The organism is Pseudoduganella sp. GW821-FHT05F09 (genome assembly GCF_059419605.1).
The window spans coordinates 392,598-447,728 of record NZ_JBWKSD010000002.1; the positions used below are offsets into that span (position 1 = coordinate 392,598).

Annotated in this window: 63 protein-coding genes (1 of these 63 cut by a window edge); 34 read left to right on the top strand and 29 right to left on the bottom strand. The window is 59.4% G+C overall.

Annotated elements, in window-relative coordinates; genetic code table 11:
- Positions 1-25 precede the first annotated feature (25 nt).
- The 9 genes from AC07S4_RS07005 to AC07S4_RS07045 form a co-directional block, all read right to left on the bottom strand.
- Positions 26-559 carry a hypothetical protein gene (locus AC07S4_RS07005; RefSeq protein ID WP_494985949.1) on the bottom strand — a complete coding sequence of 178 codons (534 nt, stop codon included), beginning with the start codon at positions 557-559 and terminating at the stop codon, positions 26-28.
- A gap of 72 nt (positions 560-631) precedes the next feature.
- Positions 632-814 (bottom strand): hypothetical protein, encoded by a 183-nt coding sequence (locus tag AC07S4_RS07010; protein ID WP_494985950.1) that lies wholly within the window; start codon positions 812-814, stop codon positions 632-634.
- On the bottom strand, positions 811-1,083 hold the full coding sequence (locus AC07S4_RS07015) for a RusA family crossover junction endodeoxyribonuclease (RefSeq protein ID WP_494985951.1): 273 nt from the start codon (positions 1,081-1,083) through the stop codon (positions 811-813). The genes AC07S4_RS07010 and AC07S4_RS07015 overlap by 4 nt, the downstream gene beginning before the upstream one ends.
- A gap of 144 nt (positions 1,084-1,227) precedes the next feature.
- Positions 1,228-3,750 carry a M4 family metallopeptidase gene (locus AC07S4_RS07020; protein WP_494985952.1) on the bottom strand — a complete coding sequence of 841 codons (2,523 nt, stop codon included), beginning with the start codon at positions 3,748-3,750 and terminating at the stop codon, positions 1,228-1,230.
- 230 nt (positions 3,751-3,980) lie between these two features.
- The gene (locus tag AC07S4_RS07025) at positions 3,981-4,328 is read right to left on the bottom strand and encodes a PDDEXK family nuclease (RefSeq protein WP_494985953.1); all 348 of its coding nucleotides are present in this window, start codon (positions 4,326-4,328) and stop codon (positions 3,981-3,983) included.
- A gap of 39 nt (positions 4,329-4,367) precedes the next feature.
- Positions 4,368-4,640 carry a hypothetical protein gene (locus AC07S4_RS07030; RefSeq protein ID WP_494985954.1) on the bottom strand — a complete coding sequence of 91 codons (273 nt, stop codon included), beginning with the start codon at positions 4,638-4,640 and terminating at the stop codon, positions 4,368-4,370.
- Positions 4,637-5,086 carry a hypothetical protein gene (locus tag AC07S4_RS07035; RefSeq protein ID WP_494985955.1) on the bottom strand — a complete coding sequence of 150 codons (450 nt, stop codon included), beginning with the start codon at positions 5,084-5,086 and terminating at the stop codon, positions 4,637-4,639. The genes AC07S4_RS07030 and AC07S4_RS07035 overlap by 4 nt, the downstream gene beginning before the upstream one ends.
- 23 nt (positions 5,087-5,109) lie before the next feature.
- Positions 5,110-5,262 carry a hypothetical protein gene (locus tag AC07S4_RS07040; protein WP_494985956.1) on the bottom strand — a complete coding sequence of 51 codons (153 nt, stop codon included), beginning with the start codon at positions 5,260-5,262 and terminating at the stop codon, positions 5,110-5,112.
- Positions 5,253-5,480 (bottom strand): hypothetical protein, encoded by a 228-nt coding sequence (locus tag AC07S4_RS07045; RefSeq protein WP_494985957.1) that lies wholly within the window; start codon positions 5,478-5,480, stop codon positions 5,253-5,255. The genes AC07S4_RS07040 and AC07S4_RS07045 overlap by 10 nt, the downstream gene beginning before the upstream one ends.
- Before the next feature lie 53 nt (positions 5,481-5,533).
- Here AC07S4_RS07045 and AC07S4_RS07050 point away from each other — a divergent pair, with 53 nt between their 5' ends.
- Both AC07S4_RS07050 and AC07S4_RS07055 read left to right on the top strand, forming a co-directional pair.
- Entirely contained in the window at positions 5,534-5,878 is a 345-nt protein-coding gene (locus tag AC07S4_RS07050) for a hypothetical protein (protein WP_494985958.1), read from the top strand.
- A 218-nt stretch (positions 5,879-6,096) separates the two neighbouring features.
- Positions 6,097-6,699, top strand: a complete 603-nt coding sequence (locus AC07S4_RS07055) for a DUF6680 family protein (RefSeq protein ID WP_494985959.1) — start codon at positions 6,097-6,099, stop codon at positions 6,697-6,699.
- Here the strand turns inward: AC07S4_RS07055 and AC07S4_RS07060 are convergent.
- On the bottom strand, positions 6,696-7,040 hold the full coding sequence (locus AC07S4_RS07060) for a hypothetical protein (protein ID WP_494985960.1): 345 nt from the start codon (positions 7,038-7,040) through the stop codon (positions 6,696-6,698). The two genes, AC07S4_RS07055 and AC07S4_RS07060, sit on opposite strands and share 4 nt — an antisense overlap.
- A 221-nt stretch (positions 7,041-7,261) precedes the next feature.
- Here AC07S4_RS07060 and AC07S4_RS07065 point away from each other — a divergent pair, with 221 nt between their 5' ends.
- The 3 genes from AC07S4_RS07065 (at position 7,262) to AC07S4_RS07075 (ending at position 8,985) form a co-directional block, all read left to right on the top strand.
- Positions 7,262-7,792 (top strand): SOS response-associated peptidase, encoded by a 531-nt coding sequence (locus AC07S4_RS07065; protein WP_494985961.1) that lies wholly within the window; start codon positions 7,262-7,264, stop codon positions 7,790-7,792.
- A gap of 278 nt (positions 7,793-8,070) precedes the next feature.
- Complete coding sequence (locus AC07S4_RS07070) at positions 8,071-8,709, top strand: hypothetical protein (RefSeq protein ID WP_494985962.1); 639 nt, start codon at positions 8,071-8,073, stop codon at positions 8,707-8,709.
- Positions 8,710-8,712: 3 nt separating this feature from the next.
- Entirely contained in the window at positions 8,713-8,985 is a 273-nt protein-coding gene (locus tag AC07S4_RS07075; RefSeq protein ID WP_494985963.1) for a hypothetical protein, read from the top strand.
- A gap of 161 nt (positions 8,986-9,146) precedes the next feature.
- Here AC07S4_RS07075 and AC07S4_RS07080 read toward each other — a convergent pair whose 3' ends face one another.
- The 7 genes from AC07S4_RS07080 to AC07S4_RS07110 all read right to left on the bottom strand — a co-directional run bounded on the left by AC07S4_RS07080 (position 9,147) and on the right by AC07S4_RS07110 (position 13,707).
- A complete protein-coding gene (locus AC07S4_RS07080) occupies positions 9,147-9,272 on the bottom strand; it encodes a hypothetical protein (RefSeq protein WP_494985964.1) in 126 nt (41 codons plus the stop codon).
- A gap of 471 nt (positions 9,273-9,743) precedes the next feature.
- Positions 9,744-9,977, bottom strand: a complete 234-nt coding sequence (locus AC07S4_RS07085) for a DUF2158 domain-containing protein (protein ID WP_494985965.1) — start codon at positions 9,975-9,977, stop codon at positions 9,744-9,746.
- Positions 9,978-11,561: 1,584 nt separating this feature from the next.
- Positions 11,562-11,822 (bottom strand): hypothetical protein, encoded by a 261-nt coding sequence (locus AC07S4_RS07090; RefSeq protein ID WP_494985966.1) that lies wholly within the window; start codon positions 11,820-11,822, stop codon positions 11,562-11,564.
- Between the two features lie 214 nt (positions 11,823-12,036).
- Positions 12,037-12,225 carry a hypothetical protein gene (locus tag AC07S4_RS07095; protein ID WP_494985967.1) on the bottom strand — a complete coding sequence of 63 codons (189 nt, stop codon included), beginning with the start codon at positions 12,223-12,225 and terminating at the stop codon, positions 12,037-12,039.
- Positions 12,226-12,836: 611 nt separating this feature from the next.
- Positions 12,837-13,040 (bottom strand): transcriptional regulator, encoded by a 204-nt coding sequence (locus AC07S4_RS07100; protein ID WP_494985968.1) that lies wholly within the window; start codon positions 13,038-13,040, stop codon positions 12,837-12,839.
- Positions 13,037-13,270, bottom strand: coding sequence for a hypothetical protein (locus tag AC07S4_RS07105; RefSeq protein ID WP_494985969.1), 234 nt, complete (start codon positions 13,268-13,270; stop codon positions 13,037-13,039). Before AC07S4_RS07105 ends, AC07S4_RS07100 begins: the two co-directional genes overlap by 4 nt.
- Positions 13,246-13,707, bottom strand: a complete 462-nt coding sequence (locus AC07S4_RS07110; RefSeq protein WP_494985970.1) for a hypothetical protein — start codon at positions 13,705-13,707, stop codon at positions 13,246-13,248. The genes AC07S4_RS07105 and AC07S4_RS07110 overlap by 25 nt, the downstream gene beginning before the upstream one ends.
- A gap of 225 nt (positions 13,708-13,932) precedes the next feature.
- On the opposite strand from AC07S4_RS07110, the gene AC07S4_RS07115 reads away from it, so the two are divergent.
- On the top strand, positions 13,933-14,181 hold the full coding sequence (locus AC07S4_RS07115; RefSeq protein ID WP_494985971.1) for a hypothetical protein: 249 nt from the start codon (positions 13,933-13,935) through the stop codon (positions 14,179-14,181).
- Positions 14,182-14,201: 20 nt separating this feature from the next.
- Here AC07S4_RS07115 and AC07S4_RS07120 read toward each other — a convergent pair whose 3' ends face one another.
- The gene (locus AC07S4_RS07120; RefSeq protein ID WP_494985972.1) at positions 14,202-14,798 is read right to left on the bottom strand and encodes a hypothetical protein; all 597 of its coding nucleotides are present in this window, start codon (positions 14,796-14,798) and stop codon (positions 14,202-14,204) included.
- Positions 14,799-15,015: 217 nt separating this feature from the next.
- Here AC07S4_RS07120 and AC07S4_RS07125 point away from each other — a divergent pair, with 217 nt between their 5' ends.
- Entirely contained in the window at positions 15,016-15,687 is a 672-nt protein-coding gene (locus AC07S4_RS07125; protein ID WP_494985973.1) for an SOS response-associated peptidase, read from the top strand.
- Between the two features lie 82 nt (positions 15,688-15,769).
- On the opposite strand, the gene AC07S4_RS07130 is transcribed toward AC07S4_RS07125, so the two are convergent.
- Positions 15,770-16,891 carry a PDDEXK nuclease domain-containing protein gene (locus AC07S4_RS07130; RefSeq protein ID WP_494985974.1) on the bottom strand — a complete coding sequence of 374 codons (1,122 nt, stop codon included), beginning with the start codon at positions 16,889-16,891 and terminating at the stop codon, positions 15,770-15,772.
- Positions 16,892-17,007: 116 nt separating this feature from the next.
- Positions 17,008-17,844: a helix-turn-helix domain-containing protein gene (locus AC07S4_RS07135; protein WP_494985975.1), complete on the bottom strand. Its 837-nt coding sequence runs from the start codon at positions 17,842-17,844 to the stop codon at positions 17,008-17,010.
- 294 nt (positions 17,845-18,138) lie between these two features.
- Here AC07S4_RS07135 and AC07S4_RS07140 point away from each other — a divergent pair, with 294 nt between their 5' ends.
- The 22 genes from AC07S4_RS07140 (at position 18,139) to AC07S4_RS07245 (ending at position 38,625) form a co-directional block, all read left to right on the top strand.
- Positions 18,139-19,386: a DUF1173 domain-containing protein gene (locus tag AC07S4_RS07140; RefSeq protein ID WP_494985976.1), complete on the top strand. Its 1,248-nt coding sequence runs from the start codon at positions 18,139-18,141 to the stop codon at positions 19,384-19,386.
- Between the two features lie 247 nt (positions 19,387-19,633).
- Positions 19,634-20,125: a lytic transglycosylase domain-containing protein gene (locus AC07S4_RS07145; RefSeq protein WP_494985977.1), complete on the top strand. Its 492-nt coding sequence runs from the start codon at positions 19,634-19,636 to the stop codon at positions 20,123-20,125.
- A gap of 251 nt (positions 20,126-20,376) precedes the next feature.
- Complete coding sequence (locus tag AC07S4_RS07150) at positions 20,377-20,682, top strand: hypothetical protein (RefSeq protein ID WP_494985978.1); 306 nt, start codon at positions 20,377-20,379, stop codon at positions 20,680-20,682.
- Positions 20,683-20,704: 22 nt separating this feature from the next.
- Positions 20,705-21,028 carry a TraA family conjugative transfer protein gene (gene traA / locus AC07S4_RS07155; protein WP_494985979.1) on the top strand — a complete coding sequence of 108 codons (324 nt, stop codon included), beginning with the start codon at positions 20,705-20,707 and terminating at the stop codon, positions 21,026-21,028.
- An 8-nt stretch (positions 21,029-21,036) separates the two neighbouring features.
- Positions 21,037-21,321: a type IV conjugative transfer system protein TraL gene (traL, locus tag AC07S4_RS07160; protein ID WP_494985980.1), complete on the top strand. Its 285-nt coding sequence runs from the start codon at positions 21,037-21,039 to the stop codon at positions 21,319-21,321.
- 2 nt (positions 21,322-21,323) lie between these two features.
- Positions 21,324-21,902 carry a TraE/TraK family type IV conjugative transfer system protein gene (locus AC07S4_RS07165; protein ID WP_494985981.1) on the top strand — a complete coding sequence of 193 codons (579 nt, stop codon included), beginning with the start codon at positions 21,324-21,326 and terminating at the stop codon, positions 21,900-21,902.
- Entirely contained in the window at positions 21,877-22,602 is a 726-nt protein-coding gene (locus AC07S4_RS07170; RefSeq protein ID WP_494985982.1) for a type-F conjugative transfer system secretin TraK, read from the top strand. The genes AC07S4_RS07165 and AC07S4_RS07170 overlap by 26 nt, the downstream gene beginning before the upstream one ends.
- Positions 22,595-23,875 carry a TraB/TrbI/VirB10 family type IV secretion system protein gene (locus AC07S4_RS07175; protein WP_494985983.1) on the top strand — a complete coding sequence of 427 codons (1,281 nt, stop codon included), beginning with the start codon at positions 22,595-22,597 and terminating at the stop codon, positions 23,873-23,875. Before AC07S4_RS07170 ends, AC07S4_RS07175 begins: the two co-directional genes overlap by 8 nt.
- Positions 23,853-24,635 carry a DsbC family protein gene (locus AC07S4_RS07180; protein WP_494985984.1) on the top strand — a complete coding sequence of 261 codons (783 nt, stop codon included), beginning with the start codon at positions 23,853-23,855 and terminating at the stop codon, positions 24,633-24,635. The genes AC07S4_RS07175 and AC07S4_RS07180 overlap by 23 nt, the downstream gene beginning before the upstream one ends.
- 14 nt (positions 24,636-24,649) lie before the next feature.
- On the top strand, positions 24,650-25,213 hold the full coding sequence (locus AC07S4_RS07185; RefSeq protein WP_494985985.1) for a TraV family lipoprotein: 564 nt from the start codon (positions 24,650-24,652) through the stop codon (positions 25,211-25,213).
- The gene (traC, locus tag AC07S4_RS07190; RefSeq protein WP_494985986.1) at positions 25,210-27,810 is read left to right on the top strand and encodes a type IV secretion system protein TraC; all 2,601 of its coding nucleotides are present in this window, start codon (positions 25,210-25,212) and stop codon (positions 27,808-27,810) included. Before AC07S4_RS07185 ends, traC begins: the two co-directional genes overlap by 4 nt.
- A complete protein-coding gene (locus AC07S4_RS07195; RefSeq protein ID WP_494985987.1) occupies positions 27,807-28,205 on the top strand; it encodes a hypothetical protein in 399 nt (132 codons plus the stop codon). The genes traC and AC07S4_RS07195 overlap by 4 nt, the downstream gene beginning before the upstream one ends.
- Positions 28,206-28,213: 8 nt before the next feature.
- Complete coding sequence (locus AC07S4_RS07200) at positions 28,214-28,735, top strand: S26 family signal peptidase (RefSeq protein WP_494985988.1); 522 nt, start codon at positions 28,214-28,216, stop codon at positions 28,733-28,735.
- The gene (traW, locus tag AC07S4_RS07205; RefSeq protein ID WP_494985989.1) at positions 28,722-29,351 is read left to right on the top strand and encodes a type-F conjugative transfer system protein TraW; all 630 of its coding nucleotides are present in this window, start codon (positions 28,722-28,724) and stop codon (positions 29,349-29,351) included. Before AC07S4_RS07200 ends, traW begins: the two co-directional genes overlap by 14 nt.
- Positions 29,335-30,369, top strand: coding sequence for a conjugal transfer pilus assembly protein TraU (traU, locus tag AC07S4_RS07210; RefSeq protein WP_494985990.1), 1,035 nt, complete (start codon positions 29,335-29,337; stop codon positions 30,367-30,369). Before traW ends, traU begins: the two co-directional genes overlap by 17 nt.
- Entirely contained in the window at positions 30,366-31,094 is a 729-nt protein-coding gene (trbC, locus tag AC07S4_RS07215; RefSeq protein WP_494985991.1) for a type-F conjugative transfer system pilin assembly protein TrbC, read from the top strand. The genes traU and trbC overlap by 4 nt, the downstream gene beginning before the upstream one ends.
- Positions 31,091-32,098 (top strand): hypothetical protein, encoded by a 1,008-nt coding sequence (locus tag AC07S4_RS07220; protein ID WP_494985992.1) that lies wholly within the window; start codon positions 31,091-31,093, stop codon positions 32,096-32,098. Before trbC ends, AC07S4_RS07220 begins: the two co-directional genes overlap by 4 nt.
- 9 nt (positions 32,099-32,107) lie before the next feature.
- Positions 32,108-33,187, top strand: coding sequence for a conjugal transfer protein TraN (locus tag AC07S4_RS07225; RefSeq protein ID WP_494985993.1), 1,080 nt, complete (start codon positions 32,108-32,110; stop codon positions 33,185-33,187).
- Between the two features lie 13 nt (positions 33,188-33,200).
- A complete protein-coding gene (locus AC07S4_RS07230; RefSeq protein WP_494985994.1) occupies positions 33,201-33,572 on the top strand; it encodes a hypothetical protein in 372 nt (123 codons plus the stop codon).
- Entirely contained in the window at positions 33,569-34,363 is a 795-nt protein-coding gene (gene traF / locus AC07S4_RS07235) for a conjugal transfer protein TraF (protein WP_494985995.1), read from the top strand. The genes AC07S4_RS07230 and traF overlap by 4 nt, the downstream gene beginning before the upstream one ends.
- A 2-nt stretch (positions 34,364-34,365) precedes the next feature.
- Positions 34,366-35,763 (top strand): conjugal transfer protein TraH, encoded by a 1,398-nt coding sequence (locus tag AC07S4_RS07240; protein ID WP_494985996.1) that lies wholly within the window; start codon positions 34,366-34,368, stop codon positions 35,761-35,763.
- A 15-nt stretch (positions 35,764-35,778) separates the two neighbouring features.
- Positions 35,779-38,625 carry a conjugal transfer protein TraG N-terminal domain-containing protein gene (locus AC07S4_RS07245; protein WP_494985997.1) on the top strand — a complete coding sequence of 949 codons (2,847 nt, stop codon included), beginning with the start codon at positions 35,779-35,781 and terminating at the stop codon, positions 38,623-38,625.
- Between the two features lie 711 nt (positions 38,626-39,336).
- On the opposite strand, the gene mobF is transcribed toward AC07S4_RS07245, so the two are convergent.
- Genes mobF through AC07S4_RS07260 form a run of 3 tightly spaced genes read right to left on the bottom strand, consistent with a single transcriptional unit; the run spans position 39,337 to position 44,312 of the window.
- Complete coding sequence (gene mobF / locus AC07S4_RS07250) at positions 39,337-42,243, bottom strand: MobF family relaxase (RefSeq protein ID WP_494985998.1); 2,907 nt, start codon at positions 42,241-42,243, stop codon at positions 39,337-39,339.
- Positions 42,227-43,975, bottom strand: coding sequence for a type IV secretion system DNA-binding domain-containing protein (locus tag AC07S4_RS07255; RefSeq protein ID WP_494985999.1), 1,749 nt, complete (start codon positions 43,973-43,975; stop codon positions 42,227-42,229). Before AC07S4_RS07255 ends, mobF begins: the two co-directional genes overlap by 17 nt.
- Positions 43,956-44,312 carry a hypothetical protein gene (locus tag AC07S4_RS07260; RefSeq protein WP_494986000.1) on the bottom strand — a complete coding sequence of 119 codons (357 nt, stop codon included), beginning with the start codon at positions 44,310-44,312 and terminating at the stop codon, positions 43,956-43,958. Before AC07S4_RS07260 ends, AC07S4_RS07255 begins: the two co-directional genes overlap by 20 nt.
- Before the next feature lie 468 nt (positions 44,313-44,780).
- Here AC07S4_RS07260 and AC07S4_RS07265 point away from each other — a divergent pair, with 468 nt between their 5' ends.
- From AC07S4_RS07265 to AC07S4_RS07275, 3 genes are read left to right on the top strand one after another with little or no spacing between them, the layout of a single operon-like run.
- Positions 44,781-45,158, top strand: a complete 378-nt coding sequence (locus tag AC07S4_RS07265) for a hypothetical protein (protein ID WP_494986001.1) — start codon at positions 44,781-44,783, stop codon at positions 45,156-45,158.
- A gap of 10 nt (positions 45,159-45,168) precedes the next feature.
- The gene (locus AC07S4_RS07270) at positions 45,169-45,891 is read left to right on the top strand and encodes a nucleotide-binding protein (RefSeq protein ID WP_494986002.1); all 723 of its coding nucleotides are present in this window, start codon (positions 45,169-45,171) and stop codon (positions 45,889-45,891) included.
- A gap of 1 nt (position 45,892) precedes the next feature.
- A complete protein-coding gene (locus AC07S4_RS07275) occupies positions 45,893-46,705 on the top strand; it encodes a hypothetical protein (RefSeq protein WP_494986003.1) in 813 nt (270 codons plus the stop codon).
- Here the strand turns inward: AC07S4_RS07275 and AC07S4_RS07280 are convergent.
- Positions 46,702-48,642, bottom strand: a complete 1,941-nt coding sequence (locus AC07S4_RS07280) for a ParB/RepB/Spo0J family partition protein (protein ID WP_494986004.1) — start codon at positions 48,640-48,642, stop codon at positions 46,702-46,704. The two genes, AC07S4_RS07275 and AC07S4_RS07280, sit on opposite strands and share 4 nt — an antisense overlap.
- Positions 48,643-48,763: 121 nt before the next feature.
- Positions 48,764-49,210, bottom strand: a complete 447-nt coding sequence (locus AC07S4_RS07285) for an antirestriction protein (protein WP_494986005.1) — start codon at positions 49,208-49,210, stop codon at positions 48,764-48,766.
- A 1,125-nt stretch (positions 49,211-50,335) separates the two neighbouring features.
- On the opposite strand from AC07S4_RS07285, the gene AC07S4_RS07290 reads away from it, so the two are divergent.
- On the top strand, positions 50,336-51,277 hold the full coding sequence (locus tag AC07S4_RS07290) for a hypothetical protein (RefSeq protein ID WP_494986006.1): 942 nt from the start codon (positions 50,336-50,338) through the stop codon (positions 51,275-51,277).
- Positions 51,278-51,472: 195 nt separating this feature from the next.
- Entirely contained in the window at positions 51,473-53,368 is a 1,896-nt protein-coding gene (locus tag AC07S4_RS07295; protein ID WP_494986007.1) for a DUF4209 domain-containing protein, read from the top strand.
- A gap of 375 nt (positions 53,369-53,743) precedes the next feature.
- On the opposite strand, the gene AC07S4_RS07300 is transcribed toward AC07S4_RS07295, so the two are convergent.
- The 4 genes from AC07S4_RS07300 to AC07S4_RS07315 all read right to left on the bottom strand — a co-directional run.
- Complete coding sequence (locus AC07S4_RS07300) at positions 53,744-54,127, bottom strand: hypothetical protein (RefSeq protein ID WP_494986008.1); 384 nt, start codon at positions 54,125-54,127, stop codon at positions 53,744-53,746.
- 312 nt (positions 54,128-54,439) lie between these two features.
- A complete protein-coding gene (locus AC07S4_RS07305; protein ID WP_494986009.1) occupies positions 54,440-54,682 on the bottom strand; it encodes a hypothetical protein in 243 nt (80 codons plus the stop codon).
- Positions 54,683-54,688: 6 nt separating this feature from the next.
- Positions 54,689-54,952, bottom strand: coding sequence for a hypothetical protein (locus tag AC07S4_RS07310; protein WP_494986010.1), 264 nt, complete (start codon positions 54,950-54,952; stop codon positions 54,689-54,691).
- A gap of 32 nt (positions 54,953-54,984) precedes the next feature.
- Positions 54,985-55,131, bottom strand: the end of a protein-coding gene (locus AC07S4_RS07315) for a hypothetical protein (protein WP_494986011.1). It continues 618 nt past the right edge of the window; 147 of the gene's 765 nt are visible here — the last part of the coding sequence; its start codon lies beyond the right edge, outside the window — the gene reads right to left on this strand; it ends in the stop codon at positions 54,985-54,987.

A 55,131-nucleotide genomic window follows, 5' to 3' on the forward strand; every position in this document is an offset into this window, starting at 1 on the left:
TCCATGTTATTGACGTGGCGCAATTTTAACGCATGCGCGTAGCCGCCTTGGAATTGTGCACCTGCATCAATGCCTCCAACTGGCTCACCATGTCCAGCGTGCGCTCGCGCTCGAAGCCGCCGCCGTCCAGGGCGGCCTGGCCGGTGCCGCCGCAGCCGGTGCACAGCCGGCGTGCCGCAGTCTGGCCAGCGCCGCCGCACGGCTCGCACTTCCCGTCCAACCAGTGCGCCAGCGAGGCATGGGCAACGCGCCGGTACAGCGCCTGCGCCGCTTGAGCATCCCAGGCCGTGCCCTCCTTCACCCACTTCCGCGCGCGCCCCTTCTCGATCACGGCCGCCGTCCAGATGCGCAGCAGCTGCGCTAGGTTGGCGGTGCCGCTTTCGAACATCTTGCTCACGCTGCCATCGGCATATTTCACGCGCGATAGCAGCGAGCCGAGTCCGGCGCCAGTGCTGTCGGCCAGCGCCGCAGCGCACAGCGCATCCGTCAGGTGGTGGCGCTCGTCGTCCTGCAAATTGCTGGCGTTGACGGCGCTGGTATATCGTTCTGCAAATGCCATGGGTGCCCTCCTATTTCCTGTCGAACAGAATAGCAGAGCAGCCCGCCCGGACAGGGCAAACCGTTACTCTGCCTACCACCGCACCAGCTGCATCGCCTCCACCTCGGTGAAGCCCTCCTTCAGCAGCGCCAAGTACTTCACGCGCGCCACCCGCGCCATGGTCCGATGGAATTCGGCGTGCGCTGGCCAGTTATCGTTTATCTCGCGCACCAGCTGCGCGAGGGCGACCTGGCGCTTGTCGTCGTCGGCGCTCACGTCGAACCTCCGATCTCTATCCGCACCGCGCCCGGCTTGCCGCCGAACTCGCGGCGCAGCACCGCCGGATCGAACTGCGCATCGTTCACGCCCAGGGCGTCAGCCAGGCCGTCCAGCGATGGCTTCAGCGCCGCCAGTAGGTTGTCGCGGTCCCGCGCGCGGCGGTCGGGCTGCACGAAGGTGATGGTCAGTGCGATAGGCCCGGCCGCGCTACACGGCCGGCAGGCAGCCACGGCGGTGCATGCTGAAACAGATCCATGAAGATCCAAAGAACTTCGGGTTCGAGAGGTATTACGACAGACCCGCGGCATTCGCGAGAACCTAGAGGGAGGGTCAGACTGTGAGAGGCAATCCAGCCAGCAGACGGACACGGCAGGGGATAAGCCTGCCGGCCTTGAAACGTTAACAGAGTATTACGGGATATTCACAGGCTCGCATGTACCTGTGCACACGCGGAAAGCTACTGAATAAAGTCGAGCCAGATTCCTATCTTCCGAGGTGGAAGAGTTCAGATTTTGCTGAACCCGCACGTACACTGAAACCGTAGCTGCGCTAGAATTCTGATAAACAGCGGTCTTCCGGGGATTGTATGGATCTGTTTTGACAGTATGGAGCACGCCACCGACGCTATCGAGTATAGAAGTTTCCCAGTAGTCACCCCATACGCTATAGCCTTGATACCAGTTCCTCAAGGGCTTTCCAACAAAGTCGGCATTCAGCACTTTCCCGGGTGGGATATCCATCTTGTAGTAATGACTTTCCTGATCTTTTAGCGTCGATCTTACTCCGGGAACGGAAGGTGCTATAGTCTGCGCCGTCTCAATCGAAGTGTTCGTTCCACTCCCGGTCGTTGCTTGCGCCGTCAAAGGTAGCGGTACGCGCGACCAAATTGGCAACCCCGTGACGGTATAAATAATCAGGTTCGAATCATTTGCGATGCGCAAATAGGAATTCGGGTAATCCCATGTTCCTGTGCTCCACAATACCGCAGAAGGTGCAGCGAGCTCATACTTATAGAGAACCAGATTTCCGTCATTTTGCATTACCGCATAAGATTTAGGATTTACGCCGGTTCCCGACGTCCAAATAGGAACACTTGGATTCTGAAGGGCAATCTCTTCTAAAATCCCATCAGCACGCATTCGCAAATGATAGCCATTGTTACAAGATGGGATGCTCGTGGGAGAGATCATTTGGCGCCCAGGCTCAAGCAGACCACAAGTCGCGGGATTCGTCCATGGCTGGCCCACATTCACAGCTGCGAACGCGTTCCAAACTGCCTGCTCTTGCTGCGAGTAATTGCCCGAAATGTCTCGCGCCGCAGTTATCATCGCTTGACGCGCACCAACGTAATCCGTGTTAGCTGTGAAGTAATAATTCCAAGCACGGTAAAAGATACGGAATGCCATATCATTCCCTTGTGCTTGCACACCCGATCCGCCATGGGCCAAGAGATAGAACATGTGTCCCAGTACCTGGCCACCATCATGCGCAGTTTTGTATAATTGGCCAGGAGTCCAAGTCACGGGGTCAATCAAACTACGAGGCTTACCAACTTCATCACCCAGCACCCAGTTCGCGCCTGCGGCTGTGGCTGGAATCACGGACGCCCCACTTGCCAAGCCTCCACCCCGAACATAAAATTCAACCATAGTGCCCAAAATGTCTGAGGCACCCTCGTTGAGTTGCGCGGATTCGTAGCTCAGACAATTGTCGCACGTTGGCTTTGCCGTTGAGAGCATACTTCCAGCAAACGTTACCCCGTGTCCCATCTCATGCGCAACGAGATCAAGCGAGTTCATATTTTTTATACCGGCACTAGAATCCCCTATTCCAAACCTGGCATGCTTTGAATTTGGCCACCACTCCGCATTCGCACCAAATGAATCATGCACACCTGCGGTGATGGCTGTTCCATTTCCGTCAACACCGTTCCGATTTACTACATTTTTCAGAAAATCCCATGTGGCTGCCATGCCGAACGCAACATCTACTGCTGCCGTCTGTCGCGTATCATCTGTAGAACCCGGCACAAAATTCATGCCATCGCCCCAAGTATTTGTTGCATCTATCGGGATATTGGCAATTGTTTCGTTTCCATCCAAGGAGTACAGAACCACATTATTTCCGAATCTGCCTCCTAGCCCCCGCTGCATGTCTCGCAATTCATAACCTGTACCAGTTGTCGTACTGTTTGTATTAATGCTGACAGTTCCATTATACTGTGATCGCGCGCCTGTTGCCACAGCATGCGAATGTGAAATGCTGGACCACTTGCTAAGAATATCCCCAGTGGTGGCGTCAATAATGTAATTCATTGACAGCGGCTCTGAGATATTGTCCGCCGTCCCCAATTTAACATGATAAGCAATAATATTGGCTACCAGCCGCTCCTCCATCATGTCGGCGTTGACTTTTTTTTCAAATTTAAATCTATCCGCGACGCCACGTTCAGTGATGGGAAAAATAACGAGCTCCGCACTAGTTTGCAGATCAGCGTAGTTTCCTCCTAAATTATGCTCAGCGAGCAAAATAGCATTGGGAGGCGAGATGCGCGCTTCCATTTCTACGTGAGGAGATGGATTGAGCTTACGAGTATGGGGACGAAAAACTTTATCGGCATCCATGTGGGTAATCATCTGCCCACCCCATACCTTGATATTTTTATATCGTTGCTGGAAGCGAACATGGGTGGCGCCAAAATCATCTACATCACTGCTAATTTCCTCGAAGTCGCTATCGTCGTCGAGATCGAAATCCTTACGCGCGGCGCGTAGCGTGTCACGAGCACGTGAAACGTGCTGGGACTTTTCAGTCTTAATCAGTCTAATCTCGCTTTCAGCTTTACGTGCATACTGCGCCTGAACACTGGCCGATATCAAAAGCAGAGGAGAACACAACAACGCCATGGTCATATTCTTTTCCAGAAAACCCATCAACACCTCCTAAAATTTGCACGCCGCAGATTGGCGCGATCGAGCGCAAAAAAATGCGCCAGAGCAGCTTATCAAGAAATTTTTACCGAAATCTATCCAAATGTCTCATAGCAGAATACTTTTGGATTGGTATGGAACCAAAAGTCCTGAATCGCACGGTCGAGCTGACAGACTTGCAAATAACAATGGAGCGTTGTAAGGCAACGTATATGTTCTGAATATTTGTGAAATTAACGAAATATCCTCACCTTCCAGCCGCCAACGGCCTTCTTCGGCAGCACCTGGACGGCCACGAACCGCAACGGGTACAGGTCGGCAGCGATCTTGAATTTGGCCCGCGCATCGTTCGCCCAGTGCCCCTTCACCTCGAGCGCCTCCAACGCGCCATCGACCAGCTTCACCTTGAAGTCGGGCGTGTAGAACGTGTTGTCGGCCAAGCGGAACTTGAGGCCTTCGAATTTGAACCAAGCCACCTCGCCAGCGGCCCGGCGCTCCTCGAGCGTGGCGGCGTAGGCTGCCTCGGTCATATTCATCGCCCCGACCGTCAGGCGGCCGAGCGCTTGCAGTGCAGATTTCATAGATCGATTCCAGTTCAATTATTTTCGATACGGATGAGGCTAGGTAGCGGCCCGTTCGTCCGCGCGCCGTGGCGGCACCGCAGAATCGATCAGTGCCACATCGCCGCCCGCGCCCTTCCCTGCAATTCGCGCCGCTACCCATGCTTCGCGCGGCGCCAGCGGCTTCGCCACCCGGTACATCCCGCAGCGCGGCCGATCCCACTCCACCAGGTGCGGCAGCGACTCCAGGTACCCGATGCAGTTGCCCTCGCCGTCCACCGCGCGCGGCGGCAGATCCTTGAGGGTGAAGAAGCGGCAGGTGGCGCAGGTCATGCGGCCAACTGCTCGAAGTGCAGCCAGACCTTGAGGCGGATCTCATGACGCTGCCGGCGATCGGCCTGCTGGCGGCGCTCCACCTCCGCCAGGCGGCGCTCTTCCTTCGCCGCCATGCCGTCAGCGATCAGCTTCTTGACCTTTGCAAGCTGCTCGCGGGCTCGCTCATCCGGGGTTTCTGCACCGCCGGGGCCGCCCAGCAACGCTACCGGCGAGGGCGCGGCTAGCAAGCCAGCTGCCACCGCGCGGCGCTCAGCGGCGATCCGGCGCGAGCCATCCCACCCTACAGACAGGGACCACGCCGCCGGCCGCCGCATGGCGCGCGCTGCGGCGACGATGCGGATGTACGACTCATTGAAGGCCGTGCGCGCGCCCACCTCGTCGCCTAGGTTCAGGATTGGCTTGGCAAGCTGGAAGGCCTCCGCGCACTCGGCAGTCCAGACCACGCTGGCCGCCTCCTCGTGGCTGGTCAGCGCGATGGCCCAGGCTTCCTCAGCGCTGTGCCGTCCATGTTCCGGCACAGCGCGGTAATGCCGGCCGGCACCGGCGCGCGTCCATCCAGCACGTCATGGCAAGCGCTGCAGCCAAACGCGGCGGCCGTATCCGGCGTCTTCAGGCCCATGCCGCGCCCGTCGGCCAGATATGGCGAATTGCACAGCACCGCGGTGGCCGGGTCGGCGTCATGCGCGGATCTTTCGACTTCATCGCCGCCTTGCGCGCCGGCGCCGCGCGCTGGTGGGCCTGCACGGACAGCATGCCGGTGGTGGACATCGGGGTGCGGCGCTTGAATGCCGTGCGCGCCAGCGGCTTGGTGCCGGGCTTGAGGGGTGAGCGCTTCATGCTAAGATTTCCATTTAGCAAGGAGTTGCTGTATGTCCGGATACCCATACGGGATGACCGAAGCCGAAGTCAGACGAGCTGAGATCCGCAAAGAATGCGACAAAAAAGGAATGGCTTGGGCGAAAGCGCACCTCACACTAAATGCGTTAGGAATGCGTCGTGAATATGTTTCAGAATGGGTCAACGAACTGGAATTGGCTGCCGCAAAGGAATTGGAAGCGAAGCAACTAAAACTGGCGGAAGAGTCCATCGCCGCAGCAAAGGCCTCTGCCGACGCCGCCCTTGAATCTGCAAAGCAGGCGAAAGAATCCGTGAAAGCAACGCGAGTCGCCGGTGTCTTTGCGCTCATCGCTGCAATTGCAGCAATCGGCCAGGCGGTAGCGGCATTCAAAGGCTGAGCGTTCACGCCGCCCTCCGTACACACTTCACGCATACGGTGCTGCCGCCCGCGAACTGGCCAACCGAGCACTGACGGCCGGCACGCACCGGTGCAGGTGCGCATGGCGAAGTGCATCGGCGGCTTGTTGTCGGCCTGGATGGCGCGGTGCTGGCGCTCCGCGCGGGCGAGGTCGTAGAACATGGTAATATTTCCTTTTGATAACTTCAGGAGCATTTCATGGCTGCAGATGCCGTAGAACCTGCGGTAAGACTGGGAGAATGGTTTGTCGTCGTGGCAACCATCCTGGGGCCGGTGCTGGCTGTCCAGGCTCAAAAGTGGCTTGAGCGCCGCTCCGCGAAGAATGCTCTGAAGGAACAAATTTTTCGGACGCTGATGGCAACTCGCGCAGCAAAGTTGTCCCACGATCATGTTCAAGCCCTCAACATGATCGACATCGCCTACTATGGAAGCCGGTATTTCGGTTTCCGGCATCAGTCGAAGTCCGAGAAGGCAGTTAGCCGAGCCTGGCACGAGTACTTTGACGTTTTGGATAAGCCAAATCCTCCTGCTGGCGCGCCCGAGCAAGGAGCAATGCTTTTCCAGAGCCGAATTGACAAATTCAATAGCCTGCTTGCGCAAGTCGCAATTGCTCAGGGGTACGATTTTGAGTCCATTGACCTCCAAAATCGGCGATATAGCCCGGAGGCGCACAGCACAGCCGATACGGAGTGGGGCAACATTCGGACGGGGCTGGCTGGTGTCCTGAATGGAACGAAGCCAATACCGATGCACTTGGTTACTCCCGTGCCAGCGCCGGCTGAAGATGCAGGAACGCATTAATTCATCCTCTCAATCTCACACCCGCTCGCGGATATTGCCGCCGCGTGGCGGGCGCGCACCTCGGCGGCTAGCTGCTCGCAGCCCGTCGCCAACCTACCCTCATCGACCAGCCGCTGCAGCTCGTTGTTGCCGTGGTATTTGCCCAGTTCCGACAGCGGCACGTTGACGGCCAGCTCACGGTGTAGCGGATAGCCCTCCATCCACGGGCCGTATTCCGGCGCCGCGTAGATGCGCACGCTGACCAGGTCGCCGGTGATCGCCTCGATCACGCCGGGTAGCATCTGGGTGTAGCGGCGGCCGACGCCCTCGATCTCGCAGAACAGCGGCAGGCTCGTGACCATGCCAACCTTCCAGTGGGCGCGGGCTTCCTCCTTCTCCACCAGCGCCCTCGCCGCCCAGTAGGGGCATGGATCGTCTGCACAGCTTCGCAGTTTGGTGCCTGCCACAGCAGGGCCGCGCCGTCACATCGTTAGGCGCGTTGAAGTCGAAGCAGAATTGACGTGCGGACGATTCGACCAGAATGCCCTCGCGCTAAGCAATTTCGGGGGGGGGCAATGGGCTCATGAACCGCAGCCAGGCAGAGCCGTGCTGGAACGTGGCGCCGACGATGCGCCGGCCGGTGATGCATGTCGAGGGCGCGGCGCTGGTGCTGGACGACGTGCACTGGGGCTATCAGGCAGCTTGGGCGCGGGAGAAGGTGCCTGTGGCGGTGGACGCGCGGCTGGAGAAGATCACGAACCGCTACTGGGGCTCGCTGTTGAAGCGCGGCCGCTGCATCGTGCCGGCGGACGGCTGGTATGAGTGGACTGGCGAGAAGGGGCAGAAACAGCCGTGGCACATCCACCGCGCCGACCGCGCGCCGCTGTACATGGCCGCCCTTGCCTGCTTTGGCGAGCCGACCGAGCATGCGGCCGGGACCGGCTTTGCGCTGGTGACAGCAGACGCCCAAGGCGGCATGGTCGACATCCACGACCGGCGCCCGGTAGTCTTCACGCCCGCCGACGCGGCCACTTGGCTCGACCCGGAGATCTCGGGCGAGCAGACCGCCGAGTTGGCGCGGACAATGGCACTGGGGCCGGACAGCTTCGCCTAGTTCATAGTGGACCGCGCCATCGGCAACGTGCGGAATCAGGGTGCGCAACTAATAGCAGAACAGAGTCTCTCGGGTTGATACTGTGCGACGTCAAATTTCGACAAGATTAATAATTAACAAATATATTTGTGTCGAAAAAATTTACACTATGCAATATGATAGTCGAACACCCTGACCGCTAACATATTGATACTTAAGAAAATTGTGTTTTTGGCATGATTCGTGCTTGAGTTGGAGTCAAGCGAGATCCGCTCAATTGTTTGTTCACAGGGGGTGTTATGGGAAGATCTTCTACTTGGGACTCAAAGACACTCGATGCATATGCTGCGATAAGGGAGTATCGAAAAGCTGCCTCGTTGTTTTTGAGGGGCCACCCGTCGCCGGAATCAAGTAGAGAGCGTTTCGATACTGCCAAAGATGAACTGGTGAGAGCTTTGCTGACTCCAGGCGTAGCTGATCGTATTTCTAGTGTCATTGCTGCTGGCTCAACGCTTGGCGAGCCGTCAGCGTGTTTGCAGATTAATGAAATTGCAATTCGATTAGAGTTTAGTTTGGCTTCTGAATATGGGTTGCGAGAAAGTTCTGTTGCATTGGCTGTTGACACAAATTTAATACTTGAGGACGGAGTTGAGGTAATAGAATCGCCAAACAATATGATTTCCCAGTTAACCGAGTTACATAACAAGGCAATTATCGAGGTTACAGAGCAGCGCCAAAACCCTGATCGAATTGAAAAGAAGAAAAGAAAACGGAATATCGGTCAAGCTGTGACTTCCGCACTTTTTGGAACAGGGTGTTTTATAGGTAATTCGTATGCACTTCCTGGGTATCCTCATGCCGCAATTAGCTATGCAGTAGGGGCTGCAGCACTTCATCAGTCTGCTCGCGACGTAATTGGCGAAGCTCCTAAGGAGTAAAGCATGAAAAAATCAATACGCAAGATTATTCAGGAGACGGAGGCAATTCTCACCAGAGCTTGGGATTGGCCATTCGTATCTGGCTTCATTTTTGACGATGCTGACCGTGACCGTTTTAAGGGGATGAGTCAGTATTTTGCTTTTATGTTTGCTATTGCAGCAAGTGGATTATCCATTGTAGCCAGCCTGCCTATTTGGCTTAATATCACTCTATCAGTACTAGGTGTCATAATTGGACATTATTCAGCAGGAGCGCTTTTGAAATTGAAGAAGTAAGTATTTTCTGTCGTTCCTTATTCTTCTCTCGCTCACACGCACCCCACCAGCGCCGTCTCAAGCTTCAGTTCGTATGCTCGCGCCCACGCCCAGTCGCGTGCAAGCGCCACGATCTCCCCCCCCCCCCCGTCGCTGGCGTCCGCTGGCAGTTTGTCGAACTCTTAAACCGGCTGCTGCGGCCGCTTCACAACGCAGGGCACGTAGACGCCCACCTTGGCGATCTGTGTGGCAGGCGGCGGCGCGCTGGCGCAGCCGGCCAGCAGCACGGCAATCACAAGAAATTTCATCGCACATCCTCCAGCAGCTTGTTCACGAAACCGCTGCGGCAGCTTTTGCATTAGCCGCGTAACTTGAGCAGATTTTGCTGGGTCATTACACTAGCGTAGTGACGCAGCCAGCGGCGAAGGCCGGCGCTTGATAGCGACGGAGGAGACTCTCTCTGGTGCAGGGCACAGCGTCCCGGCTAGTTATTTCGCCCCGAAGCAGGTCAGACAAACGAGTGGGAACGCGGCCTACTGCAGCGCGTTATCCCCCATTCAACCACTGACACAGAGCATCGCGTTTGGCGCGGTCTCGTAGACCGTCATTTCCGGACCGCCGGAGCTCCGCATGATCTTATTGCCGAGCATGACAGAATGCAAATTGGCGCATAGACCTGTATCCGGTCGCCTACGCTGAATGTACCGAATTGCATGGTGTTTGGCCTCAAAATGAAAAACCGCCCGTAGGCGGCTTGGCGGAGAGGTGGGCGTGCGAGACTATGAGCGCACTATTTTCCCAGACGTACTTGGCGGGATATGTGGTCTCAAAACAGCTATATCGAATACGTCCTCACAGCGGTTCGACTTAACATCCATCCAAACACATTTGGCACCGTCGGTTGGCCCAACTGGCCCATAGTCCCCGAGGTCAGTTACCGACATCGGCGGCCCGCCGCTGATCAACTCGACGACCATCCCTTTCTCAATCTTCGCCATTTCGCATCTCCGCATTTACTATCGAAAATGCATTATATCCTTGCTATGATGCAAGTTACTACTTTGCTGCTCTACGTTCTCCTCGGATTGCCGCAGCGCGCCGGGTACCGCACATACAGTGAACTGGATGCCGGGTTACAGCGTCCTGGCGGCCGGTTTGGCACAAGGACAGAAGGCGGCACCCGGCTGATATTCTTGCTTCGGTTGATCGTTTGCAGCTACTTCATGCCCAAGCCCTACTTCCAGCGGCGCGGCGCCTGAGCTCGCCAGCGCGCTGCCTCACCGCTCATTCCCTTTCGGTCTGGTCCAGCCGCTTGTTCTCATCGGCCAAGATTTTGATAATTTTCATAGCGCAGCCTATTCCCGGATGAAAACTAAGTGTACGGCGCGCATTACCATTTGTCCATCACACATGAGTCGCACAGGAATACGGAGATCTGCCCCGTAAAACCGGATACATCCTATGGCTTAATTGTGTAACGATCCACTGAATTCCTGCTCCCCGTCAGAATTGAGGAAATTAACAGTGAGTACGAAGATGGCGACTTCGGCCACTCTGGGGAATGCTTGGTGTGGGGCTTCGGTTAGCCAAAGGCTTGAAATGAGGATACGAGCGCGCGCCCTCGGCGCGCGGCGCTTCCCGCGCAGCGGGAAGCAAATGGGCGATTCGGTCGCGTCCCGCGACCGCGCGGCGCCCTGCAGGGCGACCGCTTTCGAATCCCCCGCGCAAGCCGCGCAGGCGGCTTGCTTCTCTTCGCCAGAATAAAAAAAGGCCGTCCTCGCGGACGGCCTTCTTTTTTATTCTGGCGGAGAGAGGGGGATTCGAACCCCCGATAGGCTATGAACCTATCAATGGGGGGCATTCAGGGTGTACAGAGGGGCTCGCCTCCCTATGACACGTCCCCCACTCGCCCCCTCCAAATCCCCGCAAAAATACCAGCAATGATCCCAAAAATCCCAACCGGCCGGGACTATACCATGCTCTTCGCGCTAGCTGCGCACGCCGCAGCCGAAACCCGCAATCCGTTTTCCGAGCGCTTATCCAACCTCCTCGCCTACAGGAAAACTGTGGACGCGATAGCGCGATGTGCCTTAGGATTTACGTTTTCCCGACGGACGACAGACCAGCTCCGCACATCGGTTAGAGGCGGCCCCGTCAGGCTTAGGCAGTACTCGGTGCCATTGACGGACACGTCCATCTCAAGCAGGGAGCTCTTCGGTGTACAAGGCCCCAATACAGCCTCAAGTATAGTTGCTCCCGCATCAAGTAGCGAACCAGTGTCATCCAGACACACTGGATCCCCGACTCGTTTGTGGGCGAAGGTCGTGCCATTCGGATTTCCGTGCAGTGAGTCCAATCCGTCCGAAAACATTCGATTCAGCGGGCTAGCAAGAAAGGCTTGGCGCACGGCCTGGTCAAGTTGTTCGTTATTGCTCACGAGAATTCCATATGTTTTCCTTGCGGCAATATATCATTCTTTCTGGCGACTTACCAGCGATTGGCAGCTGATCTTGACCAAGCTAGAGCACAAAACTGAGCAAGGCTACGCGCATCGCTGGATCGACACGCCGCTAACGTCTTCCGTCGGATTTTCCCGACTATTTGGCTTCATTGTCTGAGGCTTTGTTCGCAAAGCTCTGCTCGCCAATTTGATTGGCCTTTGAGCGTCTAGTGGTCAGAAACAGGAGGGGTATGACTATGCACAAGCTGACCACGAAGATCTGGACATCGCTAGCAGTCATAGGACGCATTTCAGCGGTTACCAGCATCAACATCTGGTCGCCGATGCGCTTGCCTAAAATGGCTGCCACTGCGATGGCAACAGCGACGAGGACTGCTTTGGTAAAGTTGTTCATCATGGCTCCTTCTCACTTCCGTCTTGGCCCGACAAAGCGCCCGGCACTTTCAGTGTTGCTGCCCGGTCAAGCCGGGCGCGGGTACTGGTAGGGGCGAATTTTCTCACTTCGCGAATGCCGACTGGATCGCCGCGTATCCCTTATCAGCGCCAAAGCCGCCTCGTGGGCGGCCAGGGTGAAGCTGGTGTGGGTTAGCCACTTCTGCGTACTCCTCGGGTCAGATGTTCCACTTGCCGCGCAGCTGCTCGATGCGCTGGCCCTTGCGTGCACGCTCAGCAACAGCATCCGCGCCGGCAGGGATAGGCGAGCCGGCCAGCGCAGCGGTCGTCATGGTCGCGTCGTAGTTTTCGACCGCGCGCACCAAGCAAATCAATTCGCGCAGGTCTGGTTGCAGTTCATTCAGCATGCTCTGCTTCCTTATAAACCGTTTATACGGTATTTTCCGAGGTGGGAAATCGATTACGCGTCGTCCAGCATCCAGAATGCCAATCCGGCCAACCCCACTCCGATGATTGCACCTATCCAGACAACGGCTAGCGTGGGCGAAACTAGACGGTTGAGCGTCCCTGGCGAAAAAGTCGCGACGACCAAACCAGGCATGCATAGAAGCCACGTCAAAAGGAAGCACAATTTACTACGGGCCATGATGACCTCCTCTGGGTAGGCACCAATAGTGCGACAGAAATTGCAAAAAACGAGTTGAAATAATTCATAGCATATTTCTCCCTAATGCGATTCTTTAAATATAGTTTCCGTAGGCTATTTCGGTGTGCTCATCGGCACTGCCTACTTAGACACTCCGATTTCGTTCGAGTTCGCTGAGCACCTTCGACAAATCAGAACATATCTTTCCGATTCGATTTAGGGCACGATGCGCATCATCGCCAACAGGCTGCCCATTCACTAAGCAGCGGATGCAACGACGCTACTTTGTTCCACACGTTCTCGGCCCGCTTTGTAGTTAGAAGTGCGCTTCCCTATCCATCAGCATATACCCTCACTGAGGGTATTCAAGAACTATTTCGCCTCTCGCTCCAATATCTCTCCGATAAATTTCCAAGCCATGTCGGACATACCCCGCGATGATTCACTTGGCGGCAAAAGCCAGTTGTCGAGGGTTTTACGAGGCACTGCAATACGGGCTGCAAACTGGTCTCTCGTCATGCCGAGACGTTGCATGGCGTCGCGTAAAAAGTCTTGCTGGCTTGGTTTCTTCGTCATGAAAGTATTGCCGCCGCGAGTTTGCCAAACCGCACCAGGTCGGCATCCATAAGCGCCGTCGTTGCCCGCAGCACTTTCATGTCAAGCAGCACTTTCATGTCAAGCAACACTTTCATGTCAAGCAACACTTTCATGTAGTTAAGCTCCACCAGCCGCCTCTCTGTAGCTGGGCGCACAGCCAACGCGCGGGGGGCCGCCATGGCACTCACATCCTCGATGCCTGCTTGCATGTACAGTTTGCGGAATAGCTGACTAGGCTAGCCCAGGAGTAGCTTAGAACCCCTGTACCTGGGAGCCGTCGCATCAACTTGTACGGTTCACTCTCGTCGGTCAGAAACAGCAGCGCGTCAGAATCAAGCCCACGATACGCGACACTCTTGATCTTGATGCGATGGAGGCGCACCATTCGGTAAGCAAGATATTTATCGATGATGTCAATCACCTTCTCGTTTGCCCAATATATTCGGTGCTCATCGCCGGTATAGGCAATGTCCGGCGTCACTTCCGATTCGTCGCGCACAGAATCATTAGGATTGAGGTATGCATTCAACGGAAAAGGTGCCAGCTCGGTCAGCAGCATGCCAGCGCCGAAGACGCATGCCACGAGAGCGCAGCCCTCACGCGGATTCGCGCCTGACTGCAGCGCTTGCAGCAGATGATTAATCAATAGTATTCAACTCAAACTAGCATACTCTGAAATTATCACACCGAACAAGGTAGCGCCTTACTCCTCGGAAACGGACGCCCAAGCTGTCACGTCGTCCGCACATCAGTCCAAGGTCGTATTTTTACGCATAGCACAGACTGTCTATATGACTGATATCAATGCGGGGCTATATTTCGTCGCTGATTACCGCCAAAGTGCTATGTTGAGGAGGTAAGGGAGACCACTATGCCGTACCACGACCGCCGATCCAATACCGCGTGCGCCGCACTGATCACCCAAGCGCTGCACTTCCAGCGAGCATTCAGCCGCAACGCCGCAATCCTGTTCTTGTTGCGGCATGGCGTGGTCGTCAAGCTCGCCAGTGATGCCTTAACATCCCGCTACGACCGCCGCACACGTGTCCGCCGCAACGGCGCGCGCAACGCGGACGTTGGCGTGTTATCGCCATCACCCAACCTACCCGCAAATTCTTGATCACTCTCATACGCAATGATTCAATGCTGGGGAAAAGTCCTTCGCCCGGCTCTTGCATCGTCACCTTGCAACGCCTGCTCCAAATCAAATTTGCATAGCCAGCCTTGTCGTAGCAGCTCGCTGGGCGCAGATTCATTCCTGCGTTTCGATTCGAATCCTGACAGGCAGAACCTGTCCTCAGCCATCCAGTCGAGGTTGCATTCCACAAGCTGTGCCTGGCAATGGGGAGCATCCTTCTCTCCTATGTTGGCGCGGGTCGCGTAGCGCCCAAACTCGCGTTCAAATGCACTATTCATCATCAGGCGCCCCGCCGTCCCGTGCGCGAACCTGTCCGCCAACATGCGCCGCTCAAGCGCCACGCCGGCCTGGAACATGTACACGGCCTTCAGCCTATTTACGCCAAACGGCACAGCCAGTCGGCAAATCCACGACTGCGCGACACCCCTCTGCCCCGCCTCGCCCACCAAGTACTCCACGCCGCTCAGGACGAACTGCCAGTCATTGAACCAGACCATCTTGGGCGCCACCAGTTCCACGCTGGCCCTGCGTACGCCGGTCGGATACAGCCTGGCCACCTTGCCTGGCCTGCGCTGTCCCTGATCTGTGACGTCGAGCACCAGCAGCTCATGCGGCTCGGGCGTCCCCCAAAGCGGCACCGCCTGCCCTATCAGCGCGCCCCCTTCGCGGCGCCTCGCGACCCAAACCCTCATCCTGCCCTCGCAAATAACTGTATTTATATACAGTGTATCAGATGCGACAAAGGGGTTATCATCTAGCCATCAACCTACACTACCGGCCATCATGTGCGTCAATTTCCAGCCCCCCACTCCAGAAATGCTGAACGCCGTCATGGGCACGCTGATCGACCTGCATGAAGTCGAGCGCTGGAAGCCGGAAACCTGGAAAGACTATGGCGCGCCCATCATTCGCCGCGGCGCACAAAGCGAAAAACAGGGATTGCTGGCCACCTACGGCATGGTTCCAAGAAAACGCATCCCTGCCGGCGTGCGCCCCTTCGACACCATGAACGCGCGCTCCGAGACGGTGGGCCAGCTGCGCTCCTTCTCCGGCGCCTGGAAGCGCAACCAGCTTTGCCTGGTACCGATGACCGCCTTCTATGAACCGTGCTACGAGAGCGGAAAAGCGGTGCGCTGGGGCATAGGCATGGCCGACAAATCCATGTTCGCGGTCGCCGGCTTATGGCGGGAGTGGGAAGGCGAAGGAGGTTCCGAATACTCGTTCACGCAGCTGACCATCAACGCGGACGAACACGAACTAATGCGGCGCTTCCACAAGCCAGGCGACGAGAAACGCGCCTTGGTGATCGTGCCGCAAAGCGAATGGGACGACTGGCTGAACTGCGCCGACCCTGAGTATGCGCGCAGCTTCCTGCGCCATTTCCCCTCGGCGCACATGACATCGTGGGAATGCGCTGTCCCTCCGCGCGCCAAGAAAATCGACGCGTCGGCTGCGACAGACGGGAACAACCTGTCGCTCGAGTTTTAGAGCGTAACCCCGCCTGATAATGCAATTAACCTGAATCCGGATACGCCAACGATTGGCCCGACGCTGACGTCGGCAAGGCGGACTACTGGCTGCCGCCGAGGTCGCTGCGCATTTCCAGCTCCGCACGCGAGCGTGCCAGTTCCGCAGCCAACAGCGCCTCGTCGGGCAGCACCATCTGGAACTCTGCCGCAAGCACCGTGCTGGGTAACTTATCCAACGCATAGTGGGCTTCCGCAGCGCCCTTGGCGGTGCAGAGTATCAGTCCAATCGGCGGGTTTTCGCCAGGCTTCATCCAATGTTCGCTCGCGTAGTTGAGGTAAAGATGCATCTGGCCCGCGTCGGCGTAGCCGAATTTTCCGGTCTTGAGTTCGATCACGACCAAGCACTTCAGCCGCCGATGGAAGAACAGCAGATCCACCCGGAACCAGGTATCGTCTAGCCGGAGCCGGCGCTGCCGCCCCACGAATGCAAAGTCATCCCCCAGTTCGAGCAGGAAATCCGCCAGATGCTGGATTAAGGCCTCTTCCAGCTCGGACTCTGAGTATTCGTCCTTCAAATCGAGAAACTCAAGGACGAAAGGATCCTTGATGGCCTCTTCCGGCGACATCTCGCCAGAGTCGGCATGTTGCGGCCCCTCTGCCAGCATTTTCGCCTTGTTCCTCGACATGGCCACGCGCTCGTAAAACATGCTGTCGATTTGACGGCCAAGCTGGCGCACCGACCATCCACAGCGCATCGCCTCGGCCTCGTAAAACCGCCGCGCATGCTCGCTTTTCACAGTCAGCAAACGGACATAGGCCGACCAGGGCAGCAGAAAATGGGGAGTGGACCGCAAGCTATCCCCGCTGCCGGGGGCGGTGGTCACAGACACGCTTCCGGGCGCATCCTGGCCGGCCAATCGCGCAGACGCTGTCTGCGCAATTGGCCATGCCAGGTAGAAGCGCCGCATCTGCTCGATGTTGCGCATCGAGTATCCCCGTCCGAACCGGGCGGTCAGGTCCGCTGCAAGCCGGCGTATCAACGCCTCGCCATATCCCGCGCGCGCGACGCCCTGCTGTTCGAACTCGACAATGTTCTGTCCGATTGTCCAATAGGTCGCCGTCATCAGGGCATTGACATTACGCGCCGCTGCCCGCCGCGATGCCTCGACGAGCGCGACGATACGAAGATGTATCGCTGTGTAATCGGTCAAACCCATATCCATCGCGCCCTCCAATGTGGTGCTGGCTTCCTGACCGGAATGGTGACCGCCTGTCCGTGTACGGCGCCGCTTCGCCGCCAAGGCTGCCGAAGGAAGGCTGCAGATCAGTTGGGTGTGCGCTACAACCCAACCGCCCGAAGCAATTCGGCCGCCAGAGCGGCCAGCCTGATCGGCTGTTCCCGCCAGCGAATATCCAACTGCTGAACCAGTCGCAGCAGAACCGCTTCGTCCGCCGATTCCCCGTCAACCGGTTCCGATATCACGAAGATAGGCACCAGAGGATCGACCAGCAGACGCAGACGCCGGATCATTGCCTCGGCAGCATGACCACCGCGCGTCCACTGGACGACGTAACAGTTAAATGGCGTCGCAACCAGTTCTCGCTCCCGCACAGGCGACAGGGAAAAGGTTTTAACTGCGACACCGCTACCGTCCAACGCACGACAGAAGCCATCGTTCAAGTCAGATCCAGCACCGACAATGGCAACTGACGTTTGGACCGCAGGCGCGACCAGGAGTTCCAGCCTGCTGACGCTATGGCGCACGGCATCCTGCGGGCAGCGGTGCGCTTCCACTACCCGCCATCCGGCAGCCACCTCGATAGCCACTAAGCCGTCCGCGCCGCCCGCGAGAACCCGCCGCCCCACCCATACCCGGCAACGGTACCCCCCCGCCCCGCGACCAGGGACAAACAGTCCCTCATGCCCCCCTCCAAGGGATTGGCTATTGGCATGCCGGTCCCTGCCGCCCAACGTGATAGAGGTGAGCGTCTCACCGAAATGCTCAGCAACTAATGCGAGCTGACCCACCGTCCATTCCACATCGCCATTCAGCTTCCGGTGCGCTTGCGAATAGCACAAACCCAAAATCTGCGCCACCACCCTGCTCTGCTGCCGAGGGGCGACACCGTTCGAGCGCAGCAGTTCTCTCACGGCAGCGCTGATGGAACGAAACACGCTCGGTTGTCCGTTTGCTCGCATAATGCGTCGACGATATTCAGGAAGTAGGTGGGCAAACGCAGCAACTGGCTGCAAGGAATCGGAACTGATCCCGCATCGCGGCTGCCGTAACGGCATTTTCCCGCATCATCGCCACGCACTTCACACCAATGCCGGACAAAGTGCGCATCGTTTGACATATCTCCATCCCGCCGCACGCAGAAATAGCAAAATAGATAGGGACAATGTCAACACATCATGCTCGCCCGCCGCGAGCTGCCATAACAACGAACGACGCGCATGAGGCTGAGCATGTCGACCTACCTTTTCGGCGAAGAAGTCGTCCACAAAACCGACCCGACATTCAACGAAAGGCTTGCCGCTGCCTATCGCAGCAAAGCAAGGCCTGCCTGCTGCTGCCGGCATGGCAGCGGACGTCAGGCAGCGCCGGAACGGATGAAGCTGGAAATGTATATCGTCCGTTTCGACGACAGGTACTACCTGAAACGCATGCCGGACACGGGGCCCAATCACGATCCATCCTGTCTCTCATATGAGCCGCCGCCCGAGCTGTCTGGCCTGGGCCAGGTTGCGGGCGCCGCCATCATCGAAAGCGCGGCCGAAGGACGCACGACACTCAAGCTGGATTTTGCCCTCTCAAAGGCTGCGCCGCGCTCAGCGCCAGCCCCCGGCGCAGCGAACCCTAACAGCGCGCAAACCGATGGCACCAAGCTGACGCTGCGCGCCTTGCTGCATTACCTTTGGGACCAGGCGGGCTTTTCAAAATGGTCGCCCATGATGAGCGGCAGACGGAACTGGGGCGTCATGCGGAAGTACCTGCTGCGTGCAGCGGAAAGCAAGCAGGCAAAAGGAAAGGCGCTCGCCGAACTCCTCTACATTCCGGAACCGTATACGCAGGATCAGCGGGACGGGATCGCGCAGCGAAGAGTGGCGCGGCTGTCGTCCATTGCGGAAACCAGCGGCCGCACGGGCGCGCGGCAGCTCATGCTGATGCTGGCGGAGGTCAAGGCGATCTCGCCAGCGCGCAACGGCTACAAGCTCCTGGTCAAGCATGTGCCGGACTACTTCTTCGTTATGGACCAGGAGCTGCACCAGCGGCTGCAGCAGCGCTTCGAACTGGAATTGAGCTTGTGGGATGCCTTCCCCGGCACGCACCTGCTGCTGGCGGCCACCTTCGGCGTCAACCGGGCTGGCGTTGCATCGATCCACGAAATCGCACTGATGGCGGCGACGGAGAACTGGATCCCGTTTGAGAGCGGAAAGGAGAAGGTCCTGCTCGACGCGTTGACGAAGGAGGAGCGGCGCTTTGTCAAAAGCATGCGCTACAACCTGCCGCTCTCCGTGCCGCTGGCCACCGCCGTGCTGACCGACACACAGGCTCCGACAGCGCTCTACCTCAACCCGGCATGCGCCGATGAAGACTATTCGCGCATGCTCGACGAGCTGATACACGACAGCCGCTTGGCATCGTGGGTGTGGAGCCCGGACAGAACCCCTATACCAGCCTTCCCCTGCATGCATAAGCCTGTGCAGCACTAATCCCCGCAGCAACTCAAGCTTACCACCCGGCCAGGCCGGCCACACGCATCGCCCCCCATTTGCGCCAGCTCGCCGCACGGCGCATCGCGTCCCTCTGCACCCGACAAATCAAATTTCCATCACGCGCAAGTTTGCGGATTGATCCAGATCAAACCGAAGCCGCAACTTCCTTGTGACGCTCGTTAGCTGGGCTATAAATAATATAAACGCAAGATTAATAAAAAAACATTCAAATCAGCAAAAGGTGATGGTCGTGAATTCGGACACCGAACACATAGCAGGCCGATTTCAGTGGCGCAGAGCGTTTGTCGCGCTCATCTCCACCTGCGGCGTCGTGCACGCGCCGGCGTGGTCCGCCGGGCTGACGAAAGAATGCCTGGATGCCGCCAGCGCCCGCTTCGGGCACTCCAACCCTAAGATTCTCCAAGCGCTCGCGGCACAGGAATCGAGCGGCAAGTGCACGCTGCGCCACCCGACGAATGCGGACGGAAGCCATGACATCGGTTGTTTGGGCATCAACAGTAGCCAGTTGCCCGCACTGAAAAGAAAATTCGGCATCACAGAACAGGACCTGCAAGACCCGTGCATCAACGCCCATGTGGGTGCATGGATTTACGCAAAAAAGGTGCGCCAATTCGGCGACACCTGGCGCGCCGTCGGTGCCTACAACGCCGCGAGCGAACACAAACGGATAGCCTACGCATGGAAAATCTATACACGCATCGACGCGCAGCGCTAGCGGGATGCGCAGCAGCATTGCTGTGCGCCTGCGCTGCTGCACCGGCACCGGAGGTAGCGCCTTTGCCAGCGCGGCCGGTCTATCTCGGCGTCACCCAGGTCGGAATCGGCCAGGCTATCCGCTACATTTACTGCGAGGTGCCTGCCTGTCCCCTTCCCACTGCAAAGACGCATGTACCGCCCACCGCCCCTCCACAGTTGGCGGCACTGGCCCGCTCTCCGTCTCCGGCACCCAGCGGTGCGGCGGCCGAGTTGGAAGTGCGGTTCGGGTTCAACTCGGCGCGTGTCAGCCAGGACGACCAGCGCCAGCTTGCGCAAGCAGTCTCCGCGCATCCGGAAGCGCACATTGAAATTATCGCTCGGTCCGACTATGTCGGGGCGAGCAAGGGCAAAGCCAGGATGGCCGCCGCCCGCGCCAAAGCGATGCGCAGCATCGTTGCGGAACAGTCTCCAGGCGCGCGGGTCACCGAACGCCGAGAGCTCGCCGCCCCCACCCGCGTCGCCGAAGCGGAGCAAGCAAGGCAGCGGAACGGGACGGTTCGATTCACCTCCCCGTAACGCCACCAATGAGGACCCAGCTATGAATACGACATTCCAACATCCTGTGCCGCAAATTTCAAGAAAGTGGGTGATCGCAGCGATTCTCCTGCTCGCGGCAATCGTCCTGATGACATCGGCAAGTGCCGGTGTGACAGGCGAGGAGTTCAAAGACACATACGACACCATCGTGAAGTGGATTTCAGGCTATCTGGGCAAAGTGCTGGCAGTTGTCTCCTTCGTGATCGGCTGTGCCATTGCTTCCGCACGCCAGAATCTGATGCCAGCGGTGTTCGGCATGGGCCTCGCGCTCCTCATCAGCTTTGGCCCCGGCCTGATCAATTCGGTCTTGACTGCGACCGTCTAGGAAATGCCATGGAATTCGCCATCCCCTCTAAGCACGATGAACCACTGAAGTTTCTCTGGTGGGACTTCGATCAGTCCATGCTTTTCATGACCGGCATGGTCTTCGGCATTTTGTCGGGATATCTGATCCTGGGGTTGGCGCTCGGCGTGTGGGGCGTGCGCTGGTTCGGCAGGAAGAAGGCCGGCAAACACCGGCTGTACGTCGTCCACGTCGCATATTGGTTTCTACCGAGCGAGCTGGTGTTTCCCTTCCCCACGCTTCCACCTTCCTCCGCACGCGAGTTCATCGGCTAATCATGGATACAGATAAATATTTTGGCGAGCTGGACATGGAAAAGCGCAGGAGCCGCAAGCTACTGTGGCTGCTGGCCGCGTGCATCGCGATCATCCTTATCCAGGCCAGCTCGATACGCGCCCAAACCGGCGAGACCAAGACGGCCTTTCTGCCGCCCGAAATCAACAGGCCTTTCTGGATCAGCAGCGAGGACGCTTCCCCAGAGTATTTCGAAGAGCTGGGCATGTTCATCAACAACCTCCCCCTGAACGTGACCCCGGAAACGGTAAAGCAGGCGTGCAGGCAGTACCTGAACTACGTGCTGCCCAAGGACCGCGACAAATACAAGAAACGATGCGACGAGGACGAGGCGCGCGTCAAGCGCGACGGCGCCAGTCAGATGTTTGCGACCCGCGAAGTGCAGACCGATCCCCGAAACCGCCGTGTCGCGTTCACCGGCGTCTTGACCACCATCGTCGGCGGCAAGCCGTTCCCCAGCAGCGCAACCTACGTGATGGAATTCGTCCATTCCGGCGGGCGCTTCTACATTGCAAACCATGAAAAGGCGGCCTCCAATGATCCACTTGCACAAAAAAGGTAAGGCTGGCGTCGCCCTTGCGTTCGCGCTGGCGGTATTCGCGCAACATACAGCCGCGGTGCAAATTATCGAAGCCGGCGACGGTACCACTGTCTATGCCAAGCTGAGCAAGAAGGAAATGACCAGGCTGGCGGTGGACCAGGGTCGCGTTGCATCGCTGCGCGTCAAGGAAGGGGAGCTGGGCATCGATCCCGACGACGAAACAGGCCAACTATTCCTGTCAGTTCCATCCGGCGCCGAGAAGCCCATCAACGGATTCTTGACCACGGACGCAGGGAACACCTACACCCTGGTCCTCCAGATCGTCGACACGCCCGCCGACTCGATCATCATCAAACAGCTGAAGGCGAAAGCGCCTGCTGGCCGCAATGAGCTCAAGAGTACCAGCTACGACAAGGCGGTCAAGCGGATCGTCACGGCCATGGCCAACGACGAACTCCCCGACGATATGCAAGTCAAGCATATCGGCAGCCGACTCGATCTGTGGAAAGAGACTGCAATGACCTTCGAAGTCCAGTACACGGCAGGCGACATCGTCGGCGAGCGCTATCTGGTTGCGAACGTTTCCAGCGAGCCGATGGTGCTCGACGAGCGCGAATTCTACCGCAAAGGCGCTGCCGCAATCGCCCTCGACCAGCTGAATCTGGCACCAGGCGCTGCAACCCGTCTGTATGTAATCCGGGAGAAAAAATCAAATGAATAGCATCCCCCCCACACAGCGCGCAAAGCGCCGCCAGATCGCCCTGGTCATCGCCATACTGTGCGGTATCTTCGCGGCGGCCGCCATCGGCGTGTTCTTCGCCACTGACGCCGAACCGCCAGCAGGTGTCACCCGCAAAGCCGACATACACACCAAGTCCTACATCGCGCCCGGCGAGAAGGTCGATCCGCAAGACGCCTGGAGAGGGGTATCCGACACCCGGCTCAATACCATGGAAGCAAAGCTGAGCGGACTGGAGGCGGAAAACCGCTTGCTGAAGGCACGCCTGGGGGACAAGGACGCCGGCACCAAGACCGCAAAGTCGGCCGAGCAGCTGAGCGACACCGAGCTGGACAAGCGACTTGCCGAGTACGAGAAAAGCGTGGAGCGTCCCCAACAGGGTTATCCCGCAGGCGCGCCATCGGCACCGGTCGCCGGCCAAGCGGCCCCGAGTACAACGCAGCCGGACGCGCCGTCAGCGCCAGGAACAAAGCGCAATCTGCCGCCGTCCACAAAGAGCGCAGGCATGCCACCAGCAGGCGGCATTCTCACGGTCAGGTTGAATCGGGCAGCAGACGCACCCGTTTCGGCTCAAGGCCCGCGCGCGTCCAGCGACGGACTAAGCAAAGGGAAAAAAAACACCCAGAACTACCTGCCATCCGGCATGTTCGGCCGTGCTGTCCTGTTGGCGGGACTGGATGCCCCGACCGGCGGCCAGGCCCAGTCCAATCCGCATCCGGTGCTGCTGCAGCTGGTTGATTTGGCCGTCCTGCCGAACCGCTACCGCTACGACTGGGACCGCTGCCTGATTACAGCGGCCGGATACGGGGAGCTGAGCAGCGAGCGCGGCATGATCCGCACCGAATACCTGTCCTGCGTCGCCAAGGACGGCACCGTACTGGATATACCGATCAAGGGTTACATCGTCGGCGAAGACGGCAAGGCCGGCATGCGCGGCAGGCTGGTCAGCAAGCAAGGACAGGTGCTGGGCAACGCGTTGTTGGCCGGCGTCGTGTCCGGGATAGGAACAGGGCTCGAACGGTCCTCGCAGATTCAGTCCGTGTCGGCGCTAGGTTCGACCACCACCATCAAGCCGGGCCAGGAGTTCCAGTCCGGAATCGGGTCCGGCGTAGGCCGCGCGCTTGACCGCTTGTCGAACTACTACATCTCGCTGGCCGAAAAAATGTTCCCTGTAATCGAGATCGATGCCCAGCGCGTGGTCGATGTCGTCCTCACCCAAGGAGTAACCTACGATGCTGAACTCAAGAATGAATAGCCGATATGCGCGCCAGGCGGTCGTCGTAGCAGCGCTCACCATCAGCACCCTCGCCACCGGCGCCGATGGCGGCCAAGCGCCCGCAAGCGACCCGGCAACAGTCGCCATGCGGCAGGCGCTCACCGCCCGCTATCCGAACACCAGGTTCGGCGACATCCAGCGCAGCGCCGTACCGGGGCTGTGGGAAGTATGGATGGGTGCCAACGTTGCCTACGTGACCGACGAAGGCCGGCACTTCATCTTTGGCCACCTGTACGACATGCAAACCCAGACCGACATCACGGCCGGCAAGAAAGAACTGGCCAGCCCGCAAGCCGAGGCGGCGCGCCCAAAGTTGGCCTTCGGCGACCTGCCCCTGCGCGACGCCATCAAGACAGTGCGCGGCAATGGCGAACGAAAGCTGGCTGTGTTTTCCGACCCGCTTTGTCCTTACTGCCGGCACCTGGAAAAAGCACTGGACCAGCTGGACAACGTCACCGTCTACACATTCCTGTTCCCGATTGCGACGCTCCACCCGGAAGCTGCTGACGTCGCGCAGGCTATCTGGTGCGCGAAGAACCGGACCGCCGCGTGGAAGGCGTACATGAGGAATGGAAAAGCGCCGCCGGCGGCCCGTTGCGATACCCCGATTGAGCGCAACGTCGCGTTCGCTGCCAACGCCCGCATCAACGGCACACCATTCATCCTGTTCGCCAACGGCGATCAGGCAACAGGTGCGCTGGACACTGCCAGCCTGGAACGTCGGCTCGCACGCAACTGACTGAGGAGAACAATATGATGCGCTTGCTCGTTTTGTGCGCCGCCGCGGTCATGGTCAGCGCATGCGGCTCGATTACAGGGTTCGCCGATTCGAACTCCAAGTTCGCCTGCAAGGCGCCCGATGGCATCGCGTGCACCTCGGTCAGTGGCGTGTACGCAAACGTCCAGCAAAACAACGTCCCGGGACTTCAGCGGTCGCCGCGTCCGCAGGTCTCGGCGCAACCATCGGCGGCCGGCGCCGCATCCTTTCCCGTCATGGCGGCAGGCATGCCGATCCGCAGCCAGCCCCGCCAGCTGCGCATCTGGCTTGCCCCCTGGCGCGACGAGGACGACACCCTGCACGACCAGAGCTACATGTATGTGATGGTCGATCCAGGCAGATGGCTGGTGGAACGCAGCAGGGAGGCCACGGTCCAAAAAACCATGACCCAGCTCAGGCCAATGGGCAAGACCCAGACGGCCGGGCAAGCGGGTTCCCAGTCGGCGGGTTCGCTAGCCCATGTCCGCGACAACGTCGGCGCCCAGGCCTCAGCGCGCGAGGCCGCGCGTGTACCGGACGACTCCGAGGAGACGAAATGAACCTCGGCGATGCTATCCGCAACCTGCTCAACCCAATTTTTGGTTTCACCGCATCGGCGCGCGAGGACCACTACGAGCCGACTCCGTTGAAGGCAATGCGGGAAATCACCAACACCGAAAGTTTTGGCGCCATCCTGCCGTATTGCGCCTTCAACCGCGCCGAAGAACTATTCGTGCTCGACACCGGGGAGCGCAACCCCAAGGGCAAGAACGAGGCGCTCGGGATGGCCATCGAGATCACCCCGCAAACCGGCGCCACAAAGGAAATGATCAACGTGCTGGCCCCCATTTTCGGCAGCGCCCCCGGGGGCACTTACATCCAGATCAGCCTGTATGGCGGCACACGCATCATCGACAAGCTGAAGCAATCGGCCCTGCTTCGGCATGCAATCGTGCCGGCGCCAGGCGATGCCGGCGACAAGCGCAGCGACAACATCTACCGGGTGATGACGCGGCGCAGGATCAGCCACTACCTCGGCGGCACAATGCAGCGGCTCGTCCCGCATCTGCCGTTCCTGCTGCGCGATCTGCGCGTGGTCATGACCATCGCCCGCCAATGCGACCCGCGCGATGCCAACGTCATCGACGAACTAGTGAGGATGCGCGACGGCCTACATGCCACGCTAAAAGCTGCCAATTTCGACTGCTGGAACTGGAGCCCCACAGAACTGATCAACTGGTGCTACGAACTGACCAACCCGAACAAACTGCAGAGCCGCTCGGCACACTACAGGAAATCCTATGATGCGGGCCGGCTGATCCGGCACCAAATAGTTGACCAGGATACGATCTGCCGCCCGACCGATGACGGCCGCTCTCTGCGCTACGGCCGGCCGGGCGATGCCAGCGAGGTGCATAGCCGTCTGTACAGCGTGAACGGCTACCCCAAGGATTTCCCGCTCTGGGGCATGGGGAACCTGATCGGCGACTTCTACCAGGGCCAGCTCGGCTATCCCTGCCCGTTTGTCATCACCATGGGAGTACACATACTGGATCAGGCAGACCATAAAAACATCGCCCAGATGAAAGGTGCCCGGGCGACGACCAATTCGGTGTCGCCGATGGCGCGCTTCATGCCCGAATTCCAGGACAAAAAGCGCGACTGGGATATCGTAAACCAGTCGTATGCCCTGGGCATGGGCGAGGTCGACATGTATCACCAGGTGCTGCTGATGGCGCCGCCGAAGGAAATCGAGGCGGCTGAAAATGCGGCGCGCTCGATCTGGCGCGCGCGCGGCTTCAACCTGGTGAGCCAGCAGTACATGCAGGTGCCGGGCATCCTGACGTCGCTGCCGCTCGGCTTCACGCCGACCATGCAGAAATTCTACAAGCGCGTCGGCTTGAGCTGCCGCAAGACGACGATGAACGCCGTCAACCTCGCGCCGCTGATCGGTGAGTGGAAGGGCACGCCGACGCCGGTGCTGAACTTCGTCGGGCGGCGTGGACAGCTGATGGGCCTCGACCTGTTCGACAACAAGGGAGGCAACTACAACTTCGCATGCGCGGCCTCCTCTGGTTCTGGCAAGTCGCTGCTGGCGAACGAGATTGCCACGGCCTATCTCGGCGTAGGCGCCAAAGTGATGATTATCGACGTCGGCCGCAGCTACGAGAAGATCTGCCGCCGCTACGACGGGGAGTATATCGAGTTCGTCAAGCGCGACGGCTACCAGATCTGCGTCAACCCTTTCGACACCATTGTGGATATCCACGAGGACATGGAGATGATTAAGCCTGTTGTCGCGCAGATGGCATCCCCATCCGGCACGCTAAGCGACCATGACCGCTCGCTGATCGAGATCGCCATTGCCGAAAAATGGGCCGCCAAACGCAACCGCATGACGGTGAGTGATATTGCAGACTGGCTCAAGGAGCACCACGATCCGGTCGCGCAGCGCCTGGGCGAGCAGCTGTTTCCGTACACTGCCGCCGGGATGTACGGCAAGTACTTCGAAGGCCAGAGCAACGTCAATTTTGACAACGATTTCGTTGTGCTTGAGCTGGAGGAGCTCAATTCCAAGAAAGACCTTCAGAGCGTCATCCTGTTCATCATGATGTTCAAAATCACTCAGGTCATGTACCACGAGCGCCGCGACCGCAAAAAGGTATGCATCATCGACGAAGCCTGGGACATGATGGACGGCGCGAACTCGGGCAAGTTCATCGAGGTCGGCTACCGCCGCGTACGCAAGTACGGCGGCGCATTCGGCACGCTGACCCAGTCCGTCGAGGACTATTACAAGAACCAGGCAGCGCAGGCCTCGTTGGACAACGCCGACTGGCTGTTCCTGCTCAAACAGAAAAAAGAATCGATAGAACAGCTCGACCGCGGCGGCAAGCTCAAACTTGACGAAGGAAGCAAGCGCATCCTCTCGTCGGTGAAAACCGAACAAGGACTTTACTCCGAGATCTTCATCCATTCGCCAATGGGCTCAGGGATCGGCCGCCTGCTGGTCGATCCTTTCTCGCTGCTTGCATACAGCACCGATCCAACGGACTGGAATGCCATTCAGCACTATCGCGACCTGGGAATGGGCGTTACCGAAGCAATCAATTCAGTGCTCGCTGACCGCCTGGGCCAACAAGGAGCTGCAGCATGAACTCCGAAAGCACCGTCCGCGACATGGGTCCCAGCGCGCGCAGCATCGTGCTGCTCTGCGTCGCCAGCGCCTTTGTCGCGTTTGCCGTGGCCATGGCCGGCCCCCGCTTACTCCAGCGGGAACGCAGCCCGCGCTTTGCGGTGGTCGATCTGGCTGCCATTGTGCGCCAGCAGCAGGAATCATCGGTAGCCCAGCTAGCCAGTGGGGCTGTCGATGCCCGTGCCAGGGCCGCCGCGATGGCGAGGGCCCAGGAGTTTGGCAAGCGGTTGGACCGCGAAGCCGTTGAACTCAGCAAAGAGTGTGGCTGCGTTCTGCTGATGCGCGAAGCCGTAGTGTCCGGCCAGCTCGACGACATGACCCCTGTGCTAGTGGCACGGCTAGCAGGAAAGCGATGAGGCGCGCCATGTTCCTCCTCCCCTCCCTGGACAAATGGATCGCTATCGGATGGTCCATGCGCGCTCACCTGCGTCGCCGGTGGTGGGCCTATTCCCTTGCCGCCGCCCTGTACGTCTGGTGCTACGGGCACTACCGCCTGGCACTGAATATGTCCAACAGCTTGCCCCACGCGATGTACTGGGTGGTGCTCGATACAAGACCGGTGGCGGTGGGCGACTATGTCGCATTCGAGTGGCAAAGCAACCAGTTTTATCGCCGCGGCCGGATCTTCGTAAAGCGCGTTGCCGGACTCCCGGGCCAGACTGTGTCGGTCCGACAAGGCCAGGTCTTCATCGACGGCCGGCCGGTGGGCCGCGCCAAGCCCTACAGCAGCCGAGGCGTGCCTTTACAGCCGGTGGAACCAGGCGTCATCCCGAACGGCTTCATTTATGCGGCCGCGGCGCACCCTGATAGTCTAGACAGCCGCTACCGACAGCCAGGGCTGATTCCATCAGCACTTATCGTGGGGAGGGCGTATGCGCTCTTCTAACATGCGCCGCTGCGTGTTTATGGTGCTCACGAGCGCCGCCGCCTTCGCCGCCGGCGGCGACTACGGCAACATCGGCCCCACCTATGCGGTGCGGGAGGCCGACATGCTGGCATGGATCGAACAAAAGGTGGCCGACAAGGTTGCCAGCGGTGAAGCGCAGCGCTTGCAGCAGGAGCGCTCGACACTGATCCAGCGCAAGCTGGAAAACCCAGCCCCGCTGCTGTCCGTGTCGAAAGCCACCAAGAACCGAACCCTGTACTACGACCCGACCTACACCGCCGCCGACAGCATCGCCGATGACCGTGGACAGATCCTGGTCGCCGCAGGTACAACAGTCAATCCCCTGGACAGGGTCAGCTTGTCGCGCCCTCTTGTCTTCTTCGATGGACGTGATCCGTCGCAAGTTGCGTTCGCCAAGCGGTTCATCGACAGGCGCGAGGGTCTGGCCAAACCTATTCTCGTCGGTGGCAGCTATTTCGACTTGATGAAGGAATGGCAGGCACCGGTGTATTTCGATCAGCAAAGCGCCTTGATCCGCAAGCTGGGTATTCGCTTTGTCCCAGCCATCGTGGTGCAGGAAGGAAAAAGGTTGAGGATAGATGAAATCGCTCTCTAACACTGCGCCGGCCGCCGTGCTGCTGGCCTGCCTGTTCTGCGCCCCCTCGGCTTTCGGCCAGTCATGCAGCGGAAAATTCATGAACCCGATCACGGACATCTGCTGGTCGTGCATCTTTCCGATCTCTATCGGCAGCGCACCGATCCTGCAGATGGGACAGGAGGACATTGAAAACGTCGGCTCGCCCATCTGCGCCTGCGGCCCACCGCCCTTCGGAAAAATCGGCGTCAGTATCGGCTTCTGGGAGCCGGCGCGCCAGGTCGATGTGACCCGCACGCCGTGGTGTTTCACGTCCCTTGGCGGTATCAAGATGGGCTCAGGTTTCTCCGCCCCGACACCCGCGGTCGGCCAGGGCAACAAAGGCCGCAGGGCATCGCGCACCACACTTTACCAGGCTCACTGGTACGTCAATCCGGTGCTGTATTGGCTTAAAGTGCTTTCCGAAACCAGCTGTCTGGAGGAAGGCGGATTCGACATCGCCTATGTGACCGAGCTCGATCCCGCGTGGAACGACGACGAGCTGGCCGTGATCCTGAGCCCCGACGTGTTCTTGTTCGCGAATCCGGCGGCGCAAGCCGCGTGCGCTGCCGACTGCGTGGCGGCAACGGTCGGTTTTCCACTGACGCCGATGCAATGGTGCGGCGGCTGCCAGGGTTCGATGTACCCTTTGAACGGGCACGTGCAGTCTCATGTCGGGGGCGTACAGGCTTCCTCCCTGATCGTGCAGCGCTATGCGATGAAGCTGCACCGCGAGTTTCTCGCATTTGCTGGCAATGGCCCCCCGGGCTGGTGCGGGCTCTACCCGGCGCCCATCCTGGACAAGCGCATCTACAAGTACTCGATGCTGTATCCAAGTCCGCAAGGCAAGGGACCGGACGGCCGCTGCTGCCAACCGCTGGGGCGCACTACCCACCTCTGGGGCGCCGCCAAGGAGTACCCGATCAAAGGCGAAGACTTCGCCTACATGATGTACCGCAAGCGCAATTGCTGCGAACGCCTATACGGTTGGAAAAGATGACCCGCACAATATACAAGGAACCGATCATGGCTAGTTCAGCACAGCATAAATCCGCCTGCCTCCTGGCGGCATTGCTGTTTGCCGGCACCATCCGCGCGGCCCCGGCGCAAGCGTTGCCCGATGACGCCAGCATAGCAAGCGAAGCCGCCAGGCAAGTAGCCCGTTCCGGCACGGCAATCGACAAGGCGGAACGCCAGGCCCGGCAATTGCGTCAGGCGCTCCCGGAGGTCGCCACCCCGCCGATGCTCGCAGCGCCGGATCCGGCAGCAGTAGCGCAGCGCTACGCGGCAACGCTGCAGCAGGACGACACGGCCCTGTTCATCATGGTGTCATTTTCGATGCCGTCCGAATCCATCGAAAGGCTGGCAGCGCAGGCCGACAAGGCCGGCGCCACCCTGGTGCTGCGCGGCGTGGTGGACGGATCCTTGCAGCGAACTGCCGAAATAGCCGGGCAGTTCATCAAAAAGTATCCGCGCGCGCAATTCCAGATCGATCCTAACCTCTTCAAGCGCTTTGCCGTCGATCGGGTTCCGGCATTCGTCTTGTCGGTCCGGGCGCAGGAGGCTGCGGCGTGCGGCAAAGACTGCGATGCAGGCAACACGTTCGCCAGCGTCGCCGGCGACGTGACGCTGGACTACGCGCTTGAGTACTTGGCCAAGCAACGCGACCAGCGCTTCTCGGCGCTCGCCGAGCGCAGGCTCAAGCAACTTCGGGGCGCGCTATGAAATGGCGCAACGCAGCCCTGTGCGCATTGTCAGGCTACGCCGCAGCGGCCTGCGCCAGCGCCGCGCCGCCTGTGGACCCGCCTACCACCCAGGCAGAAGCATTCAACCAGGGCAAGGCGTATAAACCGGCCAATGCCGCGATCAAGTCCGGCATCACGCCGTCCGCACTGGCGGACGTGCCGGGACAGGACGCAGCAACAACAAACGAACTCAAGGGCTTGTACGGCGCGCCGCTGAAGGCGCCCGGAGAGGCTAAGTTGCTCACCTGCGCCGGCTACGTCCCGGGCTCCGACGCCATGAAAAACCAGGAGTGCGACACCATCAACTACGTCGCCGGCAATCCGGCCGCGCGCCCGGTGTACACCATCGACAAAACCAGCGACCCGCTGATTATCCGCAGCAGCAATGTGCGCAACACTGCGGAGGCGCACACGGCCGGCACCAGCGGCCTGTCCGGAAGCTACACAGCCTGCACGAGCAAGACCACCAGTCTGCCGGAGCGATTCGACACGGAACGCTGCCAGGTCGGCAGACCGGTCACCGAGGCGCGGTGCAGCGTGGCACTGAAGGTCACCTACACCTGGCAGCGCTACAACGGCCAGGCCGGCGCAGACCTACGCTACGGACGCTGCAGCACTGGCCTTGTCCGGGGCGACAAGCTGACTATTCCATTGCACAACAACTACCGGGTTGAGTGGACCGCCTGCTCCGTCCGGGGGCACGGCGCCGGCACGGAAATGCTGATCTGGCACGACGACTGCGGAGGCGCCTCGACGCTGCACGGCTACGACGCCTCCGCCTGTTCAATCAAGCCTGTACCGGAAAAGCTGGATCCACCGCGCCAGCCAATCGGCTCCTGCACAACTGCGCCGCGTATCGACCAGAATTGCTTCACGCCTGGGGGGCAATTTGTGGAAAAGGCCGAGGTGCCGGTCTTCAAGGACACCTGGGACTATGCCAGCTGCACCGACCTGGACGCCCATAGGGCGGACATTGAAAACTAGGGGGCGACCATGCGCATACTTCTCATGGTTCTGGCATCCCTGCTATGCAGTGGCGCGCTCGCTGCCAAGCAGTGCGGTGTGGTTAGCCAGACGTGCAGTTCGGGGCCGTCAACAGTGTTTATCGATGGCATGGCCGTGACACGACCGTGCTGGGAGAACAGCATCGAGTATGCGTGCATCGAAGACACCGTACGGAACACCTGCGGAGACGCCATCGCCAAAGGATGCACCGTGCGCAGCGCTGTCTGCCAGAACGGTGTGACAGTCAATGGCACATTCCAGTGCATCACGGAGCAACGCGAGTACCAGTGCAAAGTGGCCGACGCGAGCAGTACCACCGTCACCGACTGCGCGGGCCAGCAATTCTGTGTCGAAGGGAAGTGCTTCGACACAGGCAGTGTGCCGGACCCCGACTTCGCAAAGGCGGTTACTGCCATGGAGGTCGCCCGCGAGGCCGGCGTGTACGTCGACGAGAGTACTTTCCAGGTCTTCCGGGGGGAAGACAAGCGCTGCGCCAAGAGCTTGCTGAAGAATTGCTGCAAAGGCGCCTCCTCCCCCACCAACGGCCTTACCAATCTGGCCATCCAGGGTGGCAGCGCCTACGTCTTCGACGTTCTCAGCGGCGGCGGCATGAAGAGCTCGCTGGTATTTGGATTCGATCCCACCTCGTTTGCGCTGTCGATCGCCTTCATGGTGGTGCAGCAAATGCTCACGTGCGACAGCGACGAAGTGCTGGTGGCCGTACGGCGTGATCACCGCCTATGCCATTACGTGGGGGAGTACTGCTCCAAGAAGATCAACCTGCTATTGGCAAAAATATGTATTCAGCACAAGGAGACTTACTGCTGTTTCAACAGCAAAATCGCCAAGATCATCAACCAGGCGGCGCGCACGCAGATTCCAGGCTTGGGCTGGGGCACGCCAGAACACCCGTCCTGCCAGGGATTGACCATCGCCCAGTTCCAGGCAATGGATCTCTCGGTGGTGGACTTCAGCGAGTTCTATGCCGATATCAAGCCTGCCACACCCGACGAAGCCGCGACCGTCGAACGCGCCGCGGCCAAGGTCGATTCGTATTTCGGACACTGAGGGAGCGCAGATCATGCTGAAACCGAAGTTGGTCGCGCTTGCCGCGATGGCCGCCGTGATGGCCAGTGCCGGACACGTTGCCTGCGCATCCGTGCCGCAACTGGTGCGCAGCGCCATCGAGCACGGACACGCGAGCGGGAACATTCAAGGCCCCATCGCGGAAGAGACGCGCCGCAGGCTGAATGCAACCGGGGCGCTGTCGCTGGAAGTAACGCGCATCTACCTGTTCGAGCAGCCGGATTGCGCGCGGGTACAGCTCGACTTCCAGCAGGAAGCTGCCCTGCTCCCCGGCTCGGCCCTGCCGACTCCCTACGCCTGGTCCACCCAACTGAACATCTGCAGCGACGGCTATCCACCAGCCGCGCTGACGCGGAGGAAAAAATGAGCATCCAAACCCAGTTCGCCGTTCTGGCAATGACGGCCGCGCTGGTCGCCCCGGCTGGCGTGAACGCAGCAGATGGCACCCCTTCCTACTGGAGCGGGTCGACATGGCACGATCCTGAACGCGGGTTCCTGTGGTACGCGCCGCCCAAGCCGCCGGACGAACGAAAGAAACCGAAACCAAGGAAGCCCTACGCGCAGCTCTCCAACAAGGAGTTGGGTGCGGAGATAGAGCGCCTGCTCGCTGTCGCAGTCGAACAGCAGTCCCCCGAGGCGGTAAAGGAATACCTCTTCCTGCAGCAGTACGCAATGGATCGCGCCAGCCGCTTTTCGGACGTATTCCGCCGCACGGTCTGGACCACGCCCGAGCTGGACTACAGCCTGCGCAGCCGGCCGAGCAATGCGATGGCGATTGCCGCCTACGACGCACAACGCGATGGCAAGCGAACGGCCGCATCGGAGCAGCTGGCACGGACGCACGGCTTGTTCTTCTTCTTCAAGGGAGACTGCACTTATTGCCACCAGCTGGCCCCGATAGTGCGCATGTATCAACGCAACTACGGCGTCGAAATATTCCCAGTCTCCCTGGACGGTGGCAGCCTTCCCGAATTCCCTAATGCGACGCTGGACAACGGCGCCGCAAAACACCTCAACGTCACCACGGTCCCCGCTATCTTCCTGGCCGACAAGCGCACCGGCAAAGTCCAGGCCTTGGGATACGGCGTGATGTCGCTGGAGGAAATCGTCAATCGTGTTTACGTGCTCACGTCGACACAGCCAGGACAGGAGTATTGACCATGATTACCAGAAAACTTATCACTTGCGCCGTGGCCGCGTCCCTGCTATGCCGCGTAGCCGACGCTAGCGACAGCGGAATGCAGCAGCTTTTCGACGAGATGGGCGCGTTCGGCAACGCGACCGGGCCGGGTGCCTATCGGGCGCAAGGAATGAATATTGTCACTGGCGGCAACCTGTTCATGCGCGTTCCGCAACGCAACGTCCATCCAGCAAGCGTCGCTCTGCCCAGCCTGAAGATGGGCTGCGGCGGGATCGACCTGTTCGCCGGCTCCTTCTCCTTTATTTCCAAGGACCAGCTGGTCAGCATGATGAAGAACATCGGCTCCAGCGCTGTTTCCTATGCCTTCAAGCTCGCGCTGGACTCCATCAGTCCGCAAATAAACAAGACCCTGACCGAGCTACAGCAAACCGCGCAGGACTTGAACGCGCTGAACATCAACTCCTGCGAGGCTGGCGAGGCATTAGCCAGGGGCGTGCGCGGCGACTGGCAACGCACATCCCAGTACTTTGCCAAGGTCACCGCGCCGATCACCGGTCTGTTCGCCGATCACAGCGAAGCACGTGCGGAAGTCCAGGGCGACAACGCGAAGGTTAACGCGGCTCTAGCCGCTGTGACTGACCCGGCGACGCTGCAGCAGGTCAAACCTGGCAACATAGCATGGCGAGCCTTGTCCAAGCTTAGCGGGCTGGACACGGACGACAAACATATCCTTATGGCGCTGTCGGGCACGACCGTAATCTCCTCAAGTGATCCGACCACTGAACCGCCTCAATATAAGGAACCCAAAGCCATCTCCATTCGCCAATTCATCCGCGGCGACGAAAACGGCAAACTCCAGGTTTACACCTGCGTAGACGGCACCGGACCGGATTCGTGCCTGGTACTGGGCGACGGCGAAATCGCCGTGACACCCTACGCAAAAAAAGTCGAGGCCAAGCTTGTTGCAATCGCCGACAAGTTCAAGACAAATACCAGGCTCACGCCGGAGGAAATCGCGTTCATCAACGTGACCGGCCTGCCCGTCTACAAGGCGCTCGCTGTCTCAACTGCCGCGCCCAACGTGGGACTGGACGTGATCTGGATTGGCAAGTATGCCGACCTCATCGCCGCGGAGTATGCCTACCAGTACATTATTCACGCGACGCATCAACTCAAACAAGCGTACTCCCAAGCGGCATCAAACGCGCCAGCACTAGTACAGGACGACATGAAAACGCTTGCCGCCAACGTCGAGCGGCTGCGCGCCGACGCGCGCGAGGAAGTACGCTTGGCCTATGGAAAAGTGGAGTCGATCAACAAAATTGCGGACGAAATCGTCTACATGGAGCGCAACTTGGTCGCCAACCTGCCGGCAAACTTGGCGGGCAACCTGCGGTTCGCGGCGGCCGGAAGGTAGCAACGAGAGTCCTATATGGCTACCTTCGAGATCTATGCCTATTTCAACGTTGACCAGCTGGCGACGCTGATTGACGGTATCGCTGCGCTCACTGCCAGCGCCACCTTCCTGGATGCGTTCCGTGTCGTGGCAATGCTGAGCTTTCTTTTCTTCATTGTCGGTATTGCATTCGGCAAGGCGAAAGATCCTGGCGATTTTTTCAGATGGTTAATGATGGTGGTGCTGGTTCATTCTGCCCTCCTGATCCCCAAAGCAGACGTGATCATCATCGACCGGACAGGTTCAGCGCCCCCCACGGTGCGCGCAAACGTCCCGCTAGGGCTAGCTTTCTTTGCCTCGGTAACCTCCCATATCGGCGATGCCATGACCAGGGGGTTCGAAACCGTGTTCGCACTTCCCGACGACCTTCAGTTCCAAAAAAACGGCCTGATGTTCGGCAATACAGTTTTGGTCGACACGCTACAAACTGTTCCCACTACCCCCGCGTTCCGCGATGACCTCATAAAGTTCGTCAACAACTGCACATATCACGACATTATCGCGGGCCGCATTAGCCAAAACGACTTTGTCAGGACGGACGACATCTGGGCCGTGATGACGAATACGTCCAACACCCTGAGCACCCCGATTTCCACCTCGGCTACCGGCAGCATGATCTGCTCCGACGCGTATGCCGACATTGGTGCCAGGTGGGCCGCCGAGACCACGCTTACGTTGCAGAATCGCGGCCGCGCACTCAATCCTAAAGCCGCCAACAATGTGGTCGCAGGCGCACTCCTCAGTTCACAAATCGCAAGCAGCTACACCCAGCTGACCAGCATCGCGAGGTCGGCGACCGACATCCTGAGGCAGAACATGGCGCTGAACGCAGTGCGCGATTCACAGATGGTGGCGGCGCAACGTCTCGACGCGACCAGCGCGGCCATTGTGGGTGCTGCACAAGCCCAGGCGGAGATGACAGCGAACACAAACTATCTGGCCATGGCGAGGGTTTCGGAGCGCGCAGCGCCCGCAGTACGCAACGTCATCGAACTGATCTGCTATGCCGTGTTTGGGTTGGTGGTCCTGCTGATGATCGTGGCCACCGAACAAACGGGAAGGATTCTGAAGGCTTTTGTGATGTCGCTGGTGTGGATACAGCTCATTCCGCCGCTGTACGCCATCCTGAATTTCGCCATGACCAGCACCTCGCGCGCGAAATTGGTCGGCATCGCGGAATCCAGTGCAGAGGCGGCCGCAGTCAATTTGGTCAATATTGGTCAGCTTGGCCAGCATAGCTTATCCGAATCGGCCGTAGCCGGTTACCTCACCCTGATGCTGCCCGTTATCGCTTGGGCGCTCGTGAAAGCAGGAGAAATCGGAGGTTCCGCCCTGTTCAATGCCGCGATGGCGCCTGCAAGGAGTGCCGGTGACGGCACATCCGCCAGCGTAGCCACTGGTAACCTTAGCCAAGGTAACGTGTCGCTCGACACCGTAGCCACTAACAACGTAAACTCCAATCACTACGACACCGCGCCGTCGGTCGCAAGCGGTTACACCAGGGTGTCGACAGCCGGCGGCACCGCTATCACAGGAGCCGACGGCATCTTCCGGTTCCAGGGGAATCAAAGCGCACTCGGGCTCAGCGCTAACTTCGGCCAGAAGATCGGCAATGCATTGAGCAGTGAAGCTGCCGAGCGGCAGGAGGTAGCCAACCGAGAAACCACGGCCGCTACCCAAATGCGCACCGCCGCGCTCGTCGAGCGGATGGGGATTGTCAAGGCTTTCGCGGACCAGCATGGCACAAGCAATATCGACGACGCGTCACGCAACTCACGCTCTGGTGAAGCAATTTCTGAGCTTCAGCAAATCGCAGAGAACGTCAATCACAAGCTCGGGCTGGATACAAACTCAACGGTAGGTCAACGTATTGTGGGTACCCTATCCACCGGTGGACACATTGGGCCCAGCTCATCAATGTTCGGTGGCGTCAAGCTGGGGATAAATACCGACAAGGTATCTGATACCACCAAGCAAAAGCAGCTCGACGCTGCTGTCGGCTTCGCCAAGGAGCAACTCCGCAGTAGTAACGCGACCGCCGAACAGGCGCTTTCACACGATTTTAGAAACTCCTCAGCGTATCAGTGGGGATCGCAAAACCGGAACGAGTCCGTGGCAGGAGCAGAAGCCGCGCTTACCAAAGCAACGCAGCACACACGGAATGCAGAGACGGCACAATCGCAAGCCTATTCATTGTCACACCGCGCGAGCACAGTTTCCGAAACTTGGCTGCATTCGTCAATGGACTACGTTGGCTACCTCGCCAGGCGCATGCACGAAGACGGCACACTAGATGCCTTCAACATGCTGTACCAGACCAACCCTGAGCAAGCCGCACGTATGGCGGCGCGCTACTTGGCAGAGACAAGCTTCGACGTGATGCCAACAGTGGCACGTGTATCGCCGAGTTTGCAACAAGTCCAGACCGGTTCCGCCACATTGAGTGGGAAATCCATCGAGACTGAATCGAGGCGTATTGGCGCCCCTGTTGACACCACTGGCGTCGCCTTTAAAAAGCATCAAAACTTTGTTTCTGAGAAAGGGTACACGCAAAAAGAGGTGCACAACGCCGTTCACGACCTTGTTGACTTTGCGACTCGGGAGACGAGGGAAAATATAGCGAATAAGCAAGTAAGTGCCAAGACTGATTTCAACGAGCAAAAACAGCAGTCCGCTGAAATTTTGAACCGCGGCCAGCAAATACCAGGAATACGGGGCACTAATGAAGTACCGGAAAAGAGCAGTGTGGCCGACCAACAGGACACGGTTCATCGTGAACTATTCGGTGATGCTGAGAAAAAACCACTGCCCGGGAAACCATAGTACATCACCCTGGCGGCGGTTGTGCCCTTCCATACTGTCGCAGCGACTGCATTGGGGGAGAACCACGAATCAAGGCTTCGACTACTTGAACATGCTCTCCCGATGAAACGCATCCCAAGCGGGGGCCGCAGGCGATGAAAAAGGACTAGGTCCATCAACTGGAAAAACACCGTTTCCAAGGCTAGACGTGGCAAGCCTGTTTGCCGCTACGGCGAATTTGGCTAGTCGGGAATCTTTAAATCTCGGCTCCCGCGCCAAAATCTCGTCTGCGATTGCGGTGGCTTGCTCCTTCGATAATGTATGGTTACTCATAACACCTCCGCGCCACGAATGCTATTTGTTTATTGGCCTGCGTGCTCCGTTGTATACACACGCAACAACTCGACTTTCCACAGGGTGGTATAGGACCGCTTTCGAAAAGTCACACAGCTGCATGGCTAGCGTCGCCCGCAACCAGCCAATACTTAGAATATCCCCACGCCGACAGTTTTTCAACATATCTGTCAATCCTTGCTCATTTTGCTCACTGACACCGACAGCACACACCTTTTCGGTTCCTCCCGCATTGCTTCCGGGCGTGTCGTCAGCACGGGCGAAGCCCGCAGTGCTCGTAATAATGAGCACGCTTACAAATATCGCCTTTATCATTTTTCTCTCCTTGAAGTGATTAGACCTCGGCGGCCCGCGGGTTGCTCCGTTTGCTCCGCCTTTCTAACGCTCAGCCCCGACGCCGCGCGAGCCAGACTGGCCCTTACCAGCTTTGGCGCTGCCGCCCTCGTCATTGGCCGCTACCTGCGCTGGCGCCGTTCTGCCCCATGCCTCCGCCGCGCTGCTCTTGTTTTGCTGTTCTTGTATCAATTCGATCGCCTTTTCTTTCGAGTCCGTGTAGATCGTCATGTCCGTCCTGGCCCTGGTAATGCCAACGTAGAACGACCGCTCGCCCATCGCCTTGCCGCTGTCGGCGGTGATGAGCAGGTTGGCGTCGCTGGTGGTCTTGCCCTGGGCGCCGTAGACGGTCATCGCATATCCGAAGTCCCAGTGCGCGTGAGCCTTTTCCCCAAGCGTCAGTTCGACCTGTCCCTTCGGCGTGCCGAGCACGATAGTCGACGGCCCGATGCCGACCACCTTGCCCAGCGTGCCGTTTGTCACCCCGAGTTCCTGGTTGTTGCGCGTGAACCGCAGTTCGTCTCCCTGCGCCAAGGCGCGCTGCTCCGGCTCGTACACCTCGACCTTCCCGTGTTTTTCAGGACTCCAGACAACCCGCCGGCCATCCTCAGCCGCAAGGGCCACAGCATGCTGCGCTCGGTCCGTATGAAGTACCGTGGCATAAGCACCGCGCGCCATGTCCAGGCTGCGATAGTCGCGCCCGAACCGCACAACCATGCCGGGTTCGTAGTACACCGTCGACTGCTTCTGTGCGTCAGTGAACCCTGTCGGTATTAGGACCGTAGCAGAAACCTGGTCGGCGCCTATCTCGCTGCGGGCCTGCAGGCCATTGCGTACTTGCTGGTTGATCGCGTGGCGGTCGGCGTTGAGTGGAACGATCAGCAGTGCCTTATCCCTTTCTCCAGGATGCTTTTCGAGGATGTCGCTGACGATCCGGCCAAGCAGTGCTTGTTTGCTCCCTATCTCTACAATGCGTCCGGACAGATGGGCGAGCGCTTTGGCGTTGTCCCGCTCCACGGCCGCAGCCACGGCACGCTTCAGGTCAGCGACCTGTTGGCGGTTGATGTCCGCCATTTCGGCCCCGTCGATGCCGGCGCGCTGCAGCAGCTCAAAGGGCTTTCCCGCCTCGACGGCATTCAGCTGCAAACGGTCGCCCACCAACAGCAATCGCGCGCCAGCGCGCTCCGCCATGTCCATCAACTGCGTCATTTCGCGCTGTCCCGCAAGGGACGCCTCGTCCATCACCCAGAGCTCCTTGCTGCCGTACCCGGTCCGGGGCGCCACCGGCAGCTCGATTCTCAAAGTCCGGTAGTCCGTCCCTTTCAGGTCAACGGCTCCAAAGACTTTAAGCTCGATTGGCTTGGGCCTTTCGGCTTCAACGGCCCTGCGACCCTCATTCAGCAGAAAGCGCGCCGTAGTGACGCTTTCGATGCCGGATTCTGCCTCCAGCGCCATCGCCGCCTGTGCGCTGGGCGCCATGCCCCGCACTGTGAAACCTGCCTCTGTCGCAGCGGCGCGCACCAGTTCCATCAGCGTTGACTTTCCGACGCCTGCATAGCCCTGAAGGCCGACAAACCGGTCAGCCGATCCGAGCGAAGCCCGTGCCGCGTCCTCCTGGCCGCCGGACAGCCGGAACGGACTGTTCGTCTCGGCGGTACGCTTTGCCTCGAACTGCTCGATGGCTGAATCGATCCCGCCAGAGGCCATAATCGGGCCCACAGCGCCGCGACCGCGTTCCAGCAAGGAGAACATCACCCGCTCCCGCTCAAGCGCCTGTGGCGTCGTAATGCCCTCCTCCTGGCTCTCCAAGGTGACTGCCAGCGCCGCACCGCCAGTTACTTGATTATTCACGGCGGCGTTGATCTGCTCGATGCGCACGCCCGCCCACGCGGCCTCCTGCACCGCGTGGTTTAATGCCGACTGAACCACGTCGGCGCGCGCTACCACGCTTTCCCGTTCAGTCAAATGGGAGATCGCGAACCGTACCGCTTGCTCCGCCTTGTCCTCGCGTAGCGCCGGATCCGTGGGCATCTCGATCCCGAGGCGGCGCGCCGCCTCGATCTTGTCGAAATCGATTCCCACCTCCGCGGCCCGCGCCTTCCACTCTTCGCGCAGCAGCGCGTGGTCGACTTTCGCCTTGGGATCCCGCGTGCGCAGCGCAGCGTCCTCGCGCTGTGCCGCGCTGGCGGTGGCACGGGACAGGCCGAATTTCGCAAGTCGCTCTGCTATCGCTTCGCTGCGCCGGCTGAAATGTTCCACCTGCTCGCGCGTGATGCCTGCGACTTCCCAGCGCCCCGCCGGCGTCGCTTCCAGCCGGTAGCCCAGTTCGCGCAAATTGGCGCTCAGCTCGCTGTCATAGATGTTCCCCAGCAGCTTCTGGTGTTTGTAGATCAGTTCATTGGAGATGGACCGCCAGTGTCCCTGCGGCGTTTGCGTTGCGTTAGCGATGACCAGATGGGTATGTGTCTGGGGGTCGAGGTCCCTGCTGGTGGTGTGGTGAAAGCGGCCAGCGATCAGGTTGCCGGTTTGCTCGAATCGCGTAGCGCCGGCCTCCGTGACACGGGCCCCGACCAGATGGCGCTCGATGTAGTCCAGCACCTTGCTCACTGCGGCCTCGTGCGCAGCGCGGACGTCGCGTTGCTCCGCGACTTCGGCCACCAGGGACACCGACTTCGGGGCGGACAGCGTGATGTCGAAGCCCGGACGGTGCTCCCGCAGTAGCTCACCATCCGGCCCGGTTCCAGTCACGCGCCCCAGCCGGGTGTCGCCAAGCTGGCCGGCAAGTACCTGCTCGAAGTCCGACGGATCGACCGTCCCGGACAGGCCGAGTGCCCCGGCCCCCTTGCCTTCCCAGACCGAGCTAGCCTGGTTCTCGTCCTTGCTGTAATAATTGTCCTCTGCATAGTAGGTGGCCGCGCTCGCCACACTGGACAAATTAGTCATCGAGAGCATATGGAATGACCTCTTTTTCGATGAATGGTTCTGCCACGCGCGGCCGCTCTTTGACGTCGAACGCCACGCGCATCACCTCGTTGCGCCCGGCCAGCCGAAGAAAACCGCTCAAGTCAGGCAGCCCCTGGATCTCCGCCGCCATCACCAGATCCCGCTGTTCCCTGCCAGTGGCGATTGTCACGCCGTCCCGCGTTGAATCGATACCGTACGAAATGTTCTCGTCCTTTTCGTATATCTCCTGCGCCCCCAAACTCTGGGAAAGGTATTGGGCGGTCAGGTAATCCGGCACGCCGAGGATCAGCCGGCTTCGCAGCATGGATGTGATGGTTTGCGCATCGTTTTCGCCGTAGCTCTCGCGGAGCTGAGCAATGTTCTGATAGCCCAGCAGGGCTGCCAGACCGTACTTTCTGCCGCGGGTGATTGCCTCCTTCAGCATGCTGATCTGATGCAGGGAATCGAGCTCGTCGACAACAGGCCAGATGAGCCGGTCGCGCGATGGCGGCAGCGACATGATGGACCGCAGCACAATGTCCACCCAGGCTGTCACCAGTGGACGCATCGTCTTCAGCATGCTTTCCGATGTCGACAGGAACAGCCACCCATCGCCCTGCTCATTGTGGATCCAGTCCCGGATCGAAAACTGGTCTTCCGGCGAGCCGTCGGCCAGGTAGCGCATCGCCTTCGCCGCGCGCACTACATTCATTCTGATGCCCAGTGCCGTCTTTGCCGCATCGGGATCCATGTAGACTGCGCCGGGAAGCTTTTTGACGATCTCCTGGATCTCCTTGAGCGTGAGGACGTTGATCACTTCGACCAGGCGCCGGTTGGTCGCCTGGTTGCTCTTGGCCAGCCGGCTTAGGATATCCTCGATCACTGCCTGGGCGCCCTCCTCCCAAAATGGTTCTCGCCGGTTCATGACCGGGATGAACGACTCGGAAAGGTTTGCATAGTCGTAGGGCTTGCGGACCTCATTCCAGGGTTTCCAGGACGGGCTCCGCACATCGAACGGGTTGAGGATGACGTCGCGCTCCGGCCGGTAGAAATGCTGCAGGTACTCTCCGGTGGCGTCATAGATGATCGCCCGGCAGCCGGCAGTTCTGATGTCGTCCAGGGCAGCAGAAATCGCGACCGATTTGCCCGTGCCGATGGCGCCGCAGATGCCGGTATTGAGTACTTCCTTCCCCCGCTCCAGCGGCACACCTGCTATGTGAACGGGACTCGCTTTGCCGGCTTTCAGCAGCTCCTGCTTTACACTGTCGGCGCTAGCCATGATCGTGCCGCGGACTACTTCGTCGGTGGCAACGCGTCGGCCGAAGCGGCGCCAGGCCCAGTTGGTAATGACGAACAGGGCAACGCCCACGGCCAGCGAGACCCAGAGGCAAATCTTCAATTTCCGGGTGATTTCTTTCCACTCGGGCGCTGAAACTGCCAGCAGTCTTTCGGCTGGCATGACGTGCAATTTTTCGGTGCCTGCGCGCTTCAAGACGATTCGCACTTCAGCAGCTGGCCTGCCAACCATGACCTCGAATTCAGCGGCCAGCCTGGCTGTTAATAGTGCACTTTCGTCGTCCGATAGCGCTGCGTTGGCGGCGAAGATGCTGGTACCTGTGGCGGTCAAACAGGCAATCACAAAGCTGAAAAAGATGGCGCTGAAATACAGGCCGAATTCATGGCGCATCACCTCTGCGCCGCGCGTGAACTGGTGGCGCTTCTCATTGCGGCTGATGCTCATTTTGGCCTCCTGAGTGCAACGACTTTAACAGCTCCGAATCCGCCCAGTTCAGGGCGTCGGTCCCTAACGTCTCCGGCATCCTGATGCTGCCTTTTGCCAAGCCTTCCACGATGTAGCGCAGCACAAAGGTTTGGCGCAGCACTTCGCGCAACGTGCTGGAGTTCGCGGCGGCCGCGATCCTTGCCACCGTCTCTTCTATGGATTCTGCCTGGATACCCCGTGCCAGCAGCCGGGAGGTCACTTCGCTTTTGCTCATGCGCCTGGCGCCCGCCTGCTTCGCGATCCAGGCAGCCAGCTCGACGGGAACCGTGACACTGATCAATTCGCGGGTCTTCATATGAGTTCCTTTCGCCTTTGCTGGTTGGGTTGCTTTGGTTTTTCTACTGAGCCGATATGACTCGGGACTTCGGCAGCATATGACGCGCAAAACCGCTCGCAGAGCGGCTTTGCGCGGCAACCGGAGGTTGCGTGATGTGTGAGGCCGCAGAGGGGGCAAGCGGGGCCTCCCCGCGCTCCTGTGGCTGGCTTTTTCCTCGCGGGGTTAGGTATCCGGGAGTTCGTTTTGGGGAAGGTTCAGCGTTCTGAGGGACGAACGGGATACAGATCGGGTACGAATAGATCAAACATTCTGCAAATAGCATACGGACGGGATACACGGGGGATGCACTGCAGGCTAGTATTAAATGAACGATTCTCGCGTGAGCAATTGCCGAGGTCGTTTCCCGGCAACGAAAGAAAAGCGCTAGCCCCACTTCAATATTTTGAATCTTCATCATTTCACCCCCATGCGTTTCTGGAGCACATCATGGCGACAACAACAAAAAAGTTTCTGGAAAAAATTCAAGCGAGAAAAGGCAAGCTCGAAAAGTGGGAAAAGGAAATCATAGAGTTATTCCACGCCAGAGTTTCATATCAAAAAATCCGAGAATACTTGCTGGAAAATAATGTGATTTGCACGCGCATGGAAATATATAATTTTATACACCGAAAAAAACGCAGCCATTTGATCAATATCAAATGCGCGAATCCCGGCAGAGCCGAAAATGAAGGTACCAGCGCCAGATCTGAAAATCCCCCCTCAGGCCGCAATGACGAGACGATTTCTTCAACAGGAAATAATCCAACGGATTTGCCAAAATTCAGCTGGACGCACCGATCCAAAGAGAACGATCCCAAATGGTAGGAGAACGGTCATGGCACCCCAGGTTCACTTTGTTTTGCAGGGAAAAGGCGGCGTAGGAAAATCCCTAGTTTCCGCAATTTTGGTTCAGTATTTTTCGGATCGACGGGGTGGCGCACGCCCATTCGATACCGATCCGGTGAACGACACATTGACCCAGTACAACGGATTTGAAACCACGCGCGTCAATATCATGAATGGCAGTAACACCATCGACTCCCGGGTGTTCGACAGCCTGATGGAAGATATTCTGGAAAACGAGTGCACCTGCGTGATTGATAACGGTGCGTCCACCTTCGTGCCGTTGATGGCCTACCTGGTTGAGAATCGGGCTATCGAGTTGCTGCAGTCGGCGGGAAAGGAAGTCCTGATCCACTCTGTACTGACAGGCGGCCAGGCATTCGAGGACACGCTGCACGGCCTGTCCGTCATGCTGCGGAGCCAGCCGGCACCCGTGGTGGTTTGGCTCAATGGGTTTTATGGCGAAGTGGCGCGCAACGGCAAAGCTTTCCCTGAATCCGCGCTGTATCGCGAGAACCAAGACCGCATAAGGGGACTGGTGCACATCGAGAAGGGTAACCCCGATACGTTCGGCAAGGATCTCGAGATGCTGGGAAAGCAAAAGCTCACCTTCCAGCAAGCGATGGAGTCGCCACTCTTCGGCATCATGCCGAGGCAACGGCTTGCCATGATCCGCCAGACCCTGTACGGCCAGCTGGAAGCGGCAGGGCTTTGACATGAAGCTGCAGCGTGAACCGTCGCTCAGGACGGAACCGGTAGTCGGCGCGCCGCTGGCGCAACAAGCGGCCCAGGAACTCTCCGCCCGGCTACACCAAAAAAAGATCGAAGCCCTGTGCGCTGATGTGTTCAGGTTGACCGGGATGAAGCTGACCGCAGAGGATCCGCTGGTGCTCGCCGCGCTATTCCAGTCCGAGCTGATCACTGCAGCAGGCGAGACCGCTTCGCTCCGCCTGCAGGAATCGACCGCCAAGGCCGCCGCGCAGCTTGGCGAAGCTGCCAAATCGGCCCACGCACACACCGACAATCTCGCACAGGGCATCGCTGCAGCATTGCAGCAAATGGCGGACGGCGCGAAGAAGCTGGGCGATCAAGAACTGATAACGCTGCAAACCCGGTTTGCCAGGATGGCCAGCGAAACCTTGGACCAGGTGCGTCGCACAGCAGGCGCACATCCACAGACCAACCGGCGTTGGCGCGCTGCGGCATTGCTGGGCGGCGGGCTGGCGGCTGGATTGATTGCCGGCGTCGTCCTCGGAAAAGAGGCAGCGCACGATTTGGCCGCCGAGGAACGGCGCTTGATGAACAACGGCGTGCTGCTGGACGCCACGTGGCCCACTCTCCCCGACTCAGCCAAAGCGATGTTCGGGGTTGCCCCTAAACCCGTCGTCGGAGGGGGCGCGGGTCCGACGTCAGGAAAAGGAAAGGGGGAACTGAGCAAAGCCGACAACAAGAGAAGCGCGAGTTCCAGGACCGGCCTTGGCGGGAACGCCGCAGGCCAGCCTGGCACTCAACCCGCAAAGCTGCACTAAGGGCGCTGGCCGGCTTTCAGGACGTCCGGCAGCCAACCGGTACCAGCCATCGCCCGTTCGGCGGCGTCAACCGCTGCCGCCTTCTTCATTTTCTCCAGCGGGACCGCAGCCTCGGCTGACAACGCCTGCGAAACGACCGCCAAGGTGCGCTCCCGGGATACGTGGCTGAAATAGTTCGCTGCCGTTGGCTGCCACCACTTGCCCATGTCAAGCCTCAGCAGTCCCGCAAGGGCGGCATACGCGGAGCTCTCCTCCTCCCTGCTCTGCACAGAATCGAGCGAGCAGGCCACGCAGTACGCCAGCAATTCGAGAACCACCGACTGCGGCTGCTGTGCGAGCCAAGGCAACCAGCACGAGCCGTCCTGTTCCGTCGGCAGCAGCTCTAACAGATGCTGCTTGCGCGCGTTGAAAGCCAGCGAAGCGGGCCCTCTCCGCGCCTCGTCCGCCAGCGACGGCCACGCAATGCCCACCTTTGCCAGGGTGCTCTCAGGGTAGCGACGCAGCACTTTGCACATCAAGGTGTAGGTCAGGTAGATGAGCGCCAGATCGCCCCGCTCCATCAGCTCCGCCTGCAGGGCCGCAGTGCGGTGCGAGGTGAGCTCATGCATCAGCCGCTCGGAATGCACCGGCCGATTTCGACTGCGCGCCACCGGGCCAGCGAAGTCGGGCAGCAACGTCAGCTTGTCCTTGTCGGCTGGGCGTATCAAGTCGCGCCGCACCACGACCTCACCCGCTTCGGAAAGGGTCACCACCGCGCCAGCGAGCGCCTTGTCGCCTGCCACTGCTACGCGGGCTCTGTTGGTATCGAGCGCGCGCCGCTCCGCCATTAGCTCGTCATACTCGCGGCGTACCGAGTCCACGGATGCCTCATCGGCATCCTTCCCCAGTTCACCAAGTCGCCCATCCAGCAACGCGAGGCGCTCCTCAAGCGCCAAGGCCCAGTCGCGCTGCCGCTCGCTCAAGTCAGCCGCGACCGTGCGCACGGAGCAGTATGCCGACAGGATGGACTGGTCTGCACGCGGCATAATCTGCACCCATGCCATTCCCTCCGCAAGCAGCTTGGGCCGCAGCTTTTCGAGCTTTTCCACGGCCAGCCTTTCCAGCAATACCGCATCGCTGGTGTAGCCAGCGCCGCTGTCGCTGAACAGGTCACGGGTGACCACACCGCCCGCCTTTTCTAACGCAGAGATCCCGACATAGCGCGCCGCACGGTCCGTCTTGACGTTGATCTGCTGTGCAGTCAGCAAGCGCTTCAACTCATAGGGCGACCGGTACGCGCGGCCCAGACTGTCCCAGGCCTTTTCCTGCGCTGTGGGGTCGTCGCAGACGGCGAGCGCCATCATGTGCTCAAAGCTGGCCTCGTCCTTGCGGTACAGCGCGAGCAGGCGCGGGGAGACATTGGCCAACTTGAGGCGGCGCTGGACTTCAAGCGGCTTCAAGCGGAACATGAGCGCAATGTCGGCCACGGCGCGCCCCGCGTTAGATAGCGCCAGCATCGCTTCAAACACGTCCGCAGGATGCATGTCAGCCCTGCCGTGGTTTTCGGCCAAGCTGATTTCGATGGCCTCCGCCTCCGTGACCAGCAGGTAATTCAGGTGGTAGTCGGGGGGCAGTTCGCCCTCCGCGACCAGTTCGCCTACGACGGCAAGTCGGCGGCCGCCGCCTACGATTTCCACTATCCCGGTCGGGAGACCATCGACCAGCTGGAGGTAGCCGATCAGGTTTTGCAGTACACCGTGCGCCCGGACCAATGCTTTGAGTTCCCCCATATCCGTCTGCTTGTTGCGCACGTTGTACTTGCTTACCACCATGTTGTAGTGCGGTGCGCAACGTATGGTTGCGTGCTGGACCATTTGTTCCACGGGGCCGGCACTGACAGCTGCGGCGTCGGCGATGGCGATGGCGGAGGGTACGGAAAGGTTCTGTCTTGCGTTCATGATCGGCTCCTAAAATCGAATCAAGGGGGGCCGCTGGGTGGCAAGTCGGGCCCAGCGGCCTGCAGGGCCTGGGCGGATCGGCACGATGCGCGGCCCCGGCGCGTCGTACCAGCTTGCTGGCTCAGTCCAGCGCCGCACGTATCACTGCGGCGTCGGCTTGCTGGTAGATGAAGTCAGTGAGCTGGTAATAGGCTTCGGCGAAGCGCGCGCCGCTGTCCAGGAAGGACAGATGGCTGTAGGCCATGGCGCAGGCGATGATGCCGGCAGTATTGGCGCTGACCTCGCCACGGAAGCCGTTTTCGCAGGCCATCCGGAACGGCTTGATCGTGTTCGGTGCCATGTAGAAGCCGTTGTTCGACAGCAGGTAGTAATTCCAGTAGCCGCCGTCGTAGTCCTCCGACATCGCCCGCAGCATGTCGTAGATCGTATGTTCCAGCACCACGCACCGGTCGCCCGCTATCATCGGCAGGCACAGCAGGCGTTCTTCTGCGTCCGTCACGAGCGCGGCGGTAATAGCCGCTTCCGTCAGCGGCTGCTTCAAATGCGGATTGATCATCAGGGTTTCCATGATTTTTCCTTCTCGAAAGTTGATGGAAGGAGAGGTTTGCAAATCTCATCCTCTCATTTGATCTCTCTCGCTCCCGCCCTGGGGCGGGCGGGGGGTGGGGAAAGCCCTGCCCTCACGGGCAGGGTTGGGATGGGTGGGGTCCAAGACAGCGAGGTAGGCGGACGCTGTATCTGTCCGCTCCCCGTATCCCCCCACAAGCCCCCCTCACCCCAGTTGGGGGGGCTTGTGGGGGGATACGGGGAGCGGCGACCTGCGGCCCATGCTGGCCACGTGGGTTTGCGGCGGCGGGTGCGCCGGCTTTATAGCGCAGCGGCGGCGCAAGGGCTGTGCCAGCGGGGTTGGCTGGCGCAGCCCTTGGCAGCACCCGCCGCCCTGGATGGTGCGCGGCCGGCTTCATAGCGCAAGCGGCGGCTCAAACGCCGTGACAGCGGCAGTTTGCTGGCGCGGCGTTTGAAGCGCACCATCCCCACTTTAGGATTTCTGTGGCCGCACCGGCACCGCAAGCATTGCCAACGGGCCGTCGCACTCCAGCGTAGCGCGCAGCGCTGCGCTTGCCCTGGGGATCAGCCCCAGCGGCCAAGGGGGTGCCGCGCGCAGCGCGGCTGCCCCTTGATGAGCGACCTCCTGCGCTATCCGGCAGCAGGCCGGACACTTCGGTTTTTGCGGAGCGCGCAGCGCTGCGCGCGCTTGGGGATCAGCCCAGCGGCCAAGGGGGTGCTGCGCGCAGCGCAGCTGCCCCTTGGTGAGCGCCCTCTTCCGGCATCCTGCCGCAGGCAGGACACTTCGCAACGGCAAGCGCAGCGCGCAGCGCCGCAGGCGCGGAGGCGTCAGGGATGGAAGCCCGCCAGGGCCGAGCCACGGCCTTTCGTGGCTCGGTGCGCAGCACGACAGCCCGGCCCGCAGGGGACGCCCAAAGCAGCAGTGCACCAAACTCTGCCAAGCCAAACGCGGCAGGCTTGCGTTTGCAGGCTGCTTGTTGCTACACTACACGTAGCCGGTCCGGCCGAGTTCACGTCTCAACAGGGCAGCTTTTACCGCAACAAATAACCAATTCCTGCTCTTCCTTCGAAGGCACGGGTAAATAACGTGGGTTATCCGTGACAAACCTTTTTGAAAGGAAGACGCATGTCTACCAACCTCACTACGCTCGCCCATACCCTCCGGCAGGAACTGTCTGCACGCGGTATCGATATATCGCTCGGCCACACGCATCAGCTTCTGGCAGCCGCACTCGGCTACCAGAGCTTTGCCGCCTGGCAGGCCGCGCAAGCCGAACCCGATACCTTCAATTCGTCCATGCACTGGATGGTAGACATGGCACAAATGCAATCCCGTGCGGCTTCCTTGGATCTCACAGTTGACTGTGCAGCGTTCACATCTGGCCTGATGCAAGCGTCGCGCCGATCACGCGGTGCGATTGTCTACGATTCACTGGCCGCGTTTCAGGAGGCAATCCTCATCCAAGCACAGGATGCAGCAGTAGAGGACGAAGATGTTGGCGTTCAGATGGCGAACACCAACTGCACCGGGCCGTTCGACTCGAACTTGGAAGACAACACCACGATGACCGATGCATTACCAGAAATCGGCGACGACCTGGAGCTGGAATTTATCGGCAACGTCGAAGGAGACCAAGATTCGGAACGTGGATTTTTTGGCGACACCGTGGACGTGAAGGTGGTGGCTCGCCTGCCGATGCTCGGCCGGCGCTTGGCTGGCCAGCCGCAAATTGAGGTAAATGAAGCGGCTCTGGACTGGTCATGGACCGGAGCCGGCGACGACAACACCGACGACGATGCCGAGAATGATAGCGACGAGCCGAGGTTCACTCGCGCGGAAGCGCTGGCCGGTGCGCTGGACATCCCAGTGGAAGACGCAGAGGCTTTGGAGGACGCAGAAATCTATCCGCATGAAACCAACGCGGGAGCCGAGATCGGCTACATCGTAGATATCACCCAGTGCGCGCGGCGCGACTTGGTCAGAAAGCTGAGCAAAATCCACGGCACGACTAGTATCTTTGTCATGGGGGCAATGTTCGAATATATCCGACATGACCCGCGCGACTAGTCTGTTGGAGCAGATTGAAATCTGCCCCACCGATGGGGCAGTTTTCTCCCAGCGTCAACGGCCGTGGGGCTCCCGGTTCCCACGGTGCACCATGTCTACGTAGACGGGCCGGACGCCAATGATTAGATTTGGCAACCGGCGACAGCCCTAACGCAGCACGCCCACTCCACAACGCCATCGACCACTCCGAGACCCATGACGCACAGATATCCAGAATACACCGTTGCCACCATAGAAGACTTCAGAAACAGCGGATGGCGTGAAGCCATTCCTGCGTCGGAGGACAGCTGCCTTGGTATGCACTCCCCGCTTTCCGCCGCAGCGAGGAAGGCGATTGAGGAAGGACGTACCGCCCAGGGGAAAGTCCTTTGGCTATTGGCCGACGCCTGCTCCATGATGCTTTCCCCTTCGAGTTCGCAGGCCCCGTTCCGCGCGGTCTTCGAGGGGCCTGAAGGGCGCCGCTCGGCGCTGCCGGAAGATTTTTCACCTGCGGACATCGAACTCCTTTCGCTAATTGCCGAGGAAGTCGACGACGACCGGATCAAGGCCCGCCTCGCGGACATATCGTGGCTGCGACATACGCCCAGGTTCACGAAATACGCCCTGATGGCGATTGACGCGTATTCCAAGCATCCCCTGGACCAAGACTCCTGGTTCGGGGGAGGTAAGGAATGCTGGCAACGTGCCATCGTCCTCACCCGTATGCTCAGGGACGGGGCCGGCGACCGGCGCGTAATGATCGAGTCCTCGCTTGATGCAGCTTTCGACGCTGCCAAGGCCGAGGACGGCTTCATGGCCCTATCGATATCCAGGATCCTGCGCGAATACGGCCTTTCGCGCAACCGTGCGCAGGTTATCGCCGGTTCGCTGCATGCGCTCGGCATGTCTGCTGAAGGCGCAGGAGACTTCCACCGAGCGCGGGAGCATTTTTCCGGCGCTGCCGACTGGTACGGACTCGCGGGCGCGAAATCCGATTCGCTCGCGATGAAAGTGCTGGTGGCCGAAGGATGGGCAAAGGAAGCCGCAGCGAGGACGTCCGGCCCGAGCGGCGGGAACGCGGTCGCCGCAGGCTTCTACGAGAACGCGATCCAGGCATACCGCGCCGTTCCGCGCGCCAGCCGGGAAGCGTACGGGGTCGAGGCCAGGCTTGCCGAGCTCTACCGCCTCCTTGCCGCTGCCGGCGAAAAGTCTCTTGAGGAAATGGGCCAGATATCGACGCCTCCGATGGACGTCTCGGACCTCGTCAAGGCCGCGACCGATTCCGTGTCCGGGAAACGGACCCCGGAGGCCTTCGCCGCCTTCGCGGCCCTCTACAATGGGCCGCGCGTAGGCAAGCTGCGCGCACGTGCTCTCGAGTCAATGCGCGCGCACCCGTTAAGCGCCCTGTTCGCGTCAACCCATGTCTCGAAGGACGGGAGAACCGTCGCGAAGACGCCCGGAACGAATTGGGGCGGCGAAGCCACCGAGGATGGCAAAGGTGCTGTTTGGGCCCAGATGATCAGGCAGTATATAACCGAAGTCAACCTTGTGATGCAGGCGCAAATCCTTCCCGCTCACCAAGTCCTCGCAGTCGAGCACCGGCTATTGGAGGCCGATCTCCTAGAGATGGTCCGGCAATCGCCGATAGTCCCGAGGGGGAGGGAACGCCTTGTCGCAAAAGGCCTCTTCTTCGGCTACGACCAGGATTTCGCCACAGCGATCCACCTGCTCGTTCCTCAGGTTGAAAACATTGTGCGCTTCCACCTAAAGGCCGCAGGTGTCAAGACGACGAACATCGACAAGGAAGGAATCGAGAACGAGAACGGCATGAGCACGCTCGCCGACCTGCCCGAGACCGCGACGATATTCGGCGAGGACCTGGCTTTCGAACTCAAAGCGCTGTTCTGCGACGCCCTCGGCCCGAACATGCGCAACGAAATTGCCCACGGCCTTCTCGACGACGACGAATGCCAGTCTGTCCAAGCGGCCTATACTTGGTATATGGTGTTCAGGGTGGTCTTCTCGACCTTCTGGAACTCGCTGAGGGGGCAAGGAAGCGACGAAGCGCCAGAAACTCCGGCAGCACCGGACGGCTCCGAAGCTGCCGAATAGCGTCAGGCCCGCGAACTGGCCAATCACCTGCGCGGTTCCTCGGGCACTGGCGGCACCTAAATGTTGGCGTGCCATAAGCGCCAATTCTTCCCCCTTTCGACGCAAGCACATGCGCAGTGGCAAACTACTCACGAATCACGCCGAAGTACGGCTCGCTCAATAACAACTCAAATTGTGACGATCCCCCTTACTCAACGGCCAAGCTGTCTGCTGCCCGAAGCTGTGCAAGGGGGCGGAGTTGTGTCATCTCTCTTGGCGTATGCCTGACCTCCTTCATCATTCCTTTGAAATGCTACCGGATGAAGCATTTGCGCGAAACCGCGCGATGCGACCAGCAACCAATGCATCGTCCTCGCCCGGCAGGGCTCCGGTAGCTTACTTAGATACGTACTCGCGGCTGCCGATGTTCAGGCCTCGGCGCGTCAGAACCACAGCGAAGCGCTTGAAGAACGCCAGGTACTCCTCCAGCGACACTTCAACCTGAACAGTTCTCACCGGAATGGGGTCTGGCGTTGCCGCCAAGGCAGCGATGGCTGTGTCGTACCCGCCGTTTTGAAACAGGTGGGCGGTGATGTTGACCATCCCGAGCTTGCCAGCACGGCTCTCCCCAATCCACAGTGACGCCGCAACAAGGAATTCTGCTCCTTGAATCAGGCCTTTGGCTTGAAGAAAGGAATGCAAGTCAGCGTGGTCTGCGTTATCGGCGGCGGCCGTGCCTTCGAAGTCGCCATACTGCACTGATGCCTTGAATCGATTCATTCAATCTTCCTATCTAGAGTTGTGAAACTGTCTACCCGGCGTGTAGCAGAAGGTCAAGGTTGTGCGCATGATTTAATGGATGCCATGCCAATCTTTCACTTAGATTTAGTCCTGCACCATATTTTCCCCTGTTAGAACGGTCTTACATTTTGGGCAGGTTGGCCGGTCCGCCGATCCATTCAAATCGCGCAGGGATGTGCGTTCCCACATCTTTGAATAAGGCTGATCGCTTTCGCTAACGACTACAGCGCCACGGTGTCCGCATGGACATTGGTACCAAGTGAAGTCACGCATCGACATTTTTTTCCCTTTTTAAAGTTGGCCGATATAGGCAGCAGGATATTCGGTCAAAAGTGCCACAGCTCTCGCAATGCTGGCCCCTGTCTTGTCCGTAAGGCCGTAGAGGGAAACGTAGTTTCCAAATGAGAATCGCTCCAATCCCTCTCTGCAACACTCGGTAAGAGCAGCTTCTATAACATCAAGTTTTTCCAGCTGGTCAGCGTTATTGATATTCGCTTGGAAATGTAGCGCAAATTTCATGGCGCTGTCGTCCATGCGATTCTACCCTTTGTAGGCAACTTCATGGCTTCCGACGCCGTCAACCTTTAACTTTGCCTTGTGAATGTCTGGTTCATTCTGAAAGGGACCGCTTGGATCATACCAACGGTGCGTGATAGAAGCATTTATGCCTTCAATCTGGCCTTCATAGACACCTAGTATCTGCGGCGGCGTCGGGCGGACGTCCTCTATGAAGTTATGCTGTTTGATGAAAGCGAACAGCTCTGCATCGGACGCGATGGACTTGAATTCATTAATACTCTTCATCGTAATTTTTCTTTATAGAAGTTCTATCACTATCAACGAACGATGGCGTTCGAAACAATCCCGACTCCGGTGAGGTGCAAGCGGTCTTGACTCTCTTTCGCCTGCTTTCTTAATTCTTCGTACAGCTCAACGTCCTTGATCCATATCGTAGGACTGAAGTCCCTCCACCAAGAGGCCCA

Coding starts and splice junctions, on each gene's coding strand:
- AC07S4_RS07195 (WP_494985987.1), top strand. CDS start 27,807: ATGAACTCCGAAAGCACCGTCCGCGACATGGGTCCCAGCGCGCGCAGC.
- AC07S4_RS07055 (WP_494985959.1), top strand. CDS start 6,097: ATGGCTGCAGATGCCGTAGAACCTGCGGTAAGACTGGGAGAATGGTTT.
- AC07S4_RS07265 (WP_494986001.1), top strand. CDS start 44,781: ATGGCGACAACAACAAAAAAGTTTCTGGAAAAAATTCAAGCGAGAAAA.
- AC07S4_RS07090 (WP_494985966.1), bottom strand. CDS start 11,822: ATGATGAACAACTTTACCAAAGCAGTCCTCGTCGCTGTTGCCATCGCA.
- AC07S4_RS07220 (WP_494985992.1), top strand. CDS start 31,091: ATGAAATGGCGCAACGCAGCCCTGTGCGCATTGTCAGGCTACGCCGCA.
- traU (WP_494985990.1), top strand. CDS start 29,335: ATGAAATCGCTCTCTAACACTGCGCCGGCCGCCGTGCTGCTGGCCTGC.
- AC07S4_RS07065 (WP_494985961.1), top strand. CDS start 7,262: ATGAACCGCAGCCAGGCAGAGCCGTGCTGGAACGTGGCGCCGACGATG.
- traW (WP_494985989.1), top strand. CDS start 28,722: ATGCGCTCTTCTAACATGCGCCGCTGCGTGTTTATGGTGCTCACGAGC.
- AC07S4_RS07185 (WP_494985985.1), top strand. CDS start 24,650: ATGATGCGCTTGCTCGTTTTGTGCGCCGCCGCGGTCATGGTCAGCGCA.
- AC07S4_RS07200 (WP_494985988.1), top strand. CDS start 28,214: ATGTTCCTCCTCCCCTCCCTGGACAAATGGATCGCTATCGGATGGTCC.
- AC07S4_RS07260 (WP_494986000.1), bottom strand. CDS start 44,312: ATGAAGACCCGCGAATTGATCAGTGTCACGGTTCCCGTCGAGCTGGCT.
- AC07S4_RS07145 (WP_494985977.1), top strand. CDS start 19,634: ATGGTCGTGAATTCGGACACCGAACACATAGCAGGCCGATTTCAGTGG.
- AC07S4_RS07295 (WP_494986007.1), top strand. CDS start 51,473: ATGACGCACAGATATCCAGAATACACCGTTGCCACCATAGAAGACTTC.
- AC07S4_RS07285 (WP_494986005.1), bottom strand. CDS start 49,210: ATGGAAACCCTGATGATCAATCCGCATTTGAAGCAGCCGCTGACGGAA.
- AC07S4_RS07280 (WP_494986004.1), bottom strand. CDS start 48,642: ATGAACGCAAGACAGAACCTTTCCGTACCCTCCGCCATCGCCATCGCC.
- AC07S4_RS07130 (WP_494985974.1), bottom strand. CDS start 16,891: ATGGATATGGGTTTGACCGATTACACAGCGATACATCTTCGTATCGTC.
- AC07S4_RS07060 (WP_494985960.1), bottom strand. CDS start 7,040: ATGGTCACGAGCCTGCCGCTGTTCTGCGAGATCGAGGGCGTCGGCCGC.
- AC07S4_RS07040 (WP_494985956.1), bottom strand. CDS start 5,262: ATGGGCCTGAAGACGCCGGATACGGCCGCCGCGTTTGGCTGCAGCGCT.
- AC07S4_RS07270 (WP_494986002.1), top strand. CDS start 45,169: ATGGCACCCCAGGTTCACTTTGTTTTGCAGGGAAAAGGCGGCGTAGGA.
- AC07S4_RS07070 (WP_494985962.1), top strand. CDS start 8,071: ATGGGAAGATCTTCTACTTGGGACTCAAAGACACTCGATGCATATGCT.
- mobF (WP_494985998.1), bottom strand. CDS start 42,243: ATGCTCTCGATGACTAATTTGTCCAGTGTGGCGAGCGCGGCCACCTAC.
- AC07S4_RS07310 (WP_494986010.1), bottom strand. CDS start 54,952: ATGAAGAGTATTAATGAATTCAAGTCCATCGCGTCCGATGCAGAGCTG.
- AC07S4_RS07025 (WP_494985953.1), bottom strand. CDS start 4,328: ATGAAATCTGCACTGCAAGCGCTCGGCCGCCTGACGGTCGGGGCGATG.
- AC07S4_RS07255 (WP_494985999.1), bottom strand. CDS start 43,975: ATGAGCATCAGCCGCAATGAGAAGCGCCACCAGTTCACGCGCGGCGCA.
- AC07S4_RS07085 (WP_494985965.1), bottom strand. CDS start 9,977: ATGCGGAGATGCGAAATGGCGAAGATTGAGAAAGGGATGGTCGTCGAG.
- traL (WP_494985980.1), top strand. CDS start 21,037: ATGGAATTCGCCATCCCCTCTAAGCACGATGAACCACTGAAGTTTCTC.
- trbC (WP_494985991.1), top strand. CDS start 30,366: ATGACCCGCACAATATACAAGGAACCGATCATGGCTAGTTCAGCACAG.
- traC (WP_494985986.1), top strand. CDS start 25,210: ATGAACCTCGGCGATGCTATCCGCAACCTGCTCAACCCAATTTTTGGT.
- AC07S4_RS07005 (WP_494985949.1), bottom strand. CDS start 559: ATGGCATTTGCAGAACGATATACCAGCGCCGTCAACGCCAGCAATTTG.
- AC07S4_RS07180 (WP_494985984.1), top strand. CDS start 23,853: ATGCTGAACTCAAGAATGAATAGCCGATATGCGCGCCAGGCGGTCGTC.
- traF (WP_494985995.1), top strand. CDS start 33,569: ATGAGCATCCAAACCCAGTTCGCCGTTCTGGCAATGACGGCCGCGCTG.
- AC07S4_RS07165 (WP_494985981.1), top strand. CDS start 21,324: ATGGATACAGATAAATATTTTGGCGAGCTGGACATGGAAAAGCGCAGG.
- AC07S4_RS07170 (WP_494985982.1), top strand. CDS start 21,877: ATGATCCACTTGCACAAAAAAGGTAAGGCTGGCGTCGCCCTTGCGTTC.
- AC07S4_RS07030 (WP_494985954.1), bottom strand. CDS start 4,640: ATGACCTGCGCCACCTGCCGCTTCTTCACCCTCAAGGATCTGCCGCCG.
- AC07S4_RS07075 (WP_494985963.1), top strand. CDS start 8,713: ATGAAAAAATCAATACGCAAGATTATTCAGGAGACGGAGGCAATTCTC.
- AC07S4_RS07290 (WP_494986006.1), top strand. CDS start 50,336: ATGTCTACCAACCTCACTACGCTCGCCCATACCCTCCGGCAGGAACTG.
- AC07S4_RS07115 (WP_494985971.1), top strand. CDS start 13,933: ATGCCGTACCACGACCGCCGATCCAATACCGCGTGCGCCGCACTGATC.
- AC07S4_RS07300 (WP_494986008.1), bottom strand. CDS start 54,127: ATGAATCGATTCAAGGCATCAGTGCAGTATGGCGACTTCGAAGGCACG.
- AC07S4_RS07275 (WP_494986003.1), top strand. CDS start 45,893: ATGAAGCTGCAGCGTGAACCGTCGCTCAGGACGGAACCGGTAGTCGGC.
- traA (WP_494985979.1), top strand. CDS start 20,705: ATGAATACGACATTCCAACATCCTGTGCCGCAAATTTCAAGAAAGTGG.
- AC07S4_RS07050 (WP_494985958.1), top strand. CDS start 5,534: ATGACCGAAGCCGAAGTCAGACGAGCTGAGATCCGCAAAGAATGCGAC.
- AC07S4_RS07095 (WP_494985967.1), bottom strand. CDS start 12,225: ATGCTGAATGAACTGCAACCAGACCTGCGCGAATTGATTTGCTTGGTG.
- AC07S4_RS07245 (WP_494985997.1), top strand. CDS start 35,779: ATGGCTACCTTCGAGATCTATGCCTATTTCAACGTTGACCAGCTGGCG.
- AC07S4_RS07305 (WP_494986009.1), bottom strand. CDS start 54,682: ATGGACGACAGCGCCATGAAATTTGCGCTACATTTCCAAGCGAATATC.
- AC07S4_RS07105 (WP_494985969.1), bottom strand. CDS start 13,270: ATGCAAGCAGGCATCGAGGATGTGAGTGCCATGGCGGCCCCCCGCGCG.
- AC07S4_RS07225 (WP_494985993.1), top strand. CDS start 32,108: ATGCGCATACTTCTCATGGTTCTGGCATCCCTGCTATGCAGTGGCGCG.
- AC07S4_RS07100 (WP_494985968.1), bottom strand. CDS start 13,040: ATGACGAAGAAACCAAGCCAGCAAGACTTTTTACGCGACGCCATGCAA.
- AC07S4_RS07240 (WP_494985996.1), top strand. CDS start 34,366: ATGATTACCAGAAAACTTATCACTTGCGCCGTGGCCGCGTCCCTGCTA.
- AC07S4_RS07045 (WP_494985957.1), bottom strand. CDS start 5,480: ATGAAGCGCTCACCCCTCAAGCCCGGCACCAAGCCGCTGGCGCGCACG.
- AC07S4_RS07230 (WP_494985994.1), top strand. CDS start 33,201: ATGCTGAAACCGAAGTTGGTCGCGCTTGCCGCGATGGCCGCCGTGATG.
- AC07S4_RS07080 (WP_494985964.1), bottom strand. CDS start 9,272: ATGAAATTTCTTGTGATTGCCGTGCTGCTGGCCGGCTGCGCCAGCGCG.
- AC07S4_RS07175 (WP_494985983.1), top strand. CDS start 22,595: ATGAATAGCATCCCCCCCACACAGCGCGCAAAGCGCCGCCAGATCGCC.
- AC07S4_RS07140 (WP_494985976.1), top strand. CDS start 18,139: ATGTCGACCTACCTTTTCGGCGAAGAAGTCGTCCACAAAACCGACCCG.
- AC07S4_RS07020 (WP_494985952.1), bottom strand. CDS start 3,750: ATGGGTTTTCTGGAAAAGAATATGACCATGGCGTTGTTGTGTTCTCCT.
- AC07S4_RS07125 (WP_494985973.1), top strand. CDS start 15,016: ATGCTGAACGCCGTCATGGGCACGCTGATCGACCTGCATGAAGTCGAG.